48 protein-coding genes, 1 tRNA gene and 1 pseudogene (1 of these 50 only partly in view) are annotated in these 56,760 nt (G+C 66.4%); 29 read left to right on the top strand and 21 right to left on the bottom strand.

Features of this window, described 5'->3' with window-relative positions; all coding sequences use genetic code 11:
• Positions 1-655: the 5' portion of an AraC family transcriptional regulator gene (locus AC07WS_RS27245; protein ID WP_494732083.1), read on the bottom strand. 140 nt of this gene lie to the left of the window's left edge; the window shows 655 of its 795 coding nt (coding positions 1-655); its start codon is at positions 653-655; the stop codon falls past the left edge of the window.
• A gap of 158 nt (positions 656-813) precedes the next feature.
• Here AC07WS_RS27245 and leuS point away from each other — a divergent pair, with 158 nt between their 5' ends.
• From leuS to AC07WS_RS27185, 12 genes are all read left to right on the top strand, one after another.
• Positions 814-3,441, top strand: coding sequence for a leucine--tRNA ligase (leuS, locus tag AC07WS_RS27240; RefSeq protein ID WP_494732082.1), 2,628 nt, complete (start codon positions 814-816; stop codon positions 3,439-3,441).
• Positions 3,442-3,453: 12 nt separating this feature from the next.
• The gene (locus AC07WS_RS27235) at positions 3,454-4,047 is read left to right on the top strand and encodes an LPS-assembly lipoprotein LptE (protein ID WP_117014112.1); all 594 of its coding nucleotides are present in this window, start codon (positions 3,454-3,456) and stop codon (positions 4,045-4,047) included.
• A 9-nt stretch (positions 4,048-4,056) separates the two neighbouring features.
• Positions 4,057-5,076 (top strand): DNA polymerase III subunit delta, encoded by a 1,020-nt coding sequence (gene holA, locus AC07WS_RS27230; protein ID WP_494732081.1) that lies wholly within the window; start codon positions 4,057-4,059, stop codon positions 5,074-5,076.
• Positions 5,077-5,087: 11 nt separating this feature from the next.
• A complete protein-coding gene (locus tag AC07WS_RS27225) occupies positions 5,088-6,359 on the top strand; it encodes a glutamate-5-semialdehyde dehydrogenase (protein ID WP_494732080.1) in 1,272 nt (423 codons plus the stop codon).
• Positions 6,360-6,367: 8 nt separating this feature from the next.
• A complete protein-coding gene (locus tag AC07WS_RS27220) occupies positions 6,368-6,784 on the top strand; it encodes a CopD family protein (protein ID WP_494732079.1) in 417 nt (138 codons plus the stop codon).
• Between the two features lie 10 nt (positions 6,785-6,794).
• Complete coding sequence (locus AC07WS_RS27215) at positions 6,795-7,397, top strand: 2-hydroxychromene-2-carboxylate isomerase (protein WP_494732078.1); 603 nt, start codon at positions 6,795-6,797, stop codon at positions 7,395-7,397.
• A 57-nt stretch (positions 7,398-7,454) separates the two neighbouring features.
• Positions 7,455-8,657 (top strand): THUMP domain-containing class I SAM-dependent RNA methyltransferase, encoded by a 1,203-nt coding sequence (locus tag AC07WS_RS27210; protein ID WP_373886732.1) that lies wholly within the window; start codon positions 7,455-7,457, stop codon positions 8,655-8,657.
• Positions 8,658-8,707: 50 nt separating this feature from the next.
• Positions 8,708-9,982 carry a multidrug effflux MFS transporter gene (locus AC07WS_RS27205; protein ID WP_494732077.1) on the top strand — a complete coding sequence of 425 codons (1,275 nt, stop codon included), beginning with the start codon at positions 8,708-8,710 and terminating at the stop codon, positions 9,980-9,982.
• A 204-nt stretch (positions 9,983-10,186) separates the two neighbouring features.
• Positions 10,187-12,286, top strand: a complete 2,100-nt coding sequence (locus AC07WS_RS27200; protein ID WP_494732076.1) for an HDOD domain-containing protein — start codon at positions 10,187-10,189, stop codon at positions 12,284-12,286.
• A gap of 7 nt (positions 12,287-12,293) precedes the next feature.
• Positions 12,294-14,564, top strand: a complete 2,271-nt coding sequence (locus AC07WS_RS27195) for a putative bifunctional diguanylate cyclase/phosphodiesterase (RefSeq protein WP_494732075.1) — start codon at positions 12,294-12,296, stop codon at positions 14,562-14,564.
• A gap of 7 nt (positions 14,565-14,571) precedes the next feature.
• Positions 14,572-16,167 (top strand): SEL1-like repeat protein, encoded by a 1,596-nt coding sequence (locus AC07WS_RS27190; protein ID WP_494732074.1) that lies wholly within the window; start codon positions 14,572-14,574, stop codon positions 16,165-16,167.
• 92 nt (positions 16,168-16,259) lie between these two features.
• The gene (locus AC07WS_RS27185; protein ID WP_494732073.1) at positions 16,260-17,717 is read left to right on the top strand and encodes a flagellin N-terminal helical domain-containing protein; all 1,458 of its coding nucleotides are present in this window, start codon (positions 16,260-16,262) and stop codon (positions 17,715-17,717) included.
• Here the strand turns inward: AC07WS_RS27185 and AC07WS_RS27180 are convergent, their stop codons facing one another.
• A complete protein-coding gene (locus AC07WS_RS27180) occupies positions 17,718-18,281 on the bottom strand; it encodes a DUF4865 family protein (RefSeq protein ID WP_494732072.1) in 564 nt (187 codons plus the stop codon).
• The gene (locus tag AC07WS_RS27175) at positions 18,278-18,679 is read right to left on the bottom strand and encodes a tautomerase family protein (RefSeq protein ID WP_494732071.1); all 402 of its coding nucleotides are present in this window, start codon (positions 18,677-18,679) and stop codon (positions 18,278-18,280) included. The genes AC07WS_RS27180 and AC07WS_RS27175 overlap by 4 nt, the downstream gene beginning before the upstream one ends.
• A 102-nt stretch (positions 18,680-18,781) precedes the next feature.
• Here AC07WS_RS27175 and AC07WS_RS27170 point away from each other — a divergent pair, with 102 nt between their 5' ends.
• From AC07WS_RS27170 to AC07WS_RS27140, 7 genes are all read left to right on the top strand, one after another.
• Complete coding sequence (locus AC07WS_RS27170) at positions 18,782-19,687, top strand: LysR substrate-binding domain-containing protein (protein WP_494732070.1); 906 nt, start codon at positions 18,782-18,784, stop codon at positions 19,685-19,687.
• A gap of 67 nt (positions 19,688-19,754) precedes the next feature.
• Positions 19,755-20,846, top strand: a complete 1,092-nt coding sequence (locus tag AC07WS_RS27165) for an SMP-30/gluconolactonase/LRE family protein (RefSeq protein WP_494732069.1) — start codon at positions 19,755-19,757, stop codon at positions 20,844-20,846.
• A gap of 160 nt (positions 20,847-21,006) precedes the next feature.
• Positions 21,007-21,603 carry a PEP-CTERM sorting domain-containing protein gene (locus tag AC07WS_RS27160; protein WP_494732068.1) on the top strand — a complete coding sequence of 199 codons (597 nt, stop codon included), beginning with the start codon at positions 21,007-21,009 and terminating at the stop codon, positions 21,601-21,603.
• Positions 21,604-21,699: 96 nt separating this feature from the next.
• A complete protein-coding gene (locus AC07WS_RS27155) occupies positions 21,700-22,212 on the top strand; it encodes a phage tail protein (RefSeq protein WP_494732067.1) in 513 nt (170 codons plus the stop codon).
• A 24-nt stretch (positions 22,213-22,236) separates the two neighbouring features.
• Positions 22,237-22,776 (top strand): phage tail protein, encoded by a 540-nt coding sequence (locus AC07WS_RS27150; RefSeq protein WP_494732066.1) that lies wholly within the window; start codon positions 22,237-22,239, stop codon positions 22,774-22,776.
• A gap of 9 nt (positions 22,777-22,785) precedes the next feature.
• The gene (locus AC07WS_RS27145; RefSeq protein ID WP_494732065.1) at positions 22,786-23,310 is read left to right on the top strand and encodes a phage tail protein; all 525 of its coding nucleotides are present in this window, start codon (positions 22,786-22,788) and stop codon (positions 23,308-23,310) included.
• 19 nt (positions 23,311-23,329) lie between these two features.
• Positions 23,330-23,740, top strand: a complete 411-nt coding sequence (locus AC07WS_RS27140) for a DUF6916 family protein (protein WP_494732064.1) — start codon at positions 23,330-23,332, stop codon at positions 23,738-23,740.
• Positions 23,741-23,748: 8 nt separating this feature from the next.
• On the opposite strand, the gene AC07WS_RS27135 is transcribed toward AC07WS_RS27140, so the two are convergent.
• Positions 23,749-26,148 carry a hypothetical protein gene (locus tag AC07WS_RS27135; RefSeq protein ID WP_494732063.1) on the bottom strand — a complete coding sequence of 800 codons (2,400 nt, stop codon included), beginning with the start codon at positions 26,146-26,148 and terminating at the stop codon, positions 23,749-23,751.
• Between the two features lie 21 nt (positions 26,149-26,169).
• Positions 26,170-27,696, bottom strand: coding sequence for an SLC13 family permease (locus tag AC07WS_RS27130; protein WP_494732062.1), 1,527 nt, complete (start codon positions 27,694-27,696; stop codon positions 26,170-26,172).
• A gap of 258 nt (positions 27,697-27,954) precedes the next feature.
• On the opposite strand from AC07WS_RS27130, the gene AC07WS_RS27125 reads away from it, so the two are divergent.
• Together AC07WS_RS27125 and AC07WS_RS27120 are read left to right on the top strand one after the other, a co-directional pair.
• Positions 27,955-28,308, top strand: a complete 354-nt coding sequence (locus AC07WS_RS27125; RefSeq protein WP_494732061.1) for an energy transducer TonB — start codon at positions 27,955-27,957, stop codon at positions 28,306-28,308.
• 176 nt (positions 28,309-28,484) lie between these two features.
• A tRNA-Gly gene (locus tag AC07WS_RS27120) sits at positions 28,485-28,558 on the top strand.
• 106 nt (positions 28,559-28,664) lie between these two features.
• Here AC07WS_RS27120 and AC07WS_RS27115 read toward each other — a convergent pair.
• From AC07WS_RS27115 to AC07WS_RS27105, 3 genes are all read right to left on the bottom strand, one after another.
• Positions 28,665-30,305, bottom strand: a complete 1,641-nt coding sequence (locus AC07WS_RS27115) for a methyl-accepting chemotaxis protein (protein WP_494732060.1) — start codon at positions 30,303-30,305, stop codon at positions 28,665-28,667.
• A gap of 169 nt (positions 30,306-30,474) precedes the next feature.
• Positions 30,475-32,274 carry an ATP-binding response regulator gene (locus tag AC07WS_RS27110; protein ID WP_494732059.1) on the bottom strand — a complete coding sequence of 600 codons (1,800 nt, stop codon included), beginning with the start codon at positions 32,272-32,274 and terminating at the stop codon, positions 30,475-30,477.
• Entirely contained in the window at positions 32,267-32,872 is a 606-nt protein-coding gene (locus AC07WS_RS27105) for a response regulator (RefSeq protein ID WP_494732058.1), read from the bottom strand. The genes AC07WS_RS27110 and AC07WS_RS27105 overlap by 8 nt, the downstream gene beginning before the upstream one ends.
• A 140-nt stretch (positions 32,873-33,012) precedes the next feature.
• Here AC07WS_RS27105 and AC07WS_RS27100 point away from each other — a divergent pair.
• Positions 33,013-33,498: pseudogene (locus AC07WS_RS27100) on the top strand (FxDxF family PEP-CTERM protein); the annotation flags it as partial.
• Positions 33,499-33,530: 32 nt separating this feature from the next.
• Here AC07WS_RS27100 and AC07WS_RS27095 read toward each other — a convergent pair.
• Entirely contained in the window at positions 33,531-33,992 is a 462-nt protein-coding gene (locus AC07WS_RS27095) for a MarR family winged helix-turn-helix transcriptional regulator (RefSeq protein ID WP_494732057.1), read from the bottom strand.
• Between the two features lie 146 nt (positions 33,993-34,138).
• On the opposite strand from AC07WS_RS27095, the gene AC07WS_RS27090 reads away from it, so the two are divergent.
• Together AC07WS_RS27090 and AC07WS_RS27085 are read left to right on the top strand one after the other, a co-directional pair.
• Positions 34,139-34,558: an Ohr family peroxiredoxin gene (locus tag AC07WS_RS27090; RefSeq protein WP_494732056.1), complete on the top strand. Its 420-nt coding sequence runs from the start codon at positions 34,139-34,141 to the stop codon at positions 34,556-34,558.
• On the top strand, positions 34,555-35,559 hold the full coding sequence (locus AC07WS_RS27085; RefSeq protein ID WP_494732055.1) for an alpha/beta fold hydrolase: 1,005 nt from the start codon (positions 34,555-34,557) through the stop codon (positions 35,557-35,559). Before AC07WS_RS27090 ends, AC07WS_RS27085 begins: the two co-directional genes overlap by 4 nt.
• Here AC07WS_RS27085 and AC07WS_RS27080 read toward each other — a convergent pair.
• A complete protein-coding gene (locus tag AC07WS_RS27080; protein ID WP_494732054.1) occupies positions 35,556-37,121 on the bottom strand; it encodes a tryptophan halogenase family protein in 1,566 nt (521 codons plus the stop codon). The genes AC07WS_RS27085 and AC07WS_RS27080 overlap by 4 nt on opposite strands.
• A 248-nt stretch (positions 37,122-37,369) precedes the next feature.
• On the opposite strand from AC07WS_RS27080, the gene AC07WS_RS27075 reads away from it, so the two are divergent.
• On the top strand, positions 37,370-39,796 hold the full coding sequence (locus AC07WS_RS27075; protein ID WP_494732053.1) for a TonB-dependent receptor: 2,427 nt from the start codon (positions 37,370-37,372) through the stop codon (positions 39,794-39,796).
• A 192-nt stretch (positions 39,797-39,988) separates the two neighbouring features.
• On the opposite strand, the gene AC07WS_RS27070 is transcribed toward AC07WS_RS27075, so the two are convergent.
• Both AC07WS_RS27070 and AC07WS_RS27065 read right to left on the bottom strand, forming a co-directional pair.
• Entirely contained in the window at positions 39,989-41,353 is a 1,365-nt protein-coding gene (locus AC07WS_RS27070) for an MFS transporter (protein WP_494732052.1), read from the bottom strand.
• 104 nt (positions 41,354-41,457) lie between these two features.
• On the bottom strand, positions 41,458-42,798 hold the full coding sequence (locus AC07WS_RS27065) for a GH1 family beta-glucosidase (RefSeq protein ID WP_494732051.1): 1,341 nt from the start codon (positions 42,796-42,798) through the stop codon (positions 41,458-41,460).
• A gap of 223 nt (positions 42,799-43,021) precedes the next feature.
• Here AC07WS_RS27065 and trmB point away from each other — a divergent pair, with 223 nt between their 5' ends.
• Positions 43,022-43,702, top strand: a complete 681-nt coding sequence (gene trmB, locus AC07WS_RS27060) for a tRNA (guanosine(46)-N7)-methyltransferase TrmB (RefSeq protein ID WP_494732050.1) — start codon at positions 43,022-43,024, stop codon at positions 43,700-43,702.
• Here the strand turns inward: trmB and AC07WS_RS27055 are convergent, their stop codons facing one another.
• The 4 genes from AC07WS_RS27055 to AC07WS_RS27040 are packed head-to-tail and all read right to left on the bottom strand — an operon-like array spanning position 43,703 to position 47,692.
• On the bottom strand, positions 43,703-44,452 hold the full coding sequence (locus tag AC07WS_RS27055; protein ID WP_494732049.1) for an ABC transporter substrate-binding protein: 750 nt from the start codon (positions 44,450-44,452) through the stop codon (positions 43,703-43,705).
• Positions 44,452-44,961, bottom strand: coding sequence for a hypothetical protein (locus tag AC07WS_RS27050; RefSeq protein ID WP_494732048.1), 510 nt, complete (start codon positions 44,959-44,961; stop codon positions 44,452-44,454). Before AC07WS_RS27050 ends, AC07WS_RS27055 begins: the two co-directional genes overlap by 1 nt.
• A gap of 30 nt (positions 44,962-44,991) precedes the next feature.
• A complete protein-coding gene (locus tag AC07WS_RS27045; protein WP_494732047.1) occupies positions 44,992-46,782 on the bottom strand; it encodes an amidohydrolase in 1,791 nt (596 codons plus the stop codon).
• Positions 46,783-46,795: 13 nt separating this feature from the next.
• Complete coding sequence (locus AC07WS_RS27040) at positions 46,796-47,692, bottom strand: DMT family transporter (protein ID WP_494732046.1); 897 nt, start codon at positions 47,690-47,692, stop codon at positions 46,796-46,798.
• 124 nt (positions 47,693-47,816) lie between these two features.
• Between AC07WS_RS27040 and AC07WS_RS27035 the strand changes: the two genes are divergently transcribed.
• Positions 47,817-48,743 (top strand): AraC family transcriptional regulator, encoded by a 927-nt coding sequence (locus AC07WS_RS27035; RefSeq protein WP_494732045.1) that lies wholly within the window; start codon positions 47,817-47,819, stop codon positions 48,741-48,743.
• On the opposite strand, the gene AC07WS_RS27030 is transcribed toward AC07WS_RS27035, so the two are convergent.
• Positions 48,733-49,236: a DUF1993 domain-containing protein gene (locus AC07WS_RS27030; protein WP_494732044.1), complete on the bottom strand. Its 504-nt coding sequence runs from the start codon at positions 49,234-49,236 to the stop codon at positions 48,733-48,735. The two genes, AC07WS_RS27035 and AC07WS_RS27030, sit on opposite strands and share 11 nt — an antisense overlap.
• A gap of 13 nt (positions 49,237-49,249) precedes the next feature.
• Entirely contained in the window at positions 49,250-50,173 is a 924-nt protein-coding gene (locus tag AC07WS_RS27025; protein ID WP_494732043.1) for a LysR family transcriptional regulator, read from the bottom strand.
• 123 nt (positions 50,174-50,296) lie between these two features.
• Between AC07WS_RS27025 and AC07WS_RS27020 the strand changes: the two genes are divergently transcribed.
• Complete coding sequence (locus tag AC07WS_RS27020; protein WP_494732042.1) at positions 50,297-50,947, top strand: NADPH-dependent F420 reductase; 651 nt, start codon at positions 50,297-50,299, stop codon at positions 50,945-50,947.
• A gap of 4 nt (positions 50,948-50,951) precedes the next feature.
• On the opposite strand, the gene recQ is transcribed toward AC07WS_RS27020, so the two are convergent.
• The 3 genes from recQ to AC07WS_RS27005 form a co-directional block, all read right to left on the bottom strand.
• On the bottom strand, positions 50,952-52,775 hold the full coding sequence (gene recQ, locus AC07WS_RS27015; RefSeq protein ID WP_494732041.1) for a DNA helicase RecQ: 1,824 nt from the start codon (positions 52,773-52,775) through the stop codon (positions 50,952-50,954).
• Between the two features lie 29 nt (positions 52,776-52,804).
• Positions 52,805-53,641, bottom strand: a complete 837-nt coding sequence (locus tag AC07WS_RS27010) for an undecaprenyl-diphosphate phosphatase (protein ID WP_494732040.1) — start codon at positions 53,639-53,641, stop codon at positions 52,805-52,807.
• 173 nt (positions 53,642-53,814) lie between these two features.
• Positions 53,815-55,935, bottom strand: a complete 2,121-nt coding sequence (locus AC07WS_RS27005; protein ID WP_494732039.1) for a hypothetical protein — start codon at positions 55,933-55,935, stop codon at positions 53,815-53,817.
• Between the two features lie 183 nt (positions 55,936-56,118).
• Between AC07WS_RS27005 and AC07WS_RS27000 the strand changes: the two genes are divergently transcribed.
• The gene (locus tag AC07WS_RS27000) at positions 56,119-56,472 is read left to right on the top strand and encodes a hypothetical protein (RefSeq protein WP_494732038.1); all 354 of its coding nucleotides are present in this window, start codon (positions 56,119-56,121) and stop codon (positions 56,470-56,472) included.
• The last annotated feature ends 288 nt before the right edge of the window (positions 56,473-56,760 follow it).

Raw genomic sequence — 56,760 nt, 5'->3', positions numbered from 1 at the left:
CGGCCCGGCGGAAACGGCTGATGCGCGCATACAGTTTGGGCGAGAGTCCGACCCGCGCACGGAACAGCATCGCCAGGTGCTGGCGCGATACACCGAGCTGCGCCGCCAGTAGTTCGATGCGCAGCATGCCGCCGCTGGCGTCCAGCGCGGCCAGGGCTTGGTGGATCAAACGCTCGCCCGCGTCGCCGGGTATGCCGATGTCTCGCGCGGCCGCCGTGCGTGCCGTGGTCGCGTCGCCGGCATCGCGCAGCCGCTGCAGCAGTTGATGCTCGATCAGGGCGATGCGCTCGCGGTCGGACAGCTCGCAGGTCCACAGGGCGTCGGCCAGCCGCTCGGCATCGCTGCGGCCCCATAGCTGGTCGATATCGGCGCGCTGGTCGGTGAGCGCGTGCAGCGGCGCGGCCAGGAAGGTGCCCGCAGCGCCGGGCTTGAAGCGCACCGCCACCGTGCGCAGCGGCCCGCCGCTGGCGACCAGGATGGCGCTGCTCATCATGCCGACCGCGAAGCCGGGTTGGCCGCCGTCCTGCCAAAGAATATCGACGCAGTTATCCGGCAGCACCCGGTGCGTATGCGCGCCGCCGGGCGCGCGGGCGGCCCACATGCACTCGACGTGCGCGGCCAGCGCCGGATGGGGAGGATATTCGCGGTAGTACATCCGCACAGTATACCTTTGCGCCGAACCAACTTTGGGGTCAAGTCTGACATTCGGACACGAGCTCTTCCGCAGTATGGCCGGGGCCGTGTCCGAATGTCAGACTTGACCCCCTGGGTTATAATGTCCGGTTCATATACACTTATTGGCCGCACACCATCATGCAAGATAAATATAGTCCCGCTGACGTAGAAAAAGCCGCTCAATCGCACTGGAAAGCCATCGACGCCTACAAGGCCGTCGAACACGACCCGCGTTTCCCGAAAGGGAAGTATTACGCCTGCTCGATGCTGCCTTATCCATCGGGCAAGCTGCACATGGGTCACGTCCGCAACTATACGATCAATGATGTGATGTACCGCTACCTGCGCATGAACGGCTACAACGTGCTCATGCCGATGGGCTGGGATGCGTTCGGCATGCCGGCGGAGAACGCGGCGATGGCCAACAACGTGCCGCCCGCGCAGTGGACCTACTCCAACATCGCCCACATGCGCGAGCAGATGGAGTCGATGGGCCTGGCGATCGACTGGTCGCGTGAAATGACCGCGTGCAAGCCGGAATACTACAAGTGGAACCAGTGGATGTTCCTGAAGATGCTGGAAAAGGGCATCATCTACAAGAAGACCGGCACCGTGAACTGGGACCCGATCGACCAGACCGTGCTGGCCAACGAGCAGGTGGTCGACGGCCGCGGCTGGCGTTCCGGCGCGCTGATCGAAAAGCGCGAGATCCCGATGTACTACGCCCGCATCACCGACTACGCCGACGAGCTGCTGGCCTATGTCGACGACAAGCTGCCGGGCTGGCCCGAGCGCGTGCGCACCATGCAGACCAACTGGATCGGCAAGTCGACCGGCGTGCGCTTCGCCTTCCCGCACCAGATCAAGGGCGCTGACGGCCAGCTGATCCAGGACGGCAAGATGTACGTCTTCACCACCCGTCCGGACACCGTGATGGGCGTGACCTTCTGCGCCGTGGCGGCCGAGCATCCGCTGGCGATCCACGCCGCGCAGACCAATCCTGAGCTGGCCGCGTTCAACGCCGAGTGCAAGCTGGGTTCCGTGATCGAAGCCGACATGGCGACGATGGAGAAGAAGGGCATGCCGACCGGCTTGTTCGTCACCCATCCGCTGACCGGCGAGCAGGTCGAGGTCTGGGTCGGCAACTACGTGCTGATCACCTACGGCGACGGCGCCGTCATGGGCGTGCCCGCGCACGACGAGCGCGATTTCGCCTTCGCCAAAAAATACAATCTGCCGATCAAGCAGGTCATCAAAGCCGAGGGCAAGGAATTCTCCACCGACGCCTGGCAGGAATGGTACGGCGACAAGGATGTCTCGATCGTCACCAACTCCGGCAAGTACGACGGCCTGCGCTACGCGGAAGCCGTCGACGCGGTGGCCGCCGACATGGCAGCCAAGGGCCTGGGCGAGAAGAAGATCACCTTCCGCCTGCGCGACTGGGGCATCTCGCGCCAGCGCTACTGGGGCACGCCGATCCCGATGATCCACTGCGGCGATTGCGGCGTGGTGCCGGTGCCGGAAAAAGACTTGCCGGTGGTGCTGCCGGAAGACTGCGTACCCGATGGTACCGGCAACCCGCTGAACAAATACGAGGCCTTCCTCAAGTGCGACTGCCCGCAGTGCGGCAAGCCCGCGCGCCGCGAGACCGACACGATGGACACCTTCGTCGATTCGTCGTGGTACTACATGCGCTATACCTCGCCGGGTTCGGACAAGATGGTCGACGAGCGCAATGACTACTGGATGCCGATGGACCAGTACATCGGCGGCATCGAGCACGCCGTCATGCACCTGCTGTACGCGCGCTTCTGGACCAAGATCATGCGCGACTTCGGCCTGGTCAAGTTCGACGAGCCGTTCGTCAACCTGCTCACGCAGGGCATGGTGCTCAACGAGACCTACTACCGCGAAGACGCCGCCGGCAAGAAGACCTGGTTCAACCCGGCCGACGTCGACCTGACCTTGGACGACAAGGGCCGCCCGCAAGGCGCGGTCTCGAAGGCCGACGGCCAGCCGGTGAACATCGGCGGCACCGAGAAGATGTCGAAGTCGAAGAACAACGGCATCGATCCGCAAGCGCAGATCGAGCAGTACGGCGCCGACACCGCGCGCCTGTTCACGATGTTCGCCTCGCCTCCTGAGCAAACGCTGGAATGGTCGGGCAGCGGCGTCGAAGGCGCCAACCGCTTCCTGCGCCGCGTATGGGGCTTCGGCTACGCGCAGCGCGACGCCATCGCCGCCATCGGCGCGCCGCTGACCGCGTCCGCCACCACCGACGCGGGCAAGACCCTGCGCCGCGAACTGCACAAGGTGCTGCAGCAGGCCGACTACGACATCAAGCGCATCCAGTACAACACCGTGGTATCGGCCTGCATGAAGATGCTCAACACGCTGGAATCGGCCAAGGATGCGGATGCCGCGTCGCTGTCCGAAGGCTATTCGATCTTCCTGCGCCTGCTGAACCCTGTCGCCCCGCACATCACCCACGTGCTGTGGGAGGAACTGGGCTACGCCAAGGCGCACGGCGACATCCTCAACGTGCAGTGGCCGCAGGTTGATCCGGCCGCGCTGGAGCAGTCCGAGATCGAGATGATGATCCAGGTGAACGGCAAGCTGCGTGGCAGCGTGGTCGTGGCCAAGACCGCCGACAAGGCGAGCATCGAGGCGGCGGCATTGGCCAACGAGGCGGTGCAGAAGTTCATCGAAGGCACGCCGAAGAAGGTCATCGTGGTGCCGGGCAAATTGATCAACATCGTGGTTTAACTGGGTTCAAACATGCTGACTACTTCCGAGTTGTTCCGGCGCGGCCGGCTGGCCGCCGCGGTGCTGGCCGTGGCGCTGACCGTGTCGGCCTGCGGCTTCCATCTGCGCGGCGACGGCGGCCACTACACGCTGCCGTTCCCGACGATGTATGTCGGACTGCCGGAAGCGTCGCCGCTGGCCATCGATTTGAAGCGCAACATCCGCGCCAACGGCGGCACCACCGTCGTCAACGCGGCCAAGGATGCCGATGGCGTGATCGAGGTGCTGTCCGACCCCGAGAAGACCCGCACCAAATCCATTTTGACGCTGAACCGCAATGGCCGCGTGAGCCAGTACCTGCTGTCGTATAACATCGTGTTCCGCGTCTTGGACAAGCAGGGCAAGGAGCTGCTGGGGCGCACGCAGATCCTGCTGACCCGCCCCATCGACTTCAACGAAACCCAGTTGCTGGCGAAGGAACAGGAAGAAGCGCTGCTGTACAAGGACATGCAGACGGACCTGGTGCAGCAGATGATGCGCCGTATCGCGGCCATCAAGCCGCAGCAGGTGTCGCTGCCGCCGCCGGCGTCGCCGACGCCGTCCGTGCCCGCCGTGCCTATCCAGTAAGGGCGCGCGATGCAATTGCGGTTAGAAGCGCTGGACGGCCATTTAACGAAATCGTTGTCCCAGCTGTACGTGATCACCAGCGACGAGCATCTGCTGGCGCTGGAGGCCGCGGACAAGATCCGCAAGGCGGCGCGCGCGCAAGGCTATTCCGAGCGCGACGTGCTGACCGTGGAACGCAGCTTCAAGTGGGGCGAACTGCTGGCGTCCAACCAGGCGCTGTCGCTGTTCGGCGACAAGAAGCTGATCGAGCTGCGTATCCCGACCGGCAAGCCGGGCAAGGATGGCGGCGCGGCGCTGCAGAATTATGTGAAGGATTTAAGTCCGGACAATCTGACCCTGATCACGTTGCCCAAGCTGGATTGGCAAACGCAGAAGGCGGCGTGGGTCGCCAGCCTTCAGCAGGCGGCGGTGTATATCGACATCGCGCAGATTGAACGGGCGCAGTTACCCAATTGGATAGGCCAGCGCCTTGCCGCACAAGGGCAAAGCGCGGATAGACAGAGCATCGATTTCATCGCCGATCGCGTTGAAGGCAATCTGCTTGCGGCCCATCAGGAGATACAGAAGTTGGCCTTGTTGCACGAGCCGGGCAAGCTGACCTACGAGCAGGTGCACGATGCGGTGCTGAACGTGGCGCGTTACGACGTGTTCAAGCTCAGTGAAGCGATGCTGTCGGGCGATCCGGCGCGTCTGGTGCGCATGCTGGAAGGCTTGAAGGGCGAGGGCGAGGCGCTGCCGCTGGTGCTGTGGGCCGTGTCGGAGGAGATCCGCACGCTGCTCAAGCTGAAGGCGGGCATGGCGCAGGGCCGTCCACTGGGAGCGCTGCTCAAGGAGTATCGCATCTGGGGACCGAAGGAACGCATGATGGAGCCGGCGCTGCGCCGCATCTCGCTGCCGGTACTGGAAGCGGCGATGAAGGACGCGGCGCAGGTCGACAAGATGATCAAGGGCTTGCGCGCCAAAGCGCACGCCGGCGACGCGTGGGACGCGATGCTGCAACTGGCGTTGAAAGTCGCACGCGGCGGATAGGAAAGCTACCGATGGATATCAAGCATTACATGGAACAACTGGGCCAGCAGGCGCGCAAGGCATCGCGCGCCATGGCCCGCGCCGACAGCGCCACCCGCAACCGCGCGCTGACGCTGATCGCCGACGCGATCGAGCGCGACGCCGCCCAACTGCGCGCCGCCAATCAGCTGGACATGGAAGCGGCGGCCGCCAACGGCCTGGCCCCGGCCATGCTGGACCGCCTGGCGCTGTCCGACAAGGCCATCGCGACGATGGTGGAAGGTCTGCGCCAGATCGTCGCGCTGCCCGATCCGATCGGCGAAATCTCGGGCCTGAAGTTCCGCCCGACCGGCATCCAGGTCGGCCAGATGCGCGTGCCGCTGGGCGTGATTGGCATCATCTACGAATCGCGCCCCAACGTGACGGTGGACGCGGCGGGCCTGTGCATCAAGAGCGGCAACGCCACCATCTTGCGCGGCGGCTCGGAAGCGATCCACTGCAACCGCGCGCTGGCGAAACTGGTCAAGGAAGGCCTGCTGGGCGCCGGCCTGCCGGAGGACGGCGTGCAAGTGGTCGACACCACCGACCGCGCCGCCGTCGGCGCGCTGATCACCATGCCGCAGTATGTGGACGTGATCGTGCCGCGCGGCGGCAAGGGCCTGATCGCGCGCCTGATGGCCGAGGCGACGGTGCCGATGATCAAACACCTGGACGGCATCTGCCACGTCTACATCGACGCCAAGGCCGACATGAAGAAGGCGGTGGACATCGCGTTCAACGCCAAGTGCCACCGCTACGGCACCTGCAACACCATGGAAACGCTGCTGGTGGCGCGCGCCATTGCGCCGGCCGTGCTGCCGGAACTGGCCAAGCTGTACGCGACCAAGCAGGTGGAGCTGCGCGCCGATCCCGAGGCGATGGCGATCCTGTCCGCCGCCGGCTATCCGCACCTGGTGGCCGCCGTCGAGGAAGACTGGTCGACCGAATACCTGGCCGCGATCCTGTCGGTGAAGATCGTCGACGGCATCGACGAGGCGATGGAGCACATCAATCATTACTCGTCCAAGCACACCGAGGCCATCGTCACCGAAGACCATACGGACGCGATGCGCTTCCTGCGCGAAGTCGATTCGGCGTCGGTGATGATCAACGCCTCGACGCGCTTCGCCGACGGTTTCGAGTACGGCCTGGGCGCGGAGATCGGCATCTCCAACGACAAGCTGCACGCGCGCGGCCCGGTGGGACTGGAAGGTTTGACTTCGCTGAAGTACGTCGTGTTCGGTCACGGCGAAATCCGTCAATAAGGAGACCTATGCTCTGGATTAAAGCGCTGCACATTTTCTTCGTGATCTCCTGGATGGCCGGCGTGTTCTACCTGCCGCGCATCTTCGTCAACCTGGCGATGGAGACCGACAAGGCCACCACCGCGCGCCTGCTGGTCATGGCGCGCAAGCTGTATCGTTTTTCGATGTGGCTGTCGGTGTTCGCGGTGGTGTTTGGCGCTATCCTGGTGTGGATGCAGTACGGCGCGCAGATGCCGCACTGGCTGCACGCCAAGCTGTTCTTCGTGGTGCTGGTGATCGGTTATCACCATGCCTGTGGCCCCATCCTCAAGAAGTTCGAGAAGGGCGTCAATACGCGCAGCCACAAGTGGTTCCGCGTGTTCAATGAGCTGCCGGTGGTTATGCTGCTGGCGATAGTGCTGCTGGTTGTGGTCAAACCCTTCTGATCGGAGTGTCATGAGTAAAGTCTGCCAGTATTTTTTCGCCGCCCATTCGCCGTGGACGTATCTGGGCCATGAGCGTTTTGTCGCCATGGCGCGTCAGCATGGCGTGCAAATCGACATGCGCCCGGTCGACCTGGGCAAGGTGTTCGGCGTGTCCGGCGGCCTGCCGCTGGCCAAGCGCGCGCCGCAGCGCCAGGCCTACCGCCTGGTCGAACTGACGCGCTGGTCGGAGTTCCTCGGCATTCCGCTGAACGTGCAGCCGAAGTTTTTCCCGGTGTCGCCGGAGCTGGCCAACCGCATGCTGATCGCCGCGCGCCTGACGCATGGCGTGGACGTGGCGCTGTCGTTGTCGCTGGCGGTGATGCGCGGGCTGTGGGCAGAGGATAAAAACATCGGCGACGAGGAAACGCTGGCGCAGATCGCCGGCAGCCTTGGCCTCGATGGCAAGGCGTTGATCAAGTCGGCGGAGACGGCCAGCGTGCAGGCGGAGTACGACCGCAATACGGAAGACGCAACGGCGGCCAGCGTGTTCGGCTCGCCGTGGTATGTGTTGGATGGAGAGAGTTTCTGGGGCCAGGACCGCCTGGACTTCCTGGAACGGGCAATGCAGAAGTAAATCGCGCCGCGCCACTCGGGCGGCGCGCAATTTTTTTAACGGACAAAAGGTACACCTATGGCATCCTATTTTTGCCCATGCCCGCGCGGCATGGAAGCGGCGCTGGCCGAAGAACTGGGCGAGATCGCCCAACTGAGCACCACCCTCAAGGTGCACAACCAGGTCCCGGGCGGCGTGCACTGCTCCGGTGAGCTGCTCGATTCCTACCGCATCAACCTGCACTCGCGCATCGCCTCGCGCGTGCTGATGCGCATGGCCGTCACCGGCTACCAGAACGAGAACGACATCTACGACCTGGTGCTGGCGCAGCCGTGGGAAGACTGGTTCACCTACGACCACACCATCCGCGTCGACGTCACCGCCGTGAAGTCCCCGCTGAAAAGCCTGGAGTTCACCACACTGAAAATCAAGGATGCGATCTGTGACCGCTTCCGCGACCAGTTCAACAAGCGTCCTTCGGTCAACACCAAGGAACCGGACATGCGCATCGTCGGCTTCCTCGACGCGCGCCAGTTCATCATCTACCTCGACACCTCGGGCGAGGCGCTGTTCAAGCGCGGCTGGCGCGAAGAGACGGGCGACGCGCCGCTGCGCGAGAACCTGGCCGCCGGCCTGCTGCGCGTGTCGGGCTGGAAGCCGGGCATGCCGCTGTTCGACCCGATGTGCGGCTCCGGCACCATCCTGTGCGAAGCGGCGCAGATGGTGCAGGGCATCCCGCCGGGCGCGCGCCGCCGCTTTGCCTTCGAAGCCTTCAACGACTTCGATCCGGCGCCGTGGAACGAGATGAAAAATTCGATCAAGGCCAATCCGCTGCCGGAATCGCCGACCATCTTCGGCTCCGACATCTCGGGCGACATGGTGGCGATGACGCGCCATAACCTCAAGTGCGCCGGCATCATGTTCGACGTGCCGCTCAAGCAGATCGAGGCGCAGGAGGTGAAGGCGCCGACCGAGCAGCCGGGCATCCTGCTGACCAATCCTCCGTACGGCGAGCGTATCGGCGTGCGCGGCGACAGCTCGCTGCCGGAGGACGAACTGGCGACCAGCTTCTACTCGGCGCTGTCGACCACCCTCAAGCAGCGCTTCGCCGGCTGGACGGTGTTCCTGTTCACGGCGGACCTGGGCCTGCCCAAGCTGCTGCGCCTGAAGGAATCGCGCAAGACGCCGTTCTTCAACGGCGCGCTGGAATGCCGTTTGTTCCGCTTCGATATGGTGGCCGGATTCAACCGCCGCGAAGCGGCCAAGCCGAAGGAAGTCTAAGCAGTACGCGCCGCGCTTTCCGGCGCGGCGCCCCAGCCGGAAAGCACCGCATGTTCACCACACCTCCCGTCAATCTTCCCCCCGATCCGGTCGCGGAGGCACCCGAAGCGCCGCACATGAAAGTCCTCGGCGCCGGCGCGCTGGCCGCCGTGCTGGCGGCGCTGTCGATGCTGGGGCCTTTCTCCATCGACGCCTATCTTCCGGCCTTCCCCAACATCCAGTCCACGCTGAACGCGACGCCGATCGAGGTCCAGCAAAGCCTGACGTTCTACATGCTGTCCTTCGCCTGCATGGTGCTGTGGCACGGCGCGCTGTCGGACGCCTTCGGCCGCCGCAACGTGATCCTGGTGTCGCTGGCGATGTTCGCGGTCGGCACGCTGGGCTGCGCCGCCGCGCACACGGTGCACTACCTGTGGGTGTTCCGCATCCTGCAGGGCGTGTCGTCCGGCGCCGGGGTGGTGGTGGGGCGCGCCATCATCCGCGACCTGTACCAGGACGCCGCCGCCGCGCGTCTGCTGTCGATGGTGACGATGATCTTCTCGATCGCGCCGGCCATCGCGCCGATACTGGGCGGCTGGGTGGTCACGCTGTTCGACTGGCGGGCGATCTTCCTGGCGCTGCTGGCCTACAGCGTGCTGCTGTTCGTCTACTGCTACCGCCGCCTGCCGGAGACGCTGCCGAAAGAGAAGCGCCATCCCTTCAATCCGCGCTTCCTGCTGCGCAACTACACCGAGATCCTGCGCTCGCCGCTGTTCCACCTGAAGTCCGGCGTGGTGGCGCTCAACTTCGCCGGCCTGTTTTTGTACATCTCGTCGGCGCCGGTGTTCCTGCCGCAGCACCTGGGGCTGGGCGCCTCGCAGTTCGGCTGGTTGTTCATTCCGTCGGTGAGCGGGATTTTCCTCGGTGCGCTGGCGGCCAACCGCATCGCCGGAAAGATGGCATTTTCGCGACAGATAGCCATCGGTTTTTGTTTCCTGCTGGCCGCGTCGATATTTAACGTTTGCTACCACTTGTTGCAGCCGCCGGCGCTGCCGTGGTCGGTGGCGCCGATTTTCTTCTACACCTTCGGCATGTCGGTGGTGGCGCCGGCCGCCACCCTGCTGGCCCTGGACCTGTTTCCGCACATCCGCGGCACGGTGGCGTCCTGCCAATCCTTCGCCACCACCCTGCTCGGCGCGCTGGTGGCGGGGGTGATCGCACCCTTCCTATCACACTCCGCGCTGTGGTTAGCCGCAGGACAGATGGCTTTTAGTGCCTCTTCTCTCGTTTTGTGGTTGACGTCGCGCTATTACCGGAGCATGCTTCTACGCCATCCGGGTCGGTAATTATTTACGGCAGGAAATTGACTTAGTTTAGAAAGAAATCTTACTTGCTGTTAAGTTACTACAAGACTTTATGTTAGTATAACTTTTTGGTAGCAATTTTTGCCCCCGAATTTTGCACAACGACCGGCCCAGACAACGCTTGATACGATGCATCAACCTGACCATGATATTCGCAATCGCCTGCTGATTGCCCGTCTGCCGGCAATGCCGCAGATACTCATTAAGTTGATTGAGCACTTGCAGGCCGACGACGCCGGCATGCCGGAGCTGGCCGCCCTGATCGCCAAGGATGCGGCGATGACCAGCAAGATCCTCACCGTCGCCAACAGCTCGGCCTATCACCGCAACGCGCGCGTGGTCGGCCTGGAGCAGTCGCTGGTGTCGCTGGGCACCGACATGATCAAGACGCTGGTGATCAGCGAATCCGTGTTCCAGACCTTTAACAGCTTCCCGCATTCGAGCAGCACCGACTTGCGCGGCTTCTGGAAAGGTTCCCTGACCACCGCCGTCATCGCCCGCGACATCGCCAAGCGCATGGAATACCCGCAGGTCGAGGAAGCCTACCTGGCCGGCCTGCTGCACAACGTCGGCCGGCTGGCGCTGCTGGCCACCGCGCCCAAGGAATACGCCTTCAACTTCATGGCGCGCGACGACGAGGACCTGTGCGCGGTCGAGCAGCGCACGCTGCAGATCACCCATTCGGAGGCGGGCGCCTGGCTGATCGAACGCTGGCACCTCGATTCCTTCCTGGCCGACAGCGTGCTGTATCACCACGAGCCGATTTCGCGCCTGGAGTCGGCCCATCCCTTGATCCGCATGGTGCGCCTGGCGCACCTGCTGTGCTTCCACGAGGACCAGCACCAGGCCATCGAGGAGGCCGGCCACCTGTGCAGCCTGGACGCCGAGACGCTGGAGCAGATCGTCAACAACGCCGCGCGGCAGGTGGAGAAGTCGGCCGCCTACCTGGGCATCGACCTGGCCGGCGCCGACGACGTGCCGACGCCGTCGGCCTACGCGGCGCCGCCGGTCGATCCGGTGCAGCAGCGGCTGTCCGAGGAAGTGCGCAACATGGTGCTGGTGTCCGAGATGGGCCAGACCTTCGCCCGCCAGCAGGGCGAGTCCGGCCTGCTGGACGCGATGACGCGCTCGGCGCGCATCCTGTTCGATTTTGAAAACGCCGTGGTGCTGCTGGAGAATCCGACCGGCCACGCGCTGCACGGCGCCGCCGCCGGCGACCAGCAGCAGCGGCTGGCCGAACTGGTCATCCCGCTCAACAAGGGCGGCGTGGTGGCCGATGCGGCGCTGGAGCGCAAGCTGGCCTTCGTCAGCCGCGACGGCAATCCGCAGCAGGCCCTGAACGTGGCCGAGGAACAGCTGTTCCGCCTCCTCGGCAGCGAGGCCATGGTGTGCGTGCCGCTGGTGGCCAACCAGCGCTGCCTGGGCGTGTTGATCGGCGGCGCGCCGGCCTGGCAGATGGCCGGCTTCCAGAAGCGCGAGCGCTTCCTGCAATCGTTCGGCACCCAGGCCGCCGCCGCGCTGGAGACGGCGATCAGCGAGCGTGGCCACACCAAGCGCCAGATCGCCCACGTGGCGGAAGAATACCGCGAAGCCTCGCGCCGCGTGGTGCACGAGGTGAACAACCCGCTGTCGATCATCAAGAACTACCTGTCGGTCCTGGACGGCAAGCTGGCCAAGCGCGAGCCGGTGGTGGGCGAGATGTCCATCCTGAACGAGGAGATCGACCGCGTCGGACAACTGATCAACGGCCTGGCCGACCTGCAGCCGACCGAGAGCTCGCGCGTGACCGACGTCGCCCGCGTGGTGGACGACGTGCTGCGCCTGTTCCGCGCCACCGACTTCGTGCCGGCCTCGGTGCAGATCGTGGTGCGCATGCAGGAGGAGCCGGCCGAAATCGACGGCGACGCCGACCTGCTCAAGCAGATCCTGGTCAACCTGATCAAGAACGCCGTGGAGGCACTGGCCGACGGCGGCAAGATCGAAATTTCGAACCGCGGTCACGTCAACCGCGAACGCAAGCTTTACCTGGAACTGGTGGTCAGCGACACCGGCCCTGGCCTGTCGGCCGAGGTGCTGGCCAATCTGTTCTCCGCAGTGCGCAGCACCAAGGAAGGCGCGCACCATGGCCTGGGCCTGTCCATCGTCCACAGCCTGGTGAAAAAAATGCAGGGACTGATCACCTGCCGTTCCGGTAAAACGGGTACCACCTTTGAAATCCTGCTGCCCGCTCGCGGCAGCACCAGTCAAGTCGCCGGCGTGCAAACGCGGGTGATGGATTCAGTTTAAGGCCATGATGAACCTGAACCCAGCCAGCCTAACCGCTGCCGCCCCGGACGACCACGCCCCCGTCGCCCTTCCCGACAACTGCCCGCGCATCCTGCTCGTAGACGACGAGCCGCGCCTGTTGTCATCCCTGTACGAACTGCTGCGCGACCGCGACTACCACCTGGTCACCGCGACCTGCGGCAGCGAAGCGCTGGCCCAGCTGACCAGACTGAAGTTCGACCTGATCCTGCTCGACCTGCGCCTGCCGGACATGAGCGGCCACGAGATCATGGACTTCATCAACGCCAAGGAGATCGACGGCGACGTCATCGTCATGAGCGGCGATGTCGGCATCGAGGCGGCCATCGGCGCGTTGAAGCGCGGCGCCTACGACTACTTGCGCAAGCCCTACAGCCGCGAGGAGCTGCTCAAGACGGTGGAGAACGCGCTGCAGAAGCGCCGCCTGGCCATCGACAACGAGCGCATCGCCTCCAAGCTGGAGAATTCCGAGAAGATGTACCGCTACCTGGTGGACAGCTCGCCGGACATCATCTACACCCTGAATCACGAGGGCAAGTTCACCTTCGTCAACGACCGCGTGCAGCAGCTGCTGGGCTTTACCCGCGAGGAGCTGATCGGCCGCCACTACTCGGTGCTGGTGCACGACGAGGACCAGGAGCGCGCGCGCTACGCCTTCAACGAGCGCCGCGTCGACGAACGCGCCTCGCGCAACGTCGAGCTGCGTTTGAAGTGCAACACCGGCAGCGGCATCGAGCGCACCTTCAACAACACGCTGATGACGATTTCGCTCAACGCGATCGGCATGCACATCCCGGACCACGAGGTGAAGAAGCACGAGTTCTTCGGCACCTACGGCGTGGCGCGCGACATCACCGACCGCAAGCGCGCCGAGGAGGTGATCTCCTACCAGGCCTACCACGACATCCTGACCGACCTGCCGAACCGCATGCTGTTCAAGGACCGTCTGGGCCTGGCCGTGATCCAGGCCAAGCGCAAGCTGACCGAGTTGGCCGTGATGTTCATCGACCTCGATAGATTCAAGCTGGTCAACGACACGCTGGGCCACGTCAAGGGCGACGAGCTGCTGCAGCAGGTGGCCACGCGCCTGAAGGATTGCCTGCGCCGCGGCGACACGCTGGCGCGCCAGGGCGGCGACGAATTCACCATCGTGCTGCCGGAGCTGCGCGACCGCCAGGACGCCAAGTCCATCGCCGACAAATTCCTGGAAAGCCTGCACAAGCCGTTCGACCTCGATGGCCACGAGGTGCACATCTCGGCCTCGATCGGCATCGCCATCTATCCTGGCGACGGCGAGACCATCGACGAACTGCTGCGCCACGCGGACATCGCCATGTACCAGGTGAAGGCGCTGGGCAAGAATGGCCACAGCTTCTATCACAACTCGATGCTGGACGTGTCGCACCAGAAGATCGCGCTGGAGCAGAGCCTGCGCAAGGCGCTGGAGCTGAACGAGCTGGAAATGTACTACCAGCCGCAGGTCGACGTGGCCACCGGCCGCATCATCGGCGCCGAGGGCCTGATGCGCTGGAACCATCCGCAGCGCGGGCTGCTGTCGGCCGGCGAGTTCCTGCCGTTCGCCGAAGAGAATGGCCTGATGCTGCCGATCTCCGACTGGATGCTGGGCGCGCTGTGCCGCGACCTGCTGCAGTGGAACGCGGCCGGCGGCGAGTCTATCCGCCTGTCGCTGAACCTGTCGCCGCAATACCTGGACCGCGGCGACTTCTTCGAGAAGATGCGCGGCGCGCTGACGCGCTACGGCATTTCGCCGGCGCAGATCGAGGTCGAGATCACCGAGAACATCTGCATCCGCAATCCGCAGTACGCGATCGAGCAGCTGAACAAGTTGTGCCAGCTGGGCGTGTCGGTGGCGATCGACGATTTCGGCACCGGCTATTCGTCGCTGTCCTACCTGCACCGCTTCCCCATCCACACGATCAAGATCGACCAGTCCTTCGTCAAGGAGATCCACGACGAGAACGGCCACTACCCGGTGATCCTGGCGATCATCTCCATCGCGCGCGGCCTGGGCTTGCACCTGGTGGCCGAGGGCGTGGAGACCGAGGTGCAGGCGCGCTACCTGCAGGCCAACGGCTGCACCACGATGCAGGGCTATCTGTACCACCGCCCGATTTCGCTGGCCAGCTTCATGGACGTGCTGCAGGAGCAGGGCCGCCTGACCGCCATGCCTTCGGCGCACGGGCTGCACGCCGTCGCCAATGTGGAACCCCAACCGGCGATGATCGCGATCCAAGCTTGAACAGAGTATGACGAAATACAGTCCCAACGAAGCCGACGCAAATAACGGCAGCACTTACACAGCCGAGTTCTTGCGCGTCAAGGGATTGGCCGAACGCGGCGTCGCCAACGCCCAGCACAGCCTGGGCTTCATGTACTTCAACGGCCAGGGCGTGGCGCAGAGCTATGAGCTGGCGGTGGTGTGGTATCGCCAGGCCGCGCAGTCGGGCCTCGAACATGCGCAGTACAATCTGGGCGTGATGTACCAGAAGGGCCAGGGCGTCGAGCAGAACTACCAGGAGGCGGCAGCGTGGTATCAGCTGGCCGCCGAGCAGGGCTACGCCGCCGCGCAGTACAACCTGGGCTGGCTGTACGCCAAGGGCCAGGGCATCGACGCCGACACGCAGAAGGCCATGTACTGGTTCAGCAAGGCCGCCGACCAGGGCGACGCCGGCGCGCAAAACAACCTGGGCATGATGTACGACACCGGCAAGGGCGTGCCGCAGGACTTCAAGCAGGCCATCGCCTGGTATCGCAAGGCGGCCGAGCAGGGCTATCCGCGCGCGCAGTTCAACCTCGGCCTGCGCTACGACAACGGCCAGGGCGTGCCGCAGGATGTGGGCCAGGCGATGTCCTGGTACCGCAAGGCGGCCGACCAGGGCTATGCGCCGGCGCAGTTCAACCTGGCGCTGCGCTTCGACAAGGGCGACGGCATCGCGCAGGACAGCCAGAAGGCCATCCTGTGGTATCGCCGCGCGGCCGAGCAGGACCACGCCAGCTCGCAGTTCAACCTGGGCCTGATCTACGACAACGGCCAGGGCGTGCCGCGCGACGAGCAGAAGGCGCTGGACTGGTACCGCAAGGCGGCCGAGCAGGGCCACGCGGCGGCGCAGAACAACCTGGGCCTGCGCTACGACCACGGCCAGGGCGTGCCGCAGGATTACGAGCAGGCGCAGTTCTGGTACCGCAAGGCGGCCGAGCAGGGCTTCCCCGGCGCGCAATACCATCTGGGCATGCTGTACGACGCCGGCCACGGCGTGGTGCAGGACCACCAGGAGGCGATCTTCTGGTACCGCAAGGCGGCCGACCAGGGCCATCTGCGCGCGCAGTTCGACCTGGGCCTGCGCTACGAGACGGGACGCGGCGTGCCGCGCGACGACCGCAAGGCCATGGCCTGGTATCGCCGCGCCGCCGAGCAGGATTACGCGGCGGCCCAGTACAACCTGGGCCTGCTGTTCGACAAGGACGACGGCCCGCAGCCCGATTGCGCCCAGGCCAACGGCTGGTACGCCAAGGCGGCGGAGCTTGGCCATGCGCTGGCGCAGTTCACGCTCGGTCTGCGCTATGACAACGGCCAGGGCCTGGCGCAGAATTACGCGCAGGCGCATCACTGGTATCTGAAGGCCGCCGGCCAGGGCCATGCGCGCGCGCAGTTCAATCTTGGCTTGATGTTCATGGTCGGCCAGGGCGTGCGCGCCGATCTCGCGCAGGCCTGGATGTGGCTGGCGATGGCCGATCGCAACGGTTATGCCGCCGCCGGCCGCTATCTGAAAAACGCCGCCGCCCGCATGGACAGCGTCCAGCTGGCGCAGGCCCGCGAACGGCTGGAGCTGTTGCCGGGCTGAGGCTTTTTGCCGCCCGCCGGCTCAAGTACCGCCGATTATTGCCGTAAGTTAAACGACAACCGTCACTCCGTGGCGGCACGGGATCTATCGGCATGCAGATCAACACCAACCTCTCCGCCCTGAACGTCCAGCGCAGCTATGCGCTGGCGGGCGAGGACATGGCGGTGCGACTGCAAAAGCTCTCCAGCGGCCAGCGCATCAACTCGGCGCGCGACGACGCGGCCGGCCTGGCCATCAGCGAGCGCATGACTTCGGGCATCAACGGCTTGAACAAGGCCAGGCAAAACATCAACGATGGCATTTCGCTACTGCAGGTGGCCGATGGCGCGGCCGGCCAGCTGCTCAATAATTTCCAGCGCATGCGCGAACTGGCGGTGCAGGCCGCCAACGACACCAACAGCCAGACTGATCGCGCGGCCATCCAGGGCGAGGTGACGGCGCTGGCGGCGTCCAACGTGGACATCGTGGCCGGCGCCCGCTACAACAACCTGAGCTTGCTGGACGGGACGTTCTCGCAGCAGCTGCAGGTCGGCGCCGGGGCGGACCAGACGCTGGCGCTGGCGATCCCGGCGGCGCTGGTGCCGGCCGGCTACAGCAAGCAGTTGGTCAACATCGCGCCGCAGCAGTCCACCGCGGTCGGCACGGCGGTGCTGGGGGCGATCGGCTACGGCGATCTGGTGATCAACGGCGCGGTGGTGGGGGCGTCGGCGGCCGGCGCGCAGCCGGGGCAGGGCGCGGGCAGCGCCTACGCGGTGGCGGCCGCCATCAACGCGGCCAATGTGCGCAACGTCACGGCCAGCGCCGCCACCACCTTGTCGGGCGACGTCGGCGCCGTGGGCGCGCTGGCGGCCGGCAGCTTTTCCGTCAACGGCGTCAGCATCGGCGCCATCGCCGGCGCCACCGCGGCGATCCGCGCGGCCAACGCCGCCGGCGCGATCGGCGCGGTGTCCGGCGCCAGCGGCGTGACCGCCAGCGCCGCCGGCGGCACGCTGACGCTGAGCGCCGCCGACGGCCGCGACATCGTCATCACCGAATCGAATCCCGGCAGCGTGGCGTCGCTGGGGCTGGCGCTGGGCAGCACCAAGGGCACGGTCACCGTGAGCGAGGCGGCGCGGCTGGGCGCGCACTCGATGAGCATAGCCGGCGCCAATCCGGCCAAGGCGGGGCTGAGCGCGGGCAAGCAGGCGTCGGTCATCGTCGGGCCGCCGCAGCTGGTGCTGCAGGATGTGTACAGCGGCGGCGAGCCGGTGCAGGACTTGTCCAACTTCAGCGGCGCCAGCGCGGCGCTGGACTACTTCGACGGCAAGATAGACGAGGTGACCACCATCCGCGCCATGCTGGGCGCGACCAGCAACCGGCTGTCGGCCGCGGCCAGCAACGCCGAGATCGGCGCCAACAACCTGGCGGCGGCGCGCTCGCGCATCCGCGACACCGACTACGCCAGCGAGACCGCGCAGCTGACCCGCGCCAGCATCCTGCGCGAGGCCGGCGCCTCGATGCTGGCGCAGGCCAACGCCCAGCCGCGCAACGCGCTGATGCTGCTGCGCTGATTACTGCTGAACTGCTTCGGGCGCCGACACGTGGCCGACCCGGTAGCGCTGCTCGTGCGGCAGCGGCGGCAGGGCCGGCTCGCCGCGCCACAGGCACAGGCGCACGATGCTCCAGCCGCCCGGCTCGAAGCCGATCACCACCGCCAGCGCGCCGCATTCGAGCGCGTGGCGCGCATGCTGTTCCTCCCGCTGCCGCAGTTGCGCCAGGTCGCTGTGGGGCGCGATCGCCTCGACGCTGCGGGTGGCGTGGCGCGCCTGCCGCACGTCGGCGCCGACGCTGGCGTGCCACGGCGTCCAGGTGCGCACCGACGGCCAGCCGAAGGCTTGCGCCACGCCGGCGAAACCAGGGCCGTTGAGGAAGTCGTGCATGCCGTCCTCGCTGTGCCACAGGTAGAAGGGCGCGTACAGGTTCTCGGCCGACTCGCCGCGCTCGGCGTGCAGATAGGCCTTGAACGCCAGGTGCGGCAGCTTGTCCAGCAGCGGCCCCTTGCTGGCGATGCGCTCGCGCACGATGGCCATGTCGTAGTCGGCCGGCAGCGTGAAGCTGTATTGCATCGCGATCATGCCGGCCTCCACAGGCTGGCGGCCGGGGCGCCGCCGCTGAACGACCAGTCGTCGCCCTGCGAGCTCGACACCACCACCATCACGTCCTGCGGCCGCAGGCCGGGCGCCTCGGCCAGCAGCTCGACCAGGCGGCGGTAGAAGGCTTGCTTCATCTCGGTGCTGCGCGGCTTGCCGATGGTGATGTTGATCAGCACGAAGTCGTCGGAGCGCGGGCCGGACGGGCTTTCGTAGTCGCGGTCGAACACCAGCTCGTGCCGCTCGTGCTGGTGGATCAGCTGGAAGCGGTCCTTCTGCGGCACGTTGAAGGCCTCGACCATGGCGCGGTGCAGGCTGTTCGACAGCGCGGCCAGGTACTCGGGCGATTTTCCTTTCAGCAGGGAGATGCGGCTCATGGGCATGATGGCCTCCGGTAAGTGATTGACAGGTCCTACGATACAGCGTTATGTTAATCCTGAAAATCAGGAATATTTTGATCGACGATGCAATAAAACGGGATGATCATGCGACGAATTACTTTTGACCTCGACGTGCTGCGCACCTTCGTCACCGGCGTGGACCTGGGCAGCTTCGCCAAGGCGGCCGACCGGCTGGGGCGGTCCACCTCGGCCGTCAGCGCGCAGCTGAAAAAGCTGGAGGACCAGCTGGGCATGCCGGTGCTGCGCAAAGAAGGGCGCGGCATGGTGACGACCTCGGCCGGCGAAGCGCTGCTGGGCTACGCGCGCCGGCTGCTGGAGCTCAACGACGAGGCCGCCACGGCGGTGCGCGGCGCCGAGCTGGCCGGCAGCGTGCGGCTGGGCATGCAGGAGGATTTCGGCGAACATCTGCTGACCGAGGTGCTGGGGCGTTTCGCGCGCGTGCATCCACGGCTGCGGGTGGAGGCGCGGGTGGCGCGCAATGCGGACCTGATGGCGCAGATGGCGAGCGGGCGGCTGGACCTGGCGCTGGCCTGGGACAGCGACGCCGCCCTGGTGCCGCCCCCGCACGGCGCGCCGGTGATCGCCCGGCTGCCGCTGCGCTGGATAGTCGCGGCGGATGCGCCCGCCATGCTGCGCGACGGCGAACCGCTGCCGCTGGTGATGATGGAGGCGCCCTGCACGATGCGCAGCATCGCCACCGCCGCGCTGGACCGCGCCGGCATCCCGTGGCGGATCGCCTTCAGCAGTCCGGGGCTGGGCGGCGTCTGGGCCGCCGTGGCCGCCGGCCTGGGCGTGACGGTGCGCACCGGTCTGGTCTTGCCGCCCCGCCTGTGCGCATTGGACGATGTTGCGCTGCCGGCGCTGCCGGTGATCGGCCTGCGCCTTCATCGCTTGGAAGCGCAGTTGAATCCGCCCGCGCAGCGCCTGCACGATATCGTGCTTGAGGCGCTGGAGCCCTTGCTGGAGCCGGCGCTGGCAAGGGCCGCCTGATTTCTCCCGGCGCGTCCCGGCCAACAAGGTTTGCCATTTCGCGTCGGGATTGCGTAGACTGGGCGTCATGAAAAAAATTGCCAAGGTCTCCATGTTTGCAGCATTGCTTGCCGCCGCCTACCTCAGCCTGTGGCCGGTGCCGATCGTGCCGGTCAGCTGGAGCGCGCCCGCGCCGCCCGGCTACACGGGCGTGCACGCGGTCAACCAGCGCCTGGCCGGCCTGCGGCAGATCTCGCTGGGCGCCGAGACGGGGCCCGAGCATGTGCTGGCCGGCCCGGACGGCAAGCTCTACACCGGCGTCCTCAGCGGCAAGATCCTGCGCATGCAGGCCGACGGCGCGCAGCTGGAAACCTACGCCGACACCGGCGGCCGCCCGCTCGGCCTGGACTTCGACGCCGCCGGCAACCTGATCGTGGCGGACGCCGTCAAGGGCTTGCTGTCGGTGGCGCCGGATCGCAGCGTGCGCGTGCTGGCCGACAAGGAGGGCGGCGACCCGATCCGCTTTGCCGACGGCGTGGCGGTCGCGGCCAACGGCAAGATCTACTTCAGCGACGCCTCGCAGCGCTTCGGCCCGGTCGGGCGCGACACGATGGGGGCGGCCATGCTGGATGTGCTGGAACAATCGTCCACCGGGCGCGTGCTGGAATACGACCCGGCCAGCAAGGCCACGCGCGTGCTGGCCGGCGGCCTGAGCTTCGCCAACGGCGTGCTGCTGAGCGCCGACCAGCGCCATTTGTATGTGGCCGAGAGCGGCAAGTACCGGGTGTGGAAAATCGCCGTCGACGCGGCCGGCCTGGACGTGCGGGTGGCGTCGCCGCAGGCGCAGGTGCTGCTCGACAACCTGCCCGGCTATCCGGACAACCTGGTGCGCGGCCTCGACGGCCGCATCTGGCTGGGCCTGTCCGGCCCGCGCAACGACCTCGACAAGATGGCCGACAAACCCTGGCTGCGCAAGCTGATGCTGCGCGTGCCGCGCGCGCTGTGGCCCGAGCCCAAGCCCTACGGCCACGTCGTGGCGTTCACCGAGGACGGCCGCATCGTCGCCGATATGCAGGACCCGAGCGGCGCCTCGCCCGTGACCACCGGCCTGACCGAGACGGCCGGCCGCCTGTACCTGCACAACGTCAGCGCCGGCAGCATAGGCTGGATGGCGCGCTGAAAGTAAATGTCAATATGCTCACACCCTGTTACTTCAATAAAAACAACGGTTGAGCAATATTTTTACATGTAGCTATCATAATGACAATTTGTTGAAATTTTTGCAGTAAAATACCCGCACTGTTGCTCGCCACATCCTCAATTCCTTTGAAGGGTTAGCCATGCGTAAGTTATTTTCTGCCTTGCTGTGCGCCGCCGCGTTCGGCGCTCCGTCCGCCTTTGCCGCCAACCTGGTCGCCGATGGCGACTTCTCCGACGCCAGCCTGGCGGCCTGGACCCAAGGCGGCGATCCCTTGCTGCAATTTGTCGGCTACGACTATTCCGGTACGCCCCTGTCCGACTTGTTCAACCGGGTATTTTGGGACGGCAACTCCGACAGCGCCGGGCTGCTGGGCCAGCAAATCGCCACCCACGCCGGCTACCAATACAGGCTGGAATTCGACCTGCAACGCTTCGACAGTTCGTTCGGCGCGGTCCCGGTGGTCAACGATGCCCAGGTGCTGTTCAACGGCGCCGTGGTCTGGCACCAGGTCAACACCAGCGGCGACTGGACCCACTACGTCCTCAACAACCTGAGCACCGACAAGGCGTCGACCTGGTTGCAGTTCTCCAATCGCAACCTCTACGACTACACCGAAATCGACAACGTTACGCTGGTGTTGACGGCCGTGCCGGAACCCTCGTCCGCGCTGATGCTGTCGCTGGGCTTGGGCGGCTTGCTGCTGACCGGCCGCGCCAAGCGCCGCCGACGCGGCTGACACCATCCCCCAGCCTGTACGCCGTCGCCCGACGGCGCATTTTCCATCCGCCGCCCGGCCGCGCCGGCGCGGCATTTCTTGCCATCAGGAGCGACCATGTCACTACCATTTTTGGGTGAAATCCGCATGTTCAGTTTCAACTACATTCCCAAGGGTTGGGCGCGTTGCGACGGACAGCTGTTGCCGATCAACCAGAACCAGGCGCTGTTTTCCCTGCTGGGCACCATGTACGGCGGCGACGGCCGCACCACGTTCGCGCTGCCCGACATGCGCGGGCGCATGCCCATGCACAACCCCCAGCCGGGCGCGCAGGGCGGCGAGGCCATGCACACGCTGACGGCGCTGGAACTGCCGCAGCACACCCACCCGATGCAGGCGGTCAACCAGACCGATCCCACCGTGCTGCGTTCCACCAGCCCCAGCGGCAACTACCTGTGCTCGATTCCGGCCGGCGGCGCCAACGTCTTCCACGGCTACGACGGCAGCGCCGCGCTGGCGGCGAGCAGCGTCGCCAACGCGGGGGGCGGTCAAGCCCATGAAAACCGCCAGCCCTATGCCACCAGCATGTTCGGCATCGCGCTGAGCGGCATTTTCCCTTCGCGCAATTAAGCGATCCGTTTCAGGAGACCATTCATGTCTATGCCATATATCGGTGAAATTCGTATGTTCGCGGGGAACTTCGCCCCGGCGGGGTGGGCGTTCTGCGACGGCGCGCTGCTGCCCATTTCGGAATACGACACGCTGTTCAACCTGATCGGCACCACCTACGGCGGCGACGGCCAGGAAACCTTCGCCTTGCCCGACCTGACCGGCCGGGTGCCGGTCCACGTGGGCGCGCTGGGGGCGCAGAGCTACCAGATCGGCGAAAAGGGCGGGCTGGAGCAGGTGACCCTGAGCACCGCGCAAATCCCGGCGCACAACCACCGGGTCAACGCCAGCACCGCCGTGCCGCCGCCGGCCACCGGCGCGATCGACATCACCGACGGCAGCAGCTGGGTGCCGGCGGCGCCGTCGCCCAAGCCCAAGCTGTACGGCACGGCCGGCCCCAATCTGCTGATGGGCGCGGGCACGGTCGGCGTCGGCGGCGGCAGCCAGCCGCATGACAATATGGCGCCCTTCCTGGCGGTGCAGTTCATCATCTCGCTGTTCGGCATTTACCCAACTCAAACCTGAGGAGACACCATGGCAGATCCCTTTGTTGCGGAAATTCGCCTCTTCGCCGGCAATTTCGCGCCCACCGGCTGGGCCACCTGCGATGGCCAACTGTTGCCGATCGCGCAGAACACCGCGCTGTTTTCGCTGCTGGGCACGCAGTACGGCGGCGACGGCAAGAGCACCTTCGCGCTGCCCAATCTGCGCCAGCGCGCGCCGCTGCGCGCCGGCCAGGGCGCGGGCCTGACCGAACGGCTGCAGGGCGAGGCCGGCGGCGCCGCCACCGCCAGCGTGAACGCCGCGCAGACGCCGGCCCATGGGCACCAGATGATGGCGTCCGGTTCGCCGGCCACCACGACCAGCCCGAACGGCAATACGCTGGCGGTGTCGGTGTCGCCGACGCCGCCGTATATCGGCCCGGCGCCGCTGCATCCGATGGGCGGCGCGGTGCTGGCCGCGTCGACCGGCGGCGGCCAGGCCCACAACAATGTGCAGCCCTACCTGGAGCTCAATTTCATCATCGCGTTGCAGGGCATCTTCCCGCCGCGCAGCTAATCATCGTGAAGGAATCATCATGGAACGGCGAACCTTTGTATTAGCCACCGGCGGCCTGCTGGGCGGCAGCGGCCTGTGCGGCGCGGCCGAGCTGGCCAAGGCCCGGACGGCGGCCGTCGCCGCCGTAGCTGCGCCGGCTCCGGCGCTGGCCGGCAGCGCCGCCTACCTGCCGCTGCTGCAGGAGCGCTTCAATGTGTATCCGGGCAACCGGGGCGTGGCGATGACGCTGCTCAGCGTCAAGCGCAACTTCCAGGCCGCGCGCGGCGACCAGTTTTCGCTGACCTTCGCGGTGCCGGCCGGCCAGTCGCTGGCCAGCGGCGCGTATGAGGTCGAGCACGCCAGCCTGGGCAAGCAGACCCTCTATCTGCAACTGGCCGGCAGTGGACCGGAAGGCAATTACTACCGCGCCGACTTCAACCTGCTGAACTGAGCCCGGGTTCAAGCGAACTTCAGGAACAGCGCCGACGACCAGACCTTGCTGTCGTCGCGCTGGCGGCCGAAGAAATACACCGGACGGTGGCCGAAGGCGGCGTTGTCCGGCGCGATGTCGATCGAGCCGGAGAGGTCGGTCGGCAGCGCGTGTTCGGTCAAGCGCTCCAGCGCCAGGAACAGTTCGGTGCCGCCCAGATCGAGCTTCAGGCCGCCCGCCGCCAGCAGTTCCGCGCCGCTGATCTCCCAGCTGAATCGCGGCTGGTGCACAAACGGATTCGGCTTGAGCGGATCGCCCACCTTGACGTAGCTGCCGATGCTGCCCTCGACCTTGATGGTGCAGTGGCGCAGGTTGCTGACGTCGATCTCCACGCTGTCGGCGTCGCCGTAGGTGTCGCTGCGGAACACGATATCGGTCGGCCCGTCGCGGCGGCACACCTCCTCGCCATGCTCGAAGCCCTGCGACTGGAAGCGGTTGATGGTGCCGTTGAGGATGGTGATGCGGCCCTGCCAGACCGCCCAGCGGTAGCGATCCGGGATGCGCGCGCCGCCCCAGCGCAGGCGGATCAGGCGCTCGGAATAGCCGGCTTCCTCGTGCAGCTTGCGCTGCCAGATCAGGCCGTTGTGGTCGTACGCGGCGATCTCTTCCCAACCGGCCTGGCCGAGAAAGCGGTAGTCCAGCGTGGCCGGCCCGCGCTGGGGGACCAGGTCGCCCTGCCGGTAATCGCCGCAGCGCACCAGCAGCGCCGTGTGCTCGCCGGTGGTGGCCCAGGTGTGGCGGGCGCGCAGGGCGCGGCCTATGGTGCGGCGGTCCAGGCGGTCGGCGATCACGCCGGTCAGGCCGCCGTGCACGCCGAACACCTGGGTGCCGGGCGGGCCGCCGCCGGGACGGCCGCGATGCTCGTCGCCGCTGGCCGCCACGCCGAGCTGGTAGCCGCGCGCGATGACGTCCTGGTACAGCCAGCCGAAGTGTCCCCAGCTCGATGCGATCTCCACCAGCCGCTCCAGCTCGGGATGGTGCCAGTCGGGGATGTAGCGGCGGCCGCCGACGTGCGGCATGATCAGACGGTGCTCGGCGTCGTCCACGTAGGCGGCCCACAGTTCCTCGACCGGCCAGCGGCCCAGCTGCACCGCGCTGCCCTTCATGTCCTCGTTCCACACCAGCGTGCGGTTGTGTTCGCCCTGCCGGTTGTAGGGGAAGTCCGGCGGCGCGTCGTCCAGGAACACCACGTTGTGGTCGCCGCCGGCGGTCGAGCTGCCGCACCATTCCTGGACCGGATAGCAGACGAAGCGTCCGGGCTGGTTGAACTCCTCCACCGTGCGCACGCCCAGCTGCCAGTTCTCGTCGGTGATCTGGAAGTCGTTGGCGGTGTAGCCCAGCACGTCGATGCCGCCGATGTCGCGCGCGTAGGCGGCGTTGTAGGCCGGGCTGTTGGTGCCCACCGTGTCGCTGGCGTGCACGTGCAGGTCGGCGTAGAAGGAGCGCGGCGCCGGCAGCGCGGCGTCGAGCGTGACCAGCGCCTCGGCCGGCGGCACGTCGCGCCGGCCGGGCAGCTCGGCCACCAGCCGCAGCTGCGGGAAGTCGTTCGGCAGGTCGTCGACGCCGATGCTGGACCAGCCGGCGTCCGGCAGCGCATGCTCGCGCTCATACACCTGGCGCTCGCCGGCGTAGGCGCGCAGGCGCAGCGTGCCGCCGCTGTCCCGGCAGGCGTTGCCCCAGCGGTCCAGCACGGAGAAGCGGAACGGCAGTGCCTGCCCCGGATGCGCGAAGCGCGGGCCGTTCACCAGCAGGCGCGCCGGCGCGCCGGCCGCGATGTCGATCACGACGTCGCCCGGCACCGCGACAAAGCGCGAGGTGCCCAGCGGATCGACGTAGCAGCGGAAGCGGAAGTGGTCCTCGACGAAGGTCTGCACCCGGGTGCCGGGACCGCCGCCGCGCCGGTCGCCCAGGCGGATCACGATGTGGTCGCCCGCGTTCAGGTAGCCATCGACCACGTCGACGATCAGCGCCTTCTGGAACGGGCGCTCGTGGCCCTTCTGGTCGAAGCGGATGCTCAGCGATTGCACCGTGGCCGGGCTCTGGCCGGGCCGCAGCGGGCCCGCGTGGTATTCGGCGCTGATGAAGTTGGCGGCGGCCGGATCGCTGCTCTGGAACAGCGCCCAGTCGGAATAGAACTTGAAGGTGGCCTTGAACCAGCCGCCGTCGGCCAGGCCGGCCGCGCCCACCTCGTAGTCGAGCACGATCTCGTTCCAGCTGCCGCTCTCCAGGCGCGCGACGTTGCAATGCACCCGTCCGACGAAGGGCAAATCCTTGTTCCGCAAATACAAACCTTCGGGGGCGTGGTGCGGGCCCAGCTTCTCGCGCAGCGCGCTGTAACGCGCCGCCGCCGTGTTCTCTTGCTTGCTCATCTTGTGTGCTCCGTGAGGGGATTAAAACGGCCAGGGTGCGGTGGGGTCCCACAGCGGAATGCCGAGGAAGGCATACCACGGCGCCATCACCAGGATGCCGTAGGCGATGGCGATCAGCACCGAGACGATGCCGACCCTGGCGTAGTCGCCGGTGCTGAAGGTGCCGCTGCTGTAGGCGATCACGGCGGCGGTGATCTGCGTCGGCAGCAGATAGGCGAAGCTGTCGGTGTCGGCCACCAGCATGGTGAAGGCGATCGGATGCAGACCCAGCTTGGGCGCCAGCGCCAGCAGGATGGGCGCCAGCATGGTGACGGCCGCCACGTTGGACAGCATGCCGAGCCGGATCACATGCGTGCCCGCCATGACGATCAGCAGGATGCCCCACCACGGATGGCCCTGCGCGACGGCGTGGATCTGGCCGGCCAGCCATTGCGCCAGCCCGGTGCTGCTGATCGCCGACGAGATCGACAGCGCGCCGGCCAGCAGGAACACCGTGCCCCAGATGGTGCGGTCCTGGATGTCCTTCCATTTGATCTGGATGAGGCCGGGCGTGAACACCAGCGCCAGTCCCAGCAGGGCGATATTCTCGGTCGGGATCTTGTGCCACTGTTCGCTGGCCCACAGCAGCGCCACCAGGCCGAACACCAGCAGGATGGACCAGTCCTGTTTGCCCGCCGGCGGCAGCTTGCGCTGTTCCTCGCGTATCGTTTCCAGCCCGCCCGGTATGGCGGTGCGGCGGGTGCGGAAATAGTATTGCACCCACCACTGGGTCAGCACGAACATGCCCAGGTAGGGCCATTGCAGCTTGAACCAGTCGAGGTAGGAGATGCGGATGTGCAGTTCGCTGTTGAACAGGCCGGTGAGCACCAGGTTGGGCAGGTGCGCGGTCAGGATGCACATGCCGCTGATCATGGAGCCGTACACCAGCGACTGGATGACGATGGCCTTGGCGGCGTTGCGCTCCTGCTCGGTGTCGCCGAACAGCCTGGTCAGGCCGTTGATCACCGGCAGCAGCGTGGCGGCGCGCGCGTTGGCCGCCGGCACCACGAACGACAGCGCCAGATTGACGCCGAACATGGTCCAGATCACGCCGTTGACGGTCTTGACCTTGATCTTGTCGAGCAGGCCGAGCGCGATCCGGCGGTCCAGTCCGGCGCACTGCATGATGGCGGAAAACAGGAAGGCGACCAGGCACAGGAACACCACCGGGTTGGTGTAGCCGTTGGCCGCCTTGGCCATCGGCGTGACGGCCTTGGTCAGCACCAGCAGCGCCGGGATCAGCAGGCCGGAGACGGCCACCGGCAGCGCCTCAAAGATCCAGATGATGGCGGCCCACGCCATGATGGCCAGCGTGGCCTTGCCGGCGACCGTCAGGCCGGCCGGCACGGGCATCAGCAGATGGATGGCCGCCAGCGCCAGCCAAGCGCAGATGAAGCCGGTCAAGGCCCTGGCCGGCGCGCGGCCGGCGGCGATGTGCGGGCGCAGCAGGCCGCGCCATTGGAAGGCGGGCGCCCAGGGCGCGCGCGGTTGCGTGAGTTCTCCGCTCATGGGCGGCCCCGCGTGGTGAGATTGGTCGTCATTGTTTCCCCAATTGTCGATAGGCTCAGAGCGTAGCAGCGACTATCCGTTGAGGACACGTATATAAAATCATATTGATATGTGGATTCCGGCAAGGTGGCCGGCGACGAGTTATACGCTTTGCAAATGAAAGATAGTTCAACAATAAATTATAAAAATATGCTGCGGCGCAGTATATTTAAAACGCTGCAAACGATTTCACCCCATCATTTTTGACTCGGAGGATTTATGTTCACTAAAATTTCTGCAAGCGCGGTGGTGTCGGCTCTGGTGTTGAGCCTGGTATCGGGCGTGGCCTCGGCGGGCGATATCCAGGCCCGGTTCGACAAAGAGACGTGCAGTGCGCCGGAATACTCGTCCGCGTGGCGCGACGACGAGCCACAAGGCGACGTCAAGGTGAAGCTGCTGGTGTCCCCGGACGGTAGTGTGACGGAGGCGAAGCTGGTTGAGTCCAGCGGTTACTCGACGCTTGACAAGGCATCGCTGCGCGCCAGCGTCAAATGCAAGTTCAAGCCGGTCGCCAAGGACAGTGACATCGCCCAGGGCTGGGTGAATGTCCGATATACCTGGGTTCTCAACTGATCCATGGGCAGGCTGTCGCACGTGGTGCAGGGCGAAGCCGCAAGCGCTTCGCCCTGTCCGGCGCCGACATTGCGGGCAGCTCTCGCCTCGGTGAACCTGGCCATCGCGCTTTTCATAGCGGTAACCATGCCGCAACATTGTCAATGATGTGCAATCCCGCGTAGAATGCTGCCAACGCGGGTGTAGCTCAATGGTAGAGCAGAAGCTTCCCAAGCTTACGACGAGGGTTCGATTCCCTTCACCCGCTCCAGCCCACTCATCGCGCTGCGGCGCCATGCCTTCACATTCCCCGCTAGAAGCGATTGCCGACGCCAGCCGCGTGAGCTGCCGTCGGCCCGCTGCTTTCCGCTGAGCCGTCAAGCCAGCGCCAGCTGCCGCGCGCGGATGGTTTGCCGGGCCGGGGCGTTCGCGCTGGCGACCAGGTGCAGCGGCGCCGCCCCGTGATCGCCCTCCAGCTTGAACGAGCTCACCAGCTGCGCCAGCGTGCCGGCCTGGTTCTGCAGCGATTCGGCCGCGGCCGCCGCTTCCTCCACCAGCGCGGCGTTCTGCTGGGTCACGGTGTCCATCTCGGTGATGGCCTGGTTGATCTGCTCGATGCCGGTGTCCTGCTCCTGGGTGGCGGCGGCGATGTTGGCCATGATGTCGGTCACGCGCTTGACGCTGACGACGATCTCGTCCATCGTGGCGCCGGCATTGTTGACCAGCTCGCTGCCGCGCTCGACCTGCCCGACCGAGTCGCCGATCAGGGTCTTGATTTCCTTGGCGGCCGAGGCCGACCGGTGGGCCAGGTTGCGCACCTCGGTGGCCACCACCGCGAAGCCGCGGCCCTGCTCGCCGGCCCGCGCCGCCTCCACCGCCGCGTTCAGCGCCAGGATGTTGGTCTGGAAGGCGATGCCGTCGATCACGCCGATGATGTCGACGATCTTCCGGGCCGAGGCGTGGATGGCGCCCATGGTGTCGACCACCTGGGCCACCACCGCGCCGCCCTTGAGCGCCACGTCCGACGCCGACACCGCCAGCTGGTTGGCGTGGCGGGCGTTGTTGCCGTTCTCGCGCACGGTGGCGGTGATCTCCTCCATCGACGAGGCAGTCTCCTCCAGCGAGCCGGCCTGTTGCTCGGTGCGCGAGGACAGGTCCTGGTTGCCGGTGGCGATCTGGCTCGACGCGCTGGCGATGGTCTCGGTGCCGGCCCGCACCTGGCTGACGATGTGCTTGAGGCTGTCGTTCATTTCCTGCAGGGCCAGCAGCAGCTGGCCGGCCTCGTCCTTTGCGCACGGGCCGAAGCGGGTGCTCAGGTCGCCGGCGGCGACGGTGCGGGCCACGCGCAGCGCCTGGCGCAGCGGCTCGACGATGGAGCGCGTCAGCAGGTAGCCGGTGGCCACGGCCAGCAGCGTCGCCACGGCGGCGAACACGGTCATCAGCGTGGCGCCGCTGGCGGACAGCGCGCCGGCCTCTGCGGCGAACTGCTCCATGCCTTGCACCTGGGTGCCGGCGAACACTTCGATCGCGCGCAGGTAGACCGCCTGCGGCGGCAGGATTTCCTTGAGCAGGTAGGCGCGCGCGGCGTCGCCCTGTTTCGCCTTGATCAGCGCGATCATGTGGTGTTCGTGGTCCCTGAAGGTGGCGCGCGCGGCGATCAGCGCCTGCAGCGCGGCCTTGCCCTGCTCGGTGTGGATGATGGGCTGCAGCTTGTCGAGCGCGGCGGCGATGACGGGGGCGGAGGCCTCGATCTTGGCCAGTTCGCTGGCCGCGACCTCATCGTTGTCGGCGGCGATCAGCGCGGTGCGCAGCGCCCGGGTTTGGCGGTTGACTTCGTTCTCTATGGTTTGCGCCAGCGCGATCTTGGCGTAGCGGTCGTGGACGATGATGTCGGTGTCGCCGTTGATGGCGTGGATGCGGCTGATGCCGATCGCGGCCGTGGCGACCAGCAGCGCGGTCACGATGGTGAAGCCCAGGCCCAGCCGGGTGCCGATCTTGAGGTTGTTGATTGAATTCACTTGTTTCTCCGTAAACTAAAGGTGGTCGGCGCCGGTGGGCGTCGTGGCGACATCGATGAGTTTCCGGCGGAGATAAGGCCGGGAGGCGGGTGGTGGCCCCGGGGGAGAGGGGGCGGGTGCGGCAGAGATTCCAGTGTAGAACAGTCGTTTCTAAGCGGCAAGTACAATCTCACGCATTCTCACCGCTGTTGTTTTCAGCCCAGTCCGGCTCCAGGGTGGCGGCGAGCTCGGCCAGCACGCGGTACAGCTGGGCCGGCGCCACCGGCTTGTGCAGCAAGGGCACGCCGCTGTTGCGCGCCTCGCGCAGCCGGGCCGGCGCCGTGTCGCCGGTGATCAGCAGCGCCGGCAGGGCGCGCCCGGCCTGCCGCCGCAGCGCGGCGATCGCCTCGGCGCCGGTGTGCTGGCCGCGCAGCCGGTAGTCGCTGACGATCAGCTCGGGCCGCAGCGCCGGCGCCAGCGCCAGCGCCTGCTCGACGCCGTCTGCCACCCGGCACTCGCAGCCCCAGGCCTGCAGCAGGCGCTGCATGCTGGCGCAGACGATGGCGTCGTCGTCGATCAGCAGCACCCGCATGGACAGCGGCCGCAGCGGCGCGGGCGGCGGCGCCGCCTCGGCCGCGGGGGGCGGCGCCGGCAGCCGCGCCAGCGGCAGCGCCAGCCGGAACACGCTGCCCCGTCCCGGCCGCGAGGACAGCGTCAGCGGCGCCTCCAGCAGGCGCGCCAGGCCGCGCGCGATCGACAGGCCCAGCCCGAGGCCCTTCTGGCGGTCGCGCTCGGGGTTGCCGAGCTGGTGGAACTCCTGGAAGATTTCCTCCTGCTGCGCGGCGGCGATGCCGATGCCGCTGTCCCACACCTCGATCACGGCGTCGCCGCCGCGCCGGCGGCAGCCGACCAGGATGCCGCCGCGCAGCGTGTAGCGCACCGCGTTCGACACCAGGTTGCGCAGGACGAGCTCGACCAGCGCCGGGTCCGATTGCAGCACCAGCTCGCTGTCGTGGGTGCGGTAGACCAGGCCCTGGGCGTTGGCCTGCGGCGCCAGCTCGCTTTCGATCTTGGCCAGCAGCGGCTGCAGGCGGAAGGGCACGATATGGGCCTCGACCACGCCGGCGTCGATGCGCGAAAAGTCCAGCAGCGTGTGCAGCATGCTGGCCGAAGCCTCCGACGCCGAGCGGGCGCTGGCGAGCACCTCGTGCTGGGCCGGCGTCAGCGCCGAGCGCCCCAGCACCTCCAGGAACAGGCCCTGGGCGTGGATGGGCTGGCGCAGGTCGTGGCTGGCGGCGGCCAGGAACTTGGACTTGGCCAGGTTGGCCTGCTCGGCCGCGTGCAGCGCCTGGCGCGCGCGCTCGGTCTCGACCCGCAGCTGGTCTATCAGTTCGATGTTGTCGAAGCGCAGCTGGATCGCGGCGCGCGCCGCGCGCGAGCTGTTGCGGCCCTGGCTGAGCAGGCTCATCAGGTAGACCAGCACGGCCAGGCTCAGCGCCTGGAACGCCAGGTCGCCCATGGTCCAGGCCTTGAGCGCCAGCGCGCCCAGCTCGGCCACGCAGAACACCGCGAACACCGGCAGCACCGGCGACAGCAGCGACATCGAGTTGCCGACGATGCCGGCCAGCACCGCCACCACCAGGATGCTGTTGGCGGTGGAGGCCGGGTCCAGGCCGGCGAACGCCAGCATGCCCCAGGCGGCGCCGTCGATCGCGTTGAGCACGATCAGGCGGCGCGTCAGCCGCTCTGCGTGCTCGGCCAGGATGGGGGCGCGCAACAGGCGCCGCGCGTCCCAGCTGGCGTACACCTTGGAGGCGATCACGGCCGCGCACCACAGGCGCAGCGCCGGCGTGTTGTCCGGCGTGGCCAGCACGTACACCAGCAGCAGCGCGACGGCGATGGCCGGCAGCAGCGAGCTGCCCATATTGCCCATCAACAGGCGCGCCTGCTCGGCGCGGATCAGGCGCTCGGTGGCGGGCGCGCTAACCAACCAGGCCCCGCTGGCGGGCCGCGAAGGCCGCCTCGGCGCGGCTGACCACGCCCAGCATGGCCAGCAGCGCCTGCACGTGGCCGCGCACGGTGTTCTCCGACAGGTTCAGGCGCCGCGCGATCAGCTTGTTCGACAGGCCCTGGCAGATCAGCGCCAGCACCTCGCACTGGCGCGGCGTCAGGCGCGGCTGGCGGTCGTCGGCGGCGCAGGGCGGGATGGCCGCGCTCTCGCCGCGCAGCACGGCGCAGATGGCGGCCTGGATGGCCGGCGCCGGCTCGGCCTTGGAGACGAAGCGCGCCGCGCCGCGCGCCAGCGCGCTGTGGGCGGTGGCGCTGGCGCCGTCGGCCGACAGCACGATCACCGGGCAGTGCGGCCAGCGGCGGTGGATCAGCGTCATGCCGTCCAGGCCGTTGACGCCGGGCAGCTGGATGTCGAGCAGCACCAGGCTGGGCGCGGCCGCGTCGCGCGGGGCGCCGAGGGCTTCGTCGATCGAGGCCGCTTCGCGCACCTCGCACTGGGCGGCGGCGTCGGCCAGCATCAGGCGCAGGCCGGCGCGGAACAGCGAGTGGTCGTCGATGACAAGTACGGTTGGTTTCATGGCGCGGCAATTCAGTCCAATTGGACTATGTTCCGATGGGTGGTATCAATTTATTATCACATCTAGTCTGCAAGCAAGCAACTTTCTTCTCACCCGTTTAGGAATCTCCAATGAAATCGACCGTCCTCGCGCTCGCGTTAAGCGCCCTTTTTGTGGCCCCGGCCATGGCCAAGACCTATGAAGTCCAGCTGCACCAGTCCAAGAGCAACCCGCTGCAATGGACCGGCAGCTTCAACCTGAGCCAGCCGACCCCGTGGGAAGGCAGCTATTTCTCCGACACCTACAACTTCACGCCCGAGCTGCCGGGCGCGCTGAAGGTCAACGGCGGCGTGATCAACTTCTTCGGCTTCGACGAGCAGAAGATCCAGTTCAGCCACGTGTCGCTGAACGGCGTCGAGCTGGCGCTGAGCAGCGGCGACGGCGAGAGCAAGGCGCGCCTGACCAACGTCATGCTGGCCGGCCCGCTGACCCTGCGCGTGAGCGGCTTCACCGGCGACTCGGCCAGCTACTCGGGCAACTTCAACATCACCACCGCGGTGCCGGAACCGGCCAGCTACGGCATGCTGCTGGCCGGCCTGGGCATGCTGGGCGTGGCCGCGCGCCGCCGCCACGCCAAACGGGATTAACCGTTTATATGGTTTAGATCGTTGGCGGGCCTTCAGGGCCGGCCGGCGCTCGCTTTGATCAGGCTGTCGCGCAGGGTGGCGACGGCCTGTTGCACCTGGGTGAACTGGTCCGGCGTCAGGCCGCAGGCGTCCACCAGGTTCATCTCCAGCCCCCGCTCGCGCAGCGCGCGGCCGGCCTCGGTCAGGCTGACCAGCACCTGGCGTTCGTCGCCGGGATCGCGCGCGCGGCGCAGATAGCCCATCGCTTCGAGCTTCTTCAGGATGGGCGTGAGCGTGTTCGATTCCAGGAACAGCTTCTCGCCCAGGCCGCTCACGGTCTGGTGGTCCTGCTCCCACAGCGCGATGATGGCGATGTACTGCGTGTACGTCAGCCCCAGCTCGTCCAGGATGGGCCGGTAGGCGCGCCCGAACGCCAGGTTGGCGGAATAAATCGAGAAGCACAGGAAGTCGGCCAGCTTGCGTGGCGCGGCGGATACGGGGGTGTGGGCGGTCATGACGGCGCTTTCTTGATCTGGATGCGCACATTATACATCGCATGCGATTTGATCGGAACTGCTTGACTTAGTTTGGGCTTGGTATATTATTCGTCTCATCCGATTGCATCGGATGCGATACAAATCCCCCTACTTTAAGGACAGCCATGACCCCTATCGAACAAGTTCTGTACACCGGCAAGACCCGTACCACCGGCGGCCGCGACGGCAGCGTGCGCAGCAGCGACGGCCGCCTGGACCTCAAACTGTCCTCGCCCGGCAGCAGCGGCCAGGGCAGCAATCCCGAGCAATTGTTCGCGGCCGGCTGGTCGGCCTGCTTCATCGGCTCCATGGGCCTGGCCGCGCGGGCGATGCAGGTGCAGCTGCCGCCGGACCTGGCGGTGGACGCCGAGGTCGACCTGGGCACCGCCGGCCAGACCTATCTGCTGCAGGCGCGCCTGCGCGTCAGCCTGCCGGGGATGGAGCGCGCGCAGGCGCAGGCGCTGGTCGACGCGGCCGACCGGATCTGTCCATACTCCAGGCTGGCGCACGGCCAGATCCCGGTCGAGCTGGCGCTGGCGGCATGAACGCCGGACGCCGCAAGCTGCTGAGCGGCGCGCTGGCCGCCGCCGGCCTGGCCGCCATCGAAACGCCGTTCGCCGCCACGGCGCGCGCCGCCGGCCTGGCGCCGCCGCTGGCGCCGATCCGGCAGATCCGCGCCGGTGAGCTCGACGTGGGCTACTACGAGGCCGGCCCGGCCGACGGCCAGCCGGTGCTGCTGCTGCACGGCTGGCCGTACGACATCCACAGCTACGCCGAGGTGGCGCCGCTGCTGGCGGCGCGCGGCTACCGCGTGATCGTGCCGCACCTGCGCGGCCACGGCAGCACGCGCTTCCTGTCCGAGGCCGCGTTCCGCAACGGCCAGCAGGCGGCGGTGGCGCTGGACATCGTCGCGCTGATGGACGCGCTGAAGATCGAGCGCGCCATCCTGGCCGGCTACGACTGGGGCGCGCGCACGGCCAACATCATCGCCGCCCTGTGGCCGCAGCGCTGCAAGGCGATGGTGTCGGTGAACGGCTACCTGATCAACAACCGCGAGCGCAACCAGCTGCCGCTGGCGCCCAAGGTGGAACACGGCTGGTGGTACCAGTTCTACTTCGCCACCGAGCGCGGCAAGGCGGGCTACCAGGCCAACCGCCGCGAGTTCGCGCGCCTGATCTGGCAGGCCAATTCGCCGCAGTGGCGCTTCGACCAGGCCACCTTCGAGCGCAGCGCCGCCGCCTTCGACAACCCGGACCACGTCGCCATCGTGATCCACAACTACCGCTGGCGCCTGGGCGTGGAGGAGGGCGATCCGCGGCACGACGCGCTGGAGCGCCGGCTGGCCGCCGGCCCGGCAATCGGCGTGCCGACCATCACGCTCGACGGCGACAGCGACGGCGTGGCGCCGGCCACCGACGGCACCGGCTACGCGGCGCGCTTCAGCGGCCGGCGCACGCACCGCGTGATCGAGGGCGCGGGCCACAACCTGCCGCAGGAGGCGCCGCAGGCCTTCGCCCAGGCCGTGATCGACGTCGACGCCTGCTAGGCCGTCCTGCGCTCGCCGCGCCGCAGGAAGTGCTCGACCAGCGCGCGGTGCGTGGGCAGGTCGGCCTGCGCGCGGTGCGACATCTGCTCGATCATCTGGAACTCCCGGCGCGCCTCGTCCAAGCGCGGCAGCGTGCGGGCGTTGGCGTATTGCGCGGTCGGATACTCCATCCCGTACAGCACGTACTGCCAGCTCGACGGCGGATACATCTCCAGGTCCACCACGAAGTCCATCCGGTGCGGCGGGCGGCGGCGCCACATCGACAGCTTGTCGCGCAGCGATGCCGGGATGCTGGCCGGGTCGGTGTTGTCGGTCCAGAAGGCGTGGTCCGTGCGCTGCGTCAGGCAGTAGTGCAGCTTGACGAAATCGACGATGCGCTCGTAGCGCGCCTTCATCATCTCGTTGTACACCCTGGCCACGGGCGCCAGGTCGCCGTCGTGCGGGAACAGGTAGCCGACCAGGTAGGCCGAGGTTTCGATCAGGCCGATGCCGGACGATTCCAGCGGCTCCAGGAAGCCGCCCGACAGGCCCACCGCCACGCAGTTCTTCACCCAGTGCTGCTCGCGGTAGCCGACGTTGAGCTTGAGCTGGCGCGGACTGAGGCCGTCGCTGGCCGGGCCGATGTAGCGCCGCAGCACCTGCTCGGCGCGCGCGTCGTCGGTGTGGCGGCTGGAGTACACGTAGCCGATGCCGCGCCGCTGCTGCAGGCCGATGTCCCAGGTCCATCCCGCCTCGTGCGCGGTGGCGATGGTGTACGAGGCGATCGGCGCGTCGTCCGTGGCGTACGGCACCTGCATCGCCAGCGCGCGGTCGACGAACAGCGTGTCGTTGATGTTGCGGAAGGGCGTGCCCAGCGCCTCGCCGATCAGCGCGGCGCGGAAGCCGGTGCAGTCGATGTACAGGTCGGCCGTCAGCGCGCCCGCCTCCCTGGTGTGGACCGCGCCGATCGCGCCCTGCGCGTCCAGCTCCACCCGCTCCACCGTCGCCAGCACGTGATGCACGCCGAGCGACTGCGCGTGGGTGCTGAGCAGGGCGGCGAACTTGCCGGCGTCGAAATGGTAGGCGTAGTTCAGCGGTCCCATGAAGTCGGCGTCGTTGAAGCGCTTGGGCCCGTGCGCGGCGTCGGCCACCCGCTTCTGCATGGTGGCGGCGGCCGCGAAGCCCGCGCCCGGCGCGGCCGCGCCCTGCAGCCAGTAGGGCAGCAGCTCCGGGCCGCCGGGCCGCTGGCTGGGCAGGCTGAACGGATGGAAGTAGTGGTCGTTGCCCGGCGCGCCCGGCGGGCGCACCCAGTCGGTGAACTTGATGCCCTGCTTGAAGGTGGCGCTGCATTCGCGGATGAAGCGCGCCTCGTCGATGCCGATCGCCGCCAGCGTGCCGCGGATCGACGGGAAGGTGCCTTCGCCGACGCCGATGATGCCGATCTCCTTCGACTCCACCAGCGTGATGCGCACGCTGTCGCCGCCGGCGCCGGCGCCCAGGGTGCGCGCCAGGAAGGCGGCCGTGAGCCAGCCGGCGGTGCCGCCGCCGACGATCAGGACATGTTTGATGGGGGGGGTGTTCATCGGCTTCGCGGTCTCCGTCGGTGGCGTGCGCGCTCCGGCGGGCGGGTGCCGCACGCCGGATAAACAACGCCGCTACAATTTTTAAATTGACATCTGTGATTTGAATTATGTACCATGAAATCGATTTCACAAATAAGGAAATCGATTTCAAGCGATTTGAAAACGATTTCATACAACACGGAATCAATTCCACGATGATAAATGTGGTACCGCCACTTCCCGGCGAGCGCCACGCAAAAGGAGACCTAATGAACGTCCACGTACCGCAGTCCGGGAAGCGCTTGCCGTCCCCGATCCAATTGGCCATCATCGCCCTGATGGCCGGCACCAGCGCCGGCGCCTATGCCGCCGCCGCCGACGCGCCAGCCGCCGAGCAGGCCGCCGCCGACAAGACTTCCTCGACCATCACCGAGGTGTACGTCACGGCGACCAAGCGCACCACCTCGCTGCAGAAAACCCCGGTCGCGGTCACCGCGCTGAACGCGGCGGTGCTGGACGATAACCATGTCCAGACGCTGCAGGACGTGGTCAACCTGGTGCCGAGCTTTGCCGCCACCGGCCAGGGCGACCATGGCGTGATCACCATGACCTTGCGCGGCGTCGGCAACGACAGCGCCAAGACCGAATACGCCGATCCCGAGGTGGCCAGCTTCGTCGACGGCATCTACTCGCCGCGTCCGGAAGGCGCGACCGCGCTGCTGTTCGACCTGGAGGCGATCGAGGTGCTGCGCGGCCCGCAAGGCACGCTGTGGGGCCGCAACTCGAGCGTCGGCGCGGTCAACATGCAGACCGTCAAGCCTGAAATCGGCAGCAGCGCCGGCAACTTCGAGGCCGGCTACGGCAACTACGCCCGTCTGGGCGCGCGCGGCGCGGTCAACATCCCGATCAACGACACCATGGCGATGCGCGTGGCGGTGGTGCACGAGCAGCACAACGGCTACGTCAGCTACCAGAGCGCGCCCAACCTGTCGCTGGCGGCGCAGCACGCGGCGGCCGATCCGGTGATCGCCGCCTGGAACACCGCGCATCCGGGCAACCCGATCGCCTTCCAGCCGATCAACACCAACCTGTTCGTCAACAACGCCCAGAAGTACAGCGCGCAGGACCAGAGCGCGGCGCGCGTGAGCTTCCTGTGGCAGCCCCAGCCCGGCCTGAAGTGGAACATCGCGTACGAGCACTATATGGACCGCGGCACGCCGAGCATGAACCTGATGCAGACCCCGCGCGCGGGCCAGGACTTCTGGTCGGCGCTGATCGACACCGCGCCCAGCGTCAACCGCGATTCGCATTCGGTGCGCAGCCGCGTCGACTACGAGATCAACAAGGACATCAGCCTGGCCTACATCGCCGGCTACTCGCGCTTCAACGGTTCCTCGACCTTCGACCAGGACGGCGGCGCCACGCTGCCGACCAGCTTCACCAGCGGCGGCAGCTACCAGGCCAACAACACCGTCTGGTCCAAGTACAAGAACTACAGCCACGAACTGGAGATCCAGTCGACCGGCAAGCGCGATGTGGACTGGCTGCTCGGCCTGTACTACGCCAACGAGGACAACGGCATCCGCTTCGACATCCCGATCATGAACGGCACCCAGCAGGGCACCGTGGGCTGGCAGGGTTCCTTCATCCAGCCCAAGGAAACTGTGGATTCGAAGGCCGTCTTCGGCCAGGCCACCTGGAACGCCAGCGACGCGCTGCATCTGACCGGCGGCCTGCGCTACACCTCGGACGAGCGCAAGAACATCGGCGGCACCAACAACGGCTGGAGCGACCTGACCGCGCCGCAGATCCCGGTGAGCCCGTCGATGAATCCCCTGGGCGGCGGCACCGGCTTCTCGACCTACCAGCACAACGACGGCGTGTTCAACGACCACAAGCTCACCGGCCTGGTGCGCGTGAGCTACGAGATCGACAAGAGCAACATGGTCTACGCCAGCGTGTCGACCGGCTACAAGTCTGGCGGCCTGCAGGACGGCGGCGTGCCTTACGGTTCCGAGACGCTGACCAACTACGAGATCGGCTCGAAGAGCACCTTCCTCGGCGGCACGGTGCGGATGAACAATTCGGCCTACTACGAGAAGTTCAAGGGCTTCCAGTTCAGCGCACCGGTCACCAATCCGGACGGCACGCGCGGCCTGGCCACCAGCAATGCGGAAGGCGCGAAGATCTGGGGCCTGGAGACCGAGATCGCGGCCAAGGTCACACCGGTAGACCGGGTGCAGTTCTCCGCCGCCTACACCAACGCCACGCTCAAGCACCTGGTCGGCGGCAGCAACGACTACGTGCTGCCGGCGTGCACGGTGCCGGGCATCAGCACCTGCCTGGACGTCACCGGCAACACCATGCCGCACTCGCCGAAGTTCAGCGCGCAGATGATGTACCAGCACAGCTTCGCGCTGGCCAACGGCACGCTGATCCCGCGCATCAGCGCGCACTACGAGACGGCCAGCTGGCTGAGCGTGTTCAATCTGGGTGAGCCGGACAAGCAGAAGTCCTACACCCGCACCGACCTTGGCCTGCGTTTCGACGCCGACTCGAAGTGGTACTTCGACGCCTACATCCGCAACGCGGAAGACGCGAAGGTCAAGACCAGCGCCATGAACGCCAACGGCCCGTGGCAAGCGCAGTACCTGCCGCCGCGCACCTTCGGCATCAACGTCGGCAAGTCGTTCTAAGCAAAGAGTTTTTCATGTAGTCCCAGTGTTGTAGTGCTCTTCTTCCCCTCGTCCTGCAAAGGCCGAGGGGTTTTTTTTATGCGGCCGGCCCCGCATCCGCGCCATTGTCATTCCCGCCTGCGCGGGAATGACGGGCAAAAAAAGGGCCGGCGCTTGTTTTGCGCCGGCCCTTTTGCTTGCTGCCTTGCTGGTCTAGTCCTTGTTGTGGAACGGCGCGTACCAGGTGACGATGAAGGACGGGATGGTCGCGGCCATCACCAGCCAGAAGTAGTGCACATAGCCCAGCGCCTGCTGCAGGTGGCCGCTGACGACGCCCGTGACCATCATGCACAAGCCCATCAGCCCCGTGCCGAACGCATAATGCGTGGTGGTGTATTTGCCCGGCGCCAGCTGCTGCATCAGGTAGATCATGAAGCCCACCGAACCGAAACCGAAGAAGAACTTCTCGACCGCCACGCCGGCGCTGATCACCAGCAGGTCGTGCGGCTGGTAGATGCTCATCAAAAGGAAGGTGACGTTGGGGATGTTGACCGCGCAGCACAGCAGGAACAAGGTCGCCGGCAGCCCGCGCCGCGCGACGAAGATCCCGCCCAGCAGCGATCCAAGCAGCACCGCGATCAGCCCGTAGGTGCCGTAGATCAGTCCCAGCATCTCGTTCGACAATCCCAGCCCGCCCTGCGCCACCGGATCGACCATGAAGAAGGGACCGATCTTTTCCAGCAGCCCGATACTGAGCCTGAACAGAAACGCGAACAGCACCATCAGCCACACGTCGCGCTTCTGGAAGAAGGTGACGAAGGAATCCCTGAGAATGAAGGCCGCATCGGCCACCGACGCCGGCGCGTTCTCCGCCTTGGCGCCGTCCGGCATCACGCGCATATGCCACAGCGCGGCGACGATGGTGATCGCCGCGACGATGAAGAAGATGATGCGCCACGAATCGATCCACTGCGGCCCGAACACGCCGGCCTGGTGGTGGAAGTAGTGCGTGTGCAGCCAGCCGCTCAGGTACACCATGCCGCCCGAGGCGACGATGGGGCCGACGTTCCAGCTCAGGCTCTGGATGCCGCAGAACAGCGACTGCGTCTTGGCGTCCAGCGAGGTGACGTACACGCCGTCGGAGGCGATGTCCTGCGTGGCGCCGACCAGCGACAGCACGCCGAACATGAACACCATCACCACCATGTAGTCCGGCAGCGACATCGCCAGCGCCACGCCGGCGAAACCGACACCGATCACCAGCTGCGCGCACAGCACGAAGAACTTCTTGGTGCGGTACATTTCAACGAAGGGCGCGAACAGCGGCTTGATGGTGTAGGCCAGGATCAGGTAGCTGGCGTACTGCGCGGCCTGGCCGTTGTCCATGCCCAGGTTCTTGAACATGATGGAGGTGACGCTGGTGAGCATCATGTAGGTCAGCGCCATCGCGAAGTAGCCGCTGGGGACCCACAGCATCGGCGTGCCGCGCGCGAACATGGCGCGCAACAGCGATGGCGGCTGGCTGGCGGCGGCGGAAGCCGGCGTCTCTTGTGGCACGGCGGATGGTGCGGTTTGCATGGTGTCGTCCTCGTTGTTCTCGTTGGAGTGTAAAGCATCAGGCTCTGCGGCCTGTAGAAAGGAAAACGCCGGCATCTGCGCCGGCGGGATTAAAACGCTTGCTGCTAGGCCGCGTGCGCGGTGCGTTGCGGCCTTTGCTTCAACAGATATTCGCGATACCAGTGCGCGCTGTGCTTCAGGGTGCGCTTCTGCGTCGCGTAGTCGACGTGCACGATGCCGAAGCGCTTGGCGTAGCCCGAGTTCCACTCGAAGTTGTCGAGCAGGCTCCAAAGGAAGTAGCCCCGGATGTCCACGCCCTGCAGGCGGGCGTCGTTGAGCGCCTTCAGGTGGCGCTGCACGAAATCGATGCGCGCCTCGTCCGGAATCTCGCCGTCGACGATCACGTCCGGGTTGGCCATGCCGTTCTCGGTGATGTAGATCGGCGGCAGCTCGTATTCCGCCTTGAGCTTGAGCAGCAGCTCGGTCAGGCCGTCGGGGAAGATCTCCCAGCCCATGTCGGTGGTGCCCAGCTTCGCTTCCGGCTGGCGCGGCGGGGTCTCGGCCGAGCAGTAGGCGCGGAAGTAGTAGTTCACGCCGAGGAAGTCGATCTTGTGCTGGATATCCTTGAAGTCGTTTTCATGGATCACCGGCGCGTTCTCGCCGTGACCCTGCAGCGCCAGTTCCGGGTACTTGCCCTTGAAGATGGGGTCCATGAACCACTGCACCGAGCGCGCGTACTCGAATTCCGCCATCGCCTTGTCGGCCGCGCTGTCGGTGGCCGGGTCGGCGGTCCACTGATTGAGCACGATGCCCAGCTGCGCCGGGCTGCCCACCGCGCGCATCGCCTGCATCGCCAGCCCGTGCGACAGCAGCAGGTGGTGCGACACCTGGATGGCCTGCTTCGGGTCCGCCACGCCCGGCGCGAACTGCCCGTTGCCGTAGCCCAGGTTGGCCGTGCACCACGGCTCGTTGTGCGTTGCAATCGTTTTCAAGCGCGAGCCAAAACGGCGCGCCACTTCGGCGGCGTAGTCGGCGAAGCGGTAGGCGGTGTCGCGATTGAGCCAGCCGCCGTCGTCCTGCAGGCCTTGCGGCAGGTCCCAGTGGTAGAGCGTGACGTGGGCGTCTATGCCCTTGGCCTCCAGCTCCGACAGCAGCCGGTCGTAGAAGGCGAAGCCGGCTTCGTTCCAGGCGCCTTTGCCGGTGGGCTGCACGCGCGACCACGCCATCGAGAAGCGGTAGGCGTCCACGCCCATGCCGGCCATGATGGCCACGTCTTCCGGGTAGCGGTGATAGTGGTCGCAGGCGACGTCGCCGTTGCTGCCGTCGATGACTTTGCCCGGCGTGTGGCTGAAGGTGTCCCAGATCGACGGGCCTTTGCCGTCGGCGGCGGCGCCGCCTTCAATCTGGAAGGCGCTGGTGGCGACGCCCCAGGTAAACGAGGGCGGGAATTGCGTGAAATCGGTCATGTGAGGTCGTTTTGAGGTTTAACGGGTGCGAAACAGGGCATTTTGACGTTTGAAAACGATTTCACGCCGCTTGCCTTGATTAGACCTCAACTCAAACGGAGTGTCAATCATTTGCTGAAGCGGAGGGACGGTTAGGCGTGACTGATATAATGCTGCCTCATTGTTCATCGACTCACTTCATCCCATGTCTTCCGATACCCCAAAAGACGGCCCAGCGCGGCCGATGCTCTACGACCCGACCGAACACCGCATCCGCAGCTTCGTCACGCGCGCCGGCCGCCTGTCGACCGCGCAGGCGCGCGCGCTGGAGGAACTGAGCCCGAAGTACATGATCGAATACGCCAAGGCGCCGCTCGACTATGAGCAGGCCTTCGGCCGCAAGGCGCCGGTGGTGCTGGAGATCGGCTTCGGCATGGGCGGCACCACCGCGCACATCGCCGGCGTGATGCCGGAGAAGGACTTCATCGGCGTGGAAGTGCACACGCCCGGCGTGGGCAGCCTGCTCAAGCTGATCGAGGAGCAGGGCCTGACCAACCTCAAGGCCATCCAGCACGACGCGGTGGAAGTGCTGAACCAGATGATTCCGGACGGCTCGCTGCACGGCGTGCATATCTACTTCCCGGACCCGTGGCACAAGGCGCGCCACAACAAGCGCCGCCTGATCCAGCCGCCTTTCGTCAAGCTGCTGGTGCAGAAGCTGGCCGTGGGCGGCTACCTGCATTGCGCCACCGACTGGGAAGATTACGCGGTGCAGATGCTGGAAGTGCTGGGCGCCGAAGAGGGCCTGCGGAACACCGCCGACGGCTACGCGCCGCAACCGGCCTATCGTCCGCTGACCAAGTTCGAGAACCGCGGCCTGAAGCTGGGCCACGGCGTGTGGGACCTGGTCTTCACCAAAAAGTAGTTATTTTCGCAGCCGGACGATGGCCGCGTTCAAGCGTTTGAGCGTCTCGTCCGGCACCGACCTGCTGCACCACAGGCGACGCTCGTAGCCTTTGTACAGGTCGGAGAAGTAGATCCGCTTGTAGTACGAGGCCGGATAGCCCGAGGCCTTGACCGCCTCCTCCAATTCCTCTTCCGTGATGAAGAAGTAATCGATGCTGTGCCGGCGCAGCATGTCCAGCAGCTGCTGCGTGTCCGCCGCGCTGGGGATGGTCTGCGTCTTGTAGCGCAGCAGGCCGCGGTCGATCGCCACGCCGTAGGACGCGCCCTTCTTCACGACCACGCGCAGCCGCTGGTCGCTCAGCGTATCCTTCAGCGGCTCCTCGTCATGCATGGCGGGATTGCCGCTCCAGGTCAGCGCGAACGGACGCTTGTCCTCATACACCACTTCCGAGAATTTGCCGACGCGCTCGCGCTCCGGCGTCTGCAACCAGCCCAGCATGCAGGCCGCTTCCGGCTCCGCCGCCTGCATCAGCACCAGCTGCTGCTTGGCTGGTGTCTGGCGCACGACGAAGGGAATGCCGGCCGCCGTGAGCGCGGCGGTGGCGGGGCTGGCCGCGTGGCCGGTCAGCACGCCGCGCGTGTCGGCGTATTGCAGCGGGGGGCTTTGCGCGTAGTGCAGCACCAGCGGCGGCAGCACCAGCGGCGGAAACGACGGCTGCGCCGACACGGCGCCCGCCGCCATCAGCAGGGACAATGCGAACGCCTTCATCACTTCTCCAGCTGCTCCATGTCCAGCACCACCACATAGGCCAGGCGGCCGCTCTGCCACACGCCGCCGCCGCGCACCTGCGCGTCGCAACTGGTGATCTGGCCCTCGATCTCCTTGTGCTTGAGCAGCGCGCGGAACGCCACCGACGCCTTGGGCGACAGATAGCCCGCCATGCGGCCGTCGAGGAAGACCGCCACGGCGGCGCTCTCATAGGGATTGACGTCGTCCGGCATCAGCGTGGCCAGGTAGGGCGCCGCCGCGTTGCCGTCGCCATGGTCGCCGGCCAGCGCCTTGAGCGTGGCCTGGTAGCGCGACTCGTTCACCACCTCGACCAGGAAGCGGCCGTCGTCGGACCAGTGCAGCGCGGGCGCGCCCTCGGGCAGCTTGGGCTCGTAGGGCGTGGCGGGACGCGCCGGCAGCGGCATCGGCTTGGCCGGATTGGTCTTGATGATCGCGTAGACCACCAGGCCGGTGACGGCGATGATCAGCAGGGAGATGGCGAGTTCCATGGCGTGCCCGTTTATCTAAAGGCCGACATCTTAACGCATGCCCTTGGCCTGATACACGATTTTGCCGCCCACCATAGTCTGCAGCACCTTGATGTTGGCGATATCCTCGGCCGGGATGGTGAAGAAGTTCCGGTCCAATACGATCATGTCGGCCAGCTTGCCTGGTTCCAGCGAACCGGTCTGCGCCTCCTGGCGCAGCGTGTAGGCGGCGTTAAGCGTGATGGCGCGCAGCACGGCGGCGCGCGGCATGCCGGGCTGCGTGCCCAGCGTGCCGGCGTATTCCTTGCCGGCGTTGGGCGCGGCGGTGCGCGTCACGCCGACCTTCAGCGCGAACCATTCGTCGAGCGGATCGACGGGCCAGTCGCTGCCGAAGGCGATGCGCGCGCCGGCGTCAAGCAGCGGCGCCTGCGGCTCGACGAGGGCGTAGCGCTGTGGCCCCATGTAGTCCTTCAGCGCACCCACGGTGTCCGGCGCCGGCTTCGCCCACTGGAAGGACAGCACCGGCGTCACATCCAGTTTGGCGAAGCGCGGATAGTCGGCGGGGGCGACGATTTCGTCGTGCGCCAGCGCGGGTCGCACATCCTTGCCGGCCGGTGTGGAACGCAGGTGTTCGATCGCGTCCAGCGACTCGCGCACGGCGCGGTCGCCGTCGACGTGGATGTGCGGATCGATATGGGCCTTGGCCAGTTCGGCCAGCGTGGCCTTCAGCGCCTCGGGCGAGAAGTAGCTGGCCGGGCCGGTGCTGGGGCCGGGCTGCCAGTCCGGCTTGTCCGCCGTGCCCTTGTTGACCAGATAGGGCTCCAGCATGGCGCCGGTGAAGGCCGGCGCCGAAATCACGCCGTCCATGAACAGCTTGGCGTGGCGCACCTGCATCGACGGCGCGACGCTGGTCGGCCCCTGGTCGAACTGCTTCTGCTGCTTGAGCAGATCGGCCACCGCGCTTTGCGGCGTGGCGCCCTTATCCAGGTCGATCAGCACCGCGAAATGCGCGCGCGCCGTCAGCTTGCCCTGCTTGTGCAGATCGGCGAAGGCGGTCATGGTCTCGGGATCGGTATAGGCGTCGAGGAAGCTGGTGATGCCTTGCTTGCGCATCGCCGCCAGCGCGGCCTTGGAGGCGGCCAGATTCTCGGCCACCGTCAGCGGCGGCAGCAGGTTCATCGCCATGTCCTGCGCGGCGTCTTCCAGCAGGCCGGTGGCGTCGCCCCTGGCGTCGCGGGTGATCTTGCCGCCGGCGGGATCGGGCGTGTCGCGCTTGATGCCGGCCAGCTGCACCGCCTTGGAATTGAGCAGCGACGAATGGCCGAAGGAGGAGCGCACGATGACGGGGCGCTCGGTCTTGAGCGCGTCGAGCGTGGCGGCGGTGGTCTCCACACCGTCCGGCAGCATCCCCTGCTGGAACCAGTTCACCACCACCAGCCAGCGGCCGGCGTCGGACTTCTTGTCCTTGTCCAGGCAGGCCTGGATGCGCGACTGGAACTGGGCCACCGTCAGCGCCTCGTAATCGAGGCTGCAGTTGAGCAGGCGGCTGCCGCCCGATTGCGGATGCATATGGCCGTCGATCAGGCCGGGCATCAGCATGCGGCCGTGCAGGTCGACGACCTTGGTCTTCCTGCCGGCCAGGGGCTTGGCGCCGGCGTTGTCGCCCACGTAGACGATGCGGCCGGCGCGCACGGCCAACGCCTGCTGCACGCTGTCCTTGGCATCGACGGTGTAGATGTAGCCGTTGCGGTAGATGGTGTCGGCCGGCGCCTCGGCGGCCGTTGCCGCCGATCCTGCCGATGCTGCCGATGCCAGTGCGAGTACAGCGACGTATCTGTTCATGCGTTTTCCTGTTTTATGCGGCTCCCATCGCCTTGGCGCGCGCGGCCAGCGGCAGGAACGCCAGCAGGTTCCCCGCCAGGACCAGCGCCAGTCCGGCCAGCGCCGTCGGCGTCCAGTGGTAGCCCTCATAGATCGTTGAAATGGTCAGTGCCACGATGGGGAATAATACCGTGGAATAGGCCGCGCGATCCGGTCCTATGCGGCCGACCAGCAACAGGTAGGCGGTGAAGCCGATCACCGAGCCGGGAATCGCCAGGTACAGCAGCGCGCCCACGTAGCGCGTGCTCGGCTCCAGCGCGAACGGCATGCCCAGCGCCAGCGCCGCCACGCCCAGCGTGGTGGAGCCGATCAGCATGGCCCAGGTGTTGGTCAGCCACGGCGTCAGGCCCAGCGACTGCATGCGGCTCGACAGCAGGTTCCCGCAGGAGAAGCACAGCGTGCCGCCCAAGGTCAGCGCGAGACCCGCCATCACCTTGCTGTCGCTCCAGTGGCCGGCCATCTGCGGCGCGAACAGCAGCACGATGCCGGTCAGGCCGAGCAGGGCGCCCATCATCACCTGGCGGCGTATCGGCCGGCCGAGGAAGATGCGGCCATTGATGGCGTTCCAGATCGGCGCGGTGGAGAACACCACCGCTTCCAGGCCGCTGGTGATCCACTGGCTGGCGTAGTAGAAGCACAGGAAGTTCAGGCAAAACAGCGCCAGCCCCTGCGCAAACAGGTAGCGCCACGCCTGGCGCGGCGGCCACCACGGCTTGCGCGTGACGAGCAAAAATCCCATCAGCACGGCGGCGGCCAGCCAGAAACGGTAGGCGATCGACACCGGCGCCGGCACCACGCCGATCTGGAAGGTGATGGCGATCCAGGTTGTACCCCAGATCAGGACAGTGAGCAGGTAGAGGAAGATATTCATGCCGCCAGCATGCCGTGCGCGCGGCGCGGGCGCTTGTCTGGAATTGCGCAAATCGGCGGGCCGCCAGCGGGCAGGGCGCGCTCCGTGCTAGACTTTCAGCCAACTCTTACTGATTGCTTGCGCCGTGCCAGCCCGCCCTTCCAACGCCACCGATGCCTCCCCCGCCCGCGCGCCGGACGGGCAGATTTCGCATGCCGTGTTCCGCACCATGTCCGAAACCGACGCGGTGCTGGAGCGCTTCGCCTGGCTGGGCGACGAGCTGGCGGTGGCGATCTGGCGCCGCGACACCGAGGTCGCCGAGACCAGCTACAGCAAGCCTGGCCACCATACGCTGTCCTACTACATGGGTGGCGGCTACCGCACCGAGCGCGACGAGCTGCCCGGCCTGTACGGCGCGCCGGAGCGCCTGTGCACACTGCCGGACTGGCACGAGTCCAGCTGGACGGTGCGCGGCCCGCTGCGCTTCCTGCACGTCTACTTCCTGCCCGAGCATTTCACGCGGCGCGCGGTGGTGGAGCTGGACCGCGAACCGCGCGAGCTCACGCTGGCCGACCGCACGTATTTTGAGGATGAGCGCATCGGCCGCCTGTGCGCGGGGCTGGCGCAGATGTCGTGGGAAGGCGCGGACGCCCAGTTGCGCGCCAACGAGACGGCGCACGAAACGCTGAGCCACCTGCTGCTGTCGCAATCGATGCCGCAGCATCGGCAGCGTGTGCGCGGCGGCCTGGCGCCGGTGGTGCGGCGCCGCCTGGCCGACTACATCGAAGCGAACCTGGCGCAGAACATCTCGCTGGGCATGCTGGCGCAGCTGGCGTGCATGTCGGAGTACCACCTGGCGCGCATGTTCAGGATCTCGTTCGGCATGCCGCCGTCGGCATGGATCGCGGCGCGCCGCGTCGAGCATGCGCGCCTGCTGCTGAAGACCACTGGCCAACCCTTGCAGCAGATCGCCGACGCCTGCGGCTACGCTGACCTGAGCCACTTCAGCCACCGCTTCCGCGACGCCGTCGGCGCGCCGCCCAGCCGCTATCGCGGCATCGTTACCGCCTAGGCTTTTCGAACGAGAAGCCCGGCGCGTACAGGTGGTAGCCGTCGAAGTCCTGCTTGCCGATGTCCGCCCCGTGGCTGCGCGCGATCGCGTAGGCCATGCTGAAGTGGAAGTAGAAGTTGGGCAGGATGTACAGGTTCAGATATTCGTCCGCCGGCAGCTCGATGTCGGCGAAACCGGCGCGGTCGCGGCACAGACGGTCGGCCGGGCCGTCGAACTGCTGCGCCGGGATCGCAGCGATGTAGGCGATGGTGTCGTCGATCTGCTTCGCCAGCGCCGCGAAGGACGGCTCCGCGCCATCGAAACTCACCGGCGCCAGGCCCGCCAGGGGGCAGCAGCCGCGCAGCGCGAAATTGCAGGTGGCCCGCACCTGCGAGGCAAACGGCAGCATCTCCGCATGCAGGCGCGCTCCGGGCATCTCCGGCTTGGACTTCGCCTTTTCGACGATGCCGGCCAGCTGGCCGAGATAGCGGGTAAAAATAATTGGTGGGTGCATAGTCAAAAGTAGTTTATCTGGCGGAGAGGATTTGCGGCAGATTCTGCGCGCGGAAAGCCTCGACAACAAAATCGATAAAGACGCGCGTCTTCGCCGGCAGCAGTTTCTGGCTGGTGAAATACAGGGAGATCGGCCCGACATCGCCATACCAGTTGGGCAGCAAGCGCACCAGCGCACCGCTTTCCAGATGCGGCGCGGCGTGCGGCACCGGTATCAGCCCGACGCCAAGTCCCAGCACCACGGCGCGGCTGAGCGCATCCGGATCGTTGACCAGCATGATGGCGCGCTGCTTCGCCGTGACCTCGATGCCGGCGTGGTTGCGCATGACCTGCGTGCGCAAACGGCCCGTCAACGGCGAACGTACCACCACACTGGGAAACTCGGCAAGCCCGGATGGGTCCTTGGGACGGCGCTTGCCCTGCAACAGCGCCGGCGCAGCCACGGCGATCAAATGGATGCACGCAAGTTCGCGCGCCACCATCCCCGGCGGCAGCTCGAAGCCGGCGCCGATGGCCGCGTCGAAGCCGCCGGCGATCAGGTCCAGCGGGCGGCTGTCGAACACCCAGTCCGGCATCACGCCCGGATAGCGTTCGAGGAAGGCCGGCATCAGCGGCAGCAGATAGTCCATGCCGAAGCCCGGCGCGGCGCTCAGCTTCAACACGCCGGCCGGTTGCCCGGCGTTGACCTTGATGTCCGCGATCGCGCCCTGGATGCTGTCCAGCCCACCCTGCACCGATTGCTGAAAACGTTCACCCGCCTCGCTCAGCGTCAGGCCGCGCGTGCTGCGCATGAACAGCTGCACGCCCAGGTTACGCTCCAGCAGCGCGACGTTGCGGCTCACCGCCGCCGGCGTCAAGCCTAGCCGGCGGGCCGCCGCGGAAAAGCTTCCGCTCTCGGCGCTGCGTACGAAGGATTCCAGGTTGGCCAGGGTTTCCACGGCTTTGCCTTCAAGTGTTGATTGAAACTGATTATAGCTGGTTGTGACTAACGCTAGAAGCTGACCAGCCCTACACTTCAACTCAGCAAACAGTTTATACACTTAACCTTCAAAGGAAACATCATGACTACCATCGGCATCATTGGCTCGGGCGCCCTCGGCTCCAACTTCGCTCGCATTCTGGCCAAACAGGGCATCCCCGCCACCATCTCCAACAGCCGCGGGCCGGCCTCGCTGGCCGACCTGGTGAAGGAGCTGGGACCGTCCATCAAGGCGGGTACGGTGGAAGAGGCGGCAAGCGCGGACATCGTGCTGGTCGCGGTGCGCTGGGTCGACGCGCAGAAGGTGCTGGGCAGCCTGCCGGCGTGGAACGGCCGCATCGTGATCGACGGCACCAACCCGGTGGAGTTCTTCGATCCCGCGACGTCGCCCGATGCGAACGACGCCAGCAACCCGCTGGCGGCCTACGGCATCAAGGCGGTCGATCTGGGCGGCCAGCACTCCAGCCAGATCATCCAGCGGTTCGTGCCCGGCGCCCGCGTGGTCAAGGCTTTTAATCACAACGACGTCAATGTGTTGAAGGAGCCGGAGACGGCGGGCGGCAAGCGCGTGTTGTTCTATTCGGGCGACGACGCCGCCGCCAAGGCCGAGGTGCGCGCCATCATGGAAGGCGCGGGCTTCTTCGCGGTCGACCTGGGCGCGCTGGATGTGGGCGGCCCACTGGCCTCGCTGCCATTCGGCCCGCTGGCGACGCACAACCTCGTGCGCGTCTAGGCGCTTACTCCATCTCGCTGATCATGGCGACGATCTCGGCGCCGTAGGAGGCGAGCTTCTTCTCGCCGACGCCGGAAATGCCGCGCAGGTCGGACAAGGTGGTGGGGCGCGCCTTGGCGATCTCGCGCAGCGTGGCGTCGTTGAAGATGATGTAGGCCGCCACGTCGTGCGCGCGCGCGGTCTCCACCCGCCACCAGCGCAGCTTGTCGAAGATGGCCTGCTCGCGCGGCGACAGGTCGCTCTCCACATAACCCTTGGATGCGCGGCTGGCGCTCTTCTGCTTGACCGGCTTCTGGTACTGGCGCAGCTGCACCTTCTGCCCGCCCTTGAGCACCGGACGCGCGGCGTCGGTCAGCTTGAGCGAGCTGTATTGTTCATGGTCCACCGTCACCAGCCCGAGCGCGATCACCTGGCGCAGGATGGCGCGCCATTCCTGCTCGCTGCGGTCGGCGCCGATGCCGAACACCGACAGCGAATCGTGGTGCCAGGTCTTGATGCGATCCGTCTCCACGCCGCGCAGCACCTCGATCACGTGGCCGGCCGCGAAGCGCTGGTCGACCCGGTATACCGCCGACAGCAGCTTCTGCACCGGCACCGTGCCGTCGAAGGACACCGGCGGAATCAAGCAGGTATCGCAATTGCCGCACGGGCCGGAGGCTTCGCCGAAGTAGTCCAGCAGGCGCACGCGCCGGCAGCTCAGCGTCTCGCACAGGCCCAGCATCGCATCGAGCTTGTTGCCCAGCACGCGCTTGAAGGTCTCGTCGGCCTCCGACTCGTCGATCATCCGCCGTTGCAGCACCACGTCCTGCAGGCCGTAGGCCATCCAGGCGCTGGACGGCTCGCCGTCGCGGCCCGCGCGGCCGGTCTCCTGGTAGTAGCCCTCGATGCTCTTGGGCAGATCCAGGTGGCAGACGAAGCGCACATTGGGTTTGTCGATGCCCATGCCGAAGGCGATGGTGGCGCACATGACGATGTTCTCTTCGCGCAGGAACTTGGCCTGGTTGGCCGCGCGCTTGGCGTGGTCCATGCCGGCGTGGTAAGCCATGGCGCGCACGCCGTTCTCGTTGAGGAACTCGGCGGTCTCCTCGACCTTCTTGCGCGACAGGCAGTAGACGATGCCGCAGTCGCCGCCATGTTCGGTGGTGATGAAGTCCAGCAGCTGCTTGCGGCCGTTGGCCTTCTCGACGATCTGGTAGCGGATGTTGGGACGGTCGAACGAGGACACGAACTGCATCGCGTCGCCCAGCTGCAGGCGGTGGACGATTTCGGCGCGGGTCTGCGGATCGGCGGTCGCGGTCAGCGCGATGCGCGGCACGTTGGGGAACTGCTCGTGCAGCACCGACAGCTTGATGTACTCGGGCCGGAAGTCGTGCCCCCATTGCGACACGCAGTGTGCCTCGTCGATGGCGAACAGCGCGATCTTCGACGCCTGGAACAGGTTCAGGCAGCGCTCCGTCATCAGCCGTTCGGGCGCCACGTAGACCAGGTCGATCTCGCCCATGCGCACCTGGCGCTCGATGCGCGAAGCCTCCTCGTAGGTCTGGGTGGAGTTGAGGAAGGCGGCGCGCACGCCCACCTCGGCCAGCGCGTCCACCTGGTCCTGCATCAGCGCGATCAGCGGCGAGATGACCACGCCCACGCCGTCGCGCACCAGCGCCGGGATCTGGTAGCACAGCGACTTGCCGCCGCCGGTGGGCATCAGGACCAGCGCGTCGCCGCCGGCGCTGACATGGCCGACAATCTCCGCCTGCTGGCCGCGGAAGGCTGGGTAGCCGAACACGGTCTGCAGCAGATGAAGGGCGCGCTCGTTATTTTCCTGATGATCCATTTCTACTACTCGTTTCTACAGCAAAGGTGTTAGTCGGCCCAGACGATGACGCCGGTGTAACCGGTGACCAGCACCATCAGGCCGAAGGCGATGCGATACCACGCGAACGCCGTGAAAGTGTGCGAGCTGATATAGCGCAGCAGCCAGCGCACGCACAGGAAGGCCGACACGAAGGCCGCCACGGTGCCGATCGAGAACAGCGGCAGGTCGGAGGCCGACAGCAGCGCGCGTTCCTTGTACAGCGAATACACGGTGGCGCCCAGCAGCGTGGGGATCGCCAGGAAGAACGAGAACTCGGTCGCCACCTTGCGCGACAGGCCGAAGATCATGCTGCCCATGATGGTGGCGCCGGAGCGGCTGGTGCCGGGGATCAGCGCGAACGCCTGGGCGATGCCGATCTTGAGCGCGTCCGCCGGCGTGATGTCGTCCACCGAGTTGATGCGGGCCATGGCCGGATTGGCCTTCTCGCGTTTTTCCACCCACAGGATCACCAGGCCGCCGACGATGAAGGCCAGCGCCACCGGCACCGGCGCGAACAGCTTGGCCTTGATGGCCTTGTTGAACAGCACGCCCAGCACGGCGGCCGGCAGGAAGGCGATCAGCACGTTGAGGGCGAAGCGCTGCTGCTTCGGGTCGCCCAGGCCGGTCAGCACGGCGGCGATGCGCGCGCGGTACTCCCAGCAGACGGCGAAGATGGCGCCGGCCTGGATGACGATCTCGAACACTTTCATCTTTTCTTCCATGCCGTGGAAGCCCAGCAGGTGCTCCGCCAGAATCAAATGGCCGGTCGACGAGATCGGCAGGAATTCCGTGAAACCTTCAACCAGGCCCATGATCAGGGCTTTGAGCGCGAGAACGATATCCATGAAGTAAGTAGTTAGTTGGTGGGAAAGGGGGCGCCGTCATAGCGCCGGGGTCGAAGCTTACCATGTTCGCCGCCTCCGATTCTGAATCTCACTCAAGCGTAATGCGGATTTCGGCCGCCAAACGAAAAAACGCCCCGGAGCGGGGCGTTGAAAGGAAGATATTTCGACCGGGCTTACCAGCTGGCCTTGAGCGTGTACTTACCGCTGGTGGCGCCGGTGCCGCCGCCGTAGTAGATGACCTTGGCGTACAGCGTGCCGGCGGTGCCGTAGCTGACGCTGTCGACCGCGCCGGTGCCGTTGACGCTGGACGCGACCTTGGTGCCGGCGCTGTTGTACAGTTCCAGGTCGTAGTCCGAGCTGGCGTTCGGGGTCAGCGTCAGGGCCAGCGTTTTGCCGGTCGGCAGCACGATCTTGTAGTAGTCGACGTCGCTCGAGGCGCTCATCGTGCCGTTGACGGTGGTGCCGGCCGTGGTGATGGCCTGCGCGGTGGCGGTGGTGTTGTTGCTTTCGACCTCGCTGATGGTCGGGCCGCTGACCACCGACGACAGGATGTTCTGCGCCTCGAACTTGGCCTGGAAGGTGTTGGCGTAGCTCAGGTCGGATGGGAACAGGGTCTTGGCCGCGTTGACGATGGCGGTGGCCATGGCCGGCATCTTGATGTTGCTGCCCAGGCCGAAGTGCGCCTCCAGGATGATCTGGTCGATGTTGGCGCGCGGCTTGCCGGCGGCGATCAGCGCCACCATGGACTGGTACAGCGGCGCCGACCACAATTCATCGGACTGGAAGCTGACGCCGCCCTCGGTCACCGACTGGTGGGCGCCGTAGGTCTTGCTGGAATTGTACTTGGCGTCGGTGCGGTTGAGCATGCGGCCGTCCCAGCAGGCGCCGTGGCCGTCCCAGCTGAAGGCCCACTCGGGGTGGTAGATCTTGCCGTTCGGCGTGCTGTAGGAGTAGGACGCCGCCCAGTAGTCGCCGAAGCCCTCGCCCATGGCGCCGGTGTCGCCGCCGCTCCAGCTGCTGTCGATGTTGGCCTGGATGCCGTGGCCGTACTCGTGCAGGATCACGTCCGCGTCCTCGCTGTCGTTGACGCAGCCGTGGCCGAAGGCCAGGTAGTCCGAGCCGGCGGAGCCGCCGCTGTAGTGCGAGTTGTCGTCGCCGTTGACGCCGTTGGTGTCCACGTCCAGCGGACGGTTGATGATGGACTTGGTGCCGGTGAAGCCCAGCGACTGGATGTAGCGCTGGCTCTGGTCCAGGTGGAAGTAGACGTTGGTGTCGTCGAAGGCGTCGTTGCCGCGCTTGGCCGTCCACACGCCGTTGCTGGTGGTGCTGGGCGCGGTGTTCGGGGATTCGATGTCCTTGAGGTTGACGAACGGGCCGCTCAGTTTGTAGACGCCGCTGGTCACCGTCAGGTCGCGCAGGGTCTTGGTCGAGTAGGCGGCGTCGAAGGCGGAGGCGGGCGAGGTGTCGGTCAGCGCGTCGGTGTTGAGCACCGTGCGCGGATCGGGATCGAAGGCGTAGCCGGAACCGTTGATGCCGGACGGCGTGACGGCGGCCATCGCGCCGCCTTGCAGGGCCTGGCGTCCGTGCGCGCCCTGGCTGTCGTTGAGCGCCTTGGTGGCGGCGCGGCGGTCCAGCAGCGGGCCGGCCAGTTCGGCGCGGGCCTCCAGCGAGCGCTTGCCGCGGCGCGGCAGCGAAGTCGAATAGGAACCGATGACGGCGCCGTTATGCGCGTTCAGGAACTGCACGAAGCCGCCGGTCGGCATCTGCGCCTCGATGCGCACCTTGCGCGCCAGTTGCACGCCGTTCTTGGTGGTCACCCACACCAGCTCGGACGACGGCGCGGCCACCAGCGGATGCTGCACCTTCATATTGGCCCAGGCCTTGTCCAGCGCCTGGTCCTCGCTGATCTGGGCCTGGTTGTACAGCTGATTGACGGCGCTGGCGTCCACCTTGTCGGAGATGTGGCGGGTCTCGTTGAAGATCTTTTGCAGCTGGCCGTTCTTGCCGATGGAGACGATGATCTCGGCCCGGTCCACGGGCAGGCCGCGCAGCATCTGCTGGTAGTGGTAGTGCTTGCCGGTGAGCGATTCCTGCACCTTCACCAGGCCCAGGTTGTTGAGCGCGGCGGGCAGGCCGTAGCGGCTGGCGTTCTGACGCAGCACCTCGTCGGCCGAGGTGGCGGTGGTGCCGGAGAACAGCGTGAGGTTGTCAACGGAGTAGCTGTCGGCGTGCGCGGAACCCGCGTAGGCCAGCACGATCAGGGATGCAAGTAATGGACGGGCAAATGGGCGCATGCTGCATGGACTCCTGTAAAGATCGGGTTGATGGGTCTGCCAGACGAGTATAGCCACGGCTTTTTTCCGTTTGTGGAATCAGGCCTTTTTAGACATTTCGCGCCGCTCTGTTAAAAATGAGACATGGCGGCGTGCTCCGGGCGGCGCTAAGATGGGTCCCAAATATCCGACGAAAGGAAGCGTATGCACAGGCTGTATTTCCCGCTGTTGGCGGGCGCATTGGTCGCACTGGCCGCGCTGGCGTCCGGCTGCGCGATGGCGCAGGCGCCCGCGCCGATCGAGGATGTGGAGCCGGAGGTGACGCGGCAGGTGGCCGCCGCCGTCGCGGCCATGGCGGCCGATCCGTCGGCGGAAGCGGCGCCGCTGCTGCGCGCTTGTCCAGCGCAGGCCGCGCTGCCGCTGGAGCTGTTGCAACGCACGGTCGACGGCGAGGAGCGCAGCTACCTGTACCGTGCGCGCTGCGGCAAGGCGCTGCTGGTGTCGGCCACCATCGGAAAAAACCGCGCCATCAAGCACTTGCGATTGAAAACTGAATAAACTGTTTACCAACTGGGTCTAAAGTTTGGACCGCAGACATGAGCTATGGTTCGGTTTAGACTTTCGCCTTCCAAAGTAAGACCAGTTTAGACTTTGCCCCGAATTTCATGGACTGTTTTAGACCGCGCCTGTCTGATTCCAGACTCATTTAGACCGAAGCGGATCTAATTAGACCGAATTAGACTAAGTTGGAATTTGGAATACCCACAGGGTGAACTGACCCCAAATAGTTGGACGGTATAGTTTGCTAAGCAGCCAAGGGCTGAGTTCTGTATTGCACAGGACTCA

This window comes from Duganella sp. GW821-FHT01E12 (assembly GCF_059422325.1).
Note: the sequence above shows the minus strand (reverse complement) of the source record. Positions and strands in the feature narration are given on the sequence as shown.

Bases quoted from the DNA above. Each gene is read 5' to 3' on its own strand.
- leuS (WP_494732082.1), top strand. From the start codon at position 814: ATGCAAGATAAATATAGTCCCGCTGACGTAGAAAAAGCCGCTCAATCG.
- AC07WS_RS27235 (WP_117014112.1), top strand. From the start codon at position 3,454: ATGCTGACTACTTCCGAGTTGTTCCGGCGCGGCCGGCTGGCCGCCGCG.
- holA (WP_494732081.1), top strand. From the start codon at position 4,057: ATGCAATTGCGGTTAGAAGCGCTGGACGGCCATTTAACGAAATCGTTG.
- AC07WS_RS27225 (WP_494732080.1), top strand. From the start codon at position 5,088: ATGGATATCAAGCATTACATGGAACAACTGGGCCAGCAGGCGCGCAAG.
- AC07WS_RS27220 (WP_494732079.1), top strand. From the start codon at position 6,368: ATGCTCTGGATTAAAGCGCTGCACATTTTCTTCGTGATCTCCTGGATG.
- AC07WS_RS27215 (WP_494732078.1), top strand. From the start codon at position 6,795: ATGAGTAAAGTCTGCCAGTATTTTTTCGCCGCCCATTCGCCGTGGACG.
- AC07WS_RS27210 (WP_373886732.1), top strand. From the start codon at position 7,455: ATGGCATCCTATTTTTGCCCATGCCCGCGCGGCATGGAAGCGGCGCTG.
- AC07WS_RS27205 (WP_494732077.1), top strand. From the start codon at position 8,708: ATGTTCACCACACCTCCCGTCAATCTTCCCCCCGATCCGGTCGCGGAG.
- AC07WS_RS27200 (WP_494732076.1), top strand. From the start codon at position 10,187: ATGCCGCAGATACTCATTAAGTTGATTGAGCACTTGCAGGCCGACGAC.
- AC07WS_RS27195 (WP_494732075.1), top strand. From the start codon at position 12,294: ATGAACCTGAACCCAGCCAGCCTAACCGCTGCCGCCCCGGACGACCAC.
- AC07WS_RS27190 (WP_494732074.1), top strand. From the start codon at position 14,572: ATGACGAAATACAGTCCCAACGAAGCCGACGCAAATAACGGCAGCACT.
- AC07WS_RS27185 (WP_494732073.1), top strand. From the start codon at position 16,260: ATGCAGATCAACACCAACCTCTCCGCCCTGAACGTCCAGCGCAGCTAT.
- AC07WS_RS27180 (WP_494732072.1), bottom strand. From the start codon at position 18,281: ATGATCGCGATGCAATACAGCTTCACGCTGCCGGCCGACTACGACATG.
- AC07WS_RS27175 (WP_494732071.1), bottom strand. From the start codon at position 18,679: ATGCCCATGAGCCGCATCTCCCTGCTGAAAGGAAAATCGCCCGAGTAC.
- AC07WS_RS27170 (WP_494732070.1), top strand. From the start codon at position 18,782: ATGCGACGAATTACTTTTGACCTCGACGTGCTGCGCACCTTCGTCACC.
- AC07WS_RS27165 (WP_494732069.1), top strand. From the start codon at position 19,755: ATGAAAAAAATTGCCAAGGTCTCCATGTTTGCAGCATTGCTTGCCGCC.
- AC07WS_RS27160 (WP_494732068.1), top strand. From the start codon at position 21,007: ATGCGTAAGTTATTTTCTGCCTTGCTGTGCGCCGCCGCGTTCGGCGCT.
- AC07WS_RS27155 (WP_494732067.1), top strand. From the start codon at position 21,700: ATGTCACTACCATTTTTGGGTGAAATCCGCATGTTCAGTTTCAACTAC.
- AC07WS_RS27150 (WP_494732066.1), top strand. From the start codon at position 22,237: ATGTCTATGCCATATATCGGTGAAATTCGTATGTTCGCGGGGAACTTC.
- AC07WS_RS27145 (WP_494732065.1), top strand. From the start codon at position 22,786: ATGGCAGATCCCTTTGTTGCGGAAATTCGCCTCTTCGCCGGCAATTTC.
- AC07WS_RS27140 (WP_494732064.1), top strand. From the start codon at position 23,330: ATGGAACGGCGAACCTTTGTATTAGCCACCGGCGGCCTGCTGGGCGGC.
- AC07WS_RS27135 (WP_494732063.1), bottom strand. From the start codon at position 26,148: ATGAGCAAGCAAGAGAACACGGCGGCGGCGCGTTACAGCGCGCTGCGC.
- AC07WS_RS27130 (WP_494732062.1), bottom strand. From the start codon at position 27,696: ATGAGCGGAGAACTCACGCAACCGCGCGCGCCCTGGGCGCCCGCCTTC.
- AC07WS_RS27125 (WP_494732061.1), top strand. From the start codon at position 27,955: ATGTTCACTAAAATTTCTGCAAGCGCGGTGGTGTCGGCTCTGGTGTTG.
- AC07WS_RS27105 (WP_494732058.1), bottom strand. From the start codon at position 32,872: ATGAAACCAACCGTACTTGTCATCGACGACCACTCGCTGTTCCGCGCC.
- AC07WS_RS27095 (WP_494732057.1), bottom strand. From the start codon at position 33,992: ATGACCGCCCACACCCCCGTATCCGCCGCGCCACGCAAGCTGGCCGAC.
- AC07WS_RS27090 (WP_494732056.1), top strand. From the start codon at position 34,139: ATGACCCCTATCGAACAAGTTCTGTACACCGGCAAGACCCGTACCACC.
- AC07WS_RS27085 (WP_494732055.1), top strand. From the start codon at position 34,555: ATGAACGCCGGACGCCGCAAGCTGCTGAGCGGCGCGCTGGCCGCCGCC.
- AC07WS_RS27080 (WP_494732054.1), bottom strand. From the start codon at position 37,121: ATGAACACCCCCCCCATCAAACATGTCCTGATCGTCGGCGGCGGCACC.
- AC07WS_RS27075 (WP_494732053.1), top strand. From the start codon at position 37,370: ATGAACGTCCACGTACCGCAGTCCGGGAAGCGCTTGCCGTCCCCGATC.
- AC07WS_RS27070 (WP_494732052.1), bottom strand. From the start codon at position 41,353: ATGCAAACCGCACCATCCGCCGTGCCACAAGAGACGCCGGCTTCCGCC.
- AC07WS_RS27065 (WP_494732051.1), bottom strand. From the start codon at position 42,798: ATGACCGATTTCACGCAATTCCCGCCCTCGTTTACCTGGGGCGTCGCC.
- trmB (WP_494732050.1), top strand. From the start codon at position 43,022: ATGCTCTACGACCCGACCGAACACCGCATCCGCAGCTTCGTCACGCGC.
- AC07WS_RS27055 (WP_494732049.1), bottom strand. From the start codon at position 44,452: ATGAAGGCGTTCGCATTGTCCCTGCTGATGGCGGCGGGCGCCGTGTCG.
- AC07WS_RS27050 (WP_494732048.1), bottom strand. From the start codon at position 44,961: ATGGAACTCGCCATCTCCCTGCTGATCATCGCCGTCACCGGCCTGGTG.
- AC07WS_RS27045 (WP_494732047.1), bottom strand. From the start codon at position 46,782: ATGAACAGATACGTCGCTGTACTCGCACTGGCATCGGCAGCATCGGCA.
- AC07WS_RS27040 (WP_494732046.1), bottom strand. From the start codon at position 47,692: ATGAATATCTTCCTCTACCTGCTCACTGTCCTGATCTGGGGTACAACC.
- AC07WS_RS27030 (WP_494732044.1), bottom strand. From the start codon at position 49,236: ATGCACCCACCAATTATTTTTACCCGCTATCTCGGCCAGCTGGCCGGC.
- AC07WS_RS27020 (WP_494732042.1), top strand. From the start codon at position 50,297: ATGACTACCATCGGCATCATTGGCTCGGGCGCCCTCGGCTCCAACTTC.
- recQ (WP_494732041.1), bottom strand. From the start codon at position 52,775: ATGGATCATCAGGAAAATAACGAGCGCGCCCTTCATCTGCTGCAGACC.
- AC07WS_RS27010 (WP_494732040.1), bottom strand. From the start codon at position 53,641: ATGGATATCGTTCTCGCGCTCAAAGCCCTGATCATGGGCCTGGTTGAA.
- AC07WS_RS27005 (WP_494732039.1), bottom strand. From the start codon at position 55,935: ATGCGCCCATTTGCCCGTCCATTACTTGCATCCCTGATCGTGCTGGCC.
- AC07WS_RS27000 (WP_494732038.1), top strand. From the start codon at position 56,119: ATGCACAGGCTGTATTTCCCGCTGTTGGCGGGCGCATTGGTCGCACTG.